The 57,388-nt window shown below is 65.6% G+C and carries 47 protein-coding genes and 1 pseudogene (2 of these 48 cut by a window edge); 20 read left to right on the forward strand and 28 right to left on the reverse strand.

Annotated features, from left to right (window positions below; genetic code table 11):
- A protein-coding gene (locus ACIPK7_RS00765) for a helix-turn-helix transcriptional regulator (RefSeq protein WP_401084454.1) crosses the window boundary here: on the forward strand, positions 1–598 show its 3' portion. The gene continues 491 nt to the left of window position 1, outside the view; the window shows 598 of its 1,089 coding nt (coding positions 492–1,089); its start codon lies off the left edge, out of view; its stop codon occupies positions 596–598.
- Between the two features lie 123 nt (positions 599–721).
- Positions 722–1,609: a class I SAM-dependent methyltransferase gene (locus ACIPK7_RS00770; protein ID WP_401084457.1), complete on the forward strand. Its 888-nt coding sequence runs from the start codon at positions 722–724 to the stop codon at positions 1,607–1,609.
- Here ACIPK7_RS00770 and ACIPK7_RS00775 read toward each other — a convergent pair whose 3' ends face one another.
- The 5 genes and pseudogenes from ACIPK7_RS00775 to ACIPK7_RS00795 all read right to left on the reverse strand — a co-directional run bounded on the left by ACIPK7_RS00775 (position 1,610) and on the right by ACIPK7_RS00795 (position 6,093).
- Positions 1,610–3,403 carry an ABC transporter ATP-binding protein gene (locus ACIPK7_RS00775; protein ID WP_401084460.1) on the reverse strand — a complete coding sequence of 598 codons (1,794 nt, stop codon included), beginning with the start codon at positions 3,401–3,403 and terminating at the stop codon, positions 1,610–1,612.
- Positions 3,396–4,031, reverse strand: coding sequence for a DsbA family protein (locus ACIPK7_RS00780; protein WP_401084463.1), 636 nt, complete (start codon positions 4,029–4,031; stop codon positions 3,396–3,398). Before ACIPK7_RS00780 ends, ACIPK7_RS00775 begins: the two co-directional genes overlap by 8 nt.
- A gap of 3 nt (positions 4,032–4,034) precedes the next feature.
- A complete protein-coding gene (locus ACIPK7_RS00785; RefSeq protein WP_401084466.1) occupies positions 4,035–4,970 on the reverse strand; it encodes a rhodanese-related sulfurtransferase in 936 nt (311 codons plus the stop codon).
- A gap of 203 nt (positions 4,971–5,173) precedes the next feature.
- On the reverse strand, positions 5,174–5,482 hold the full coding sequence (locus tag ACIPK7_RS00790; RefSeq protein WP_192430324.1) for a BolA family transcriptional regulator: 309 nt from the start codon (positions 5,480–5,482) through the stop codon (positions 5,174–5,176).
- 52 nt (positions 5,483–5,534) lie between these two features.
- Positions 5,535–6,093: pseudogene (locus tag ACIPK7_RS00795) on the reverse strand (DUF2059 domain-containing protein).
- 121 nt (positions 6,094–6,214) lie between these two features.
- On the opposite strand from ACIPK7_RS00795, the gene ACIPK7_RS00800 reads away from it, so the two are divergent.
- From ACIPK7_RS00800 to aqpZ, 4 genes are all read left to right on the forward strand, one after another.
- On the forward strand, positions 6,215–7,228 hold the full coding sequence (locus ACIPK7_RS00800; protein ID WP_192430325.1) for a DUF2804 domain-containing protein: 1,014 nt from the start codon (positions 6,215–6,217) through the stop codon (positions 7,226–7,228).
- Positions 7,229–7,349: 121 nt separating this feature from the next.
- Entirely contained in the window at positions 7,350–8,744 is a 1,395-nt protein-coding gene (locus tag ACIPK7_RS00805) for a class II fumarate hydratase (protein ID WP_401084469.1), read from the forward strand.
- Complete coding sequence (locus tag ACIPK7_RS00810; protein WP_192430327.1) at positions 8,737–9,360, forward strand: NAD(P)H-dependent oxidoreductase; 624 nt, start codon at positions 8,737–8,739, stop codon at positions 9,358–9,360. The genes ACIPK7_RS00805 and ACIPK7_RS00810 overlap by 8 nt, the downstream gene beginning before the upstream one ends.
- Before the next feature lie 162 nt (positions 9,361–9,522).
- On the forward strand, positions 9,523–10,203 hold the full coding sequence (gene aqpZ / locus ACIPK7_RS00815; protein ID WP_401084471.1) for an aquaporin Z: 681 nt from the start codon (positions 9,523–9,525) through the stop codon (positions 10,201–10,203).
- Positions 10,204–10,317: 114 nt separating this feature from the next.
- On the opposite strand, the gene ACIPK7_RS00820 is transcribed toward aqpZ, so the two are convergent.
- From ACIPK7_RS00820 to ACIPK7_RS00875, 12 genes are all read right to left on the reverse strand, one after another.
- A complete protein-coding gene (locus ACIPK7_RS00820) occupies positions 10,318–11,277 on the reverse strand; it encodes a DMT family transporter (RefSeq protein ID WP_401084474.1) in 960 nt (319 codons plus the stop codon).
- A 93-nt stretch (positions 11,278–11,370) separates the two neighbouring features.
- Complete coding sequence (locus ACIPK7_RS00825; RefSeq protein WP_401084477.1) at positions 11,371–11,790, reverse strand: MAPEG family protein; 420 nt, start codon at positions 11,788–11,790, stop codon at positions 11,371–11,373.
- Positions 11,791–11,966: 176 nt separating this feature from the next.
- Positions 11,967–12,182 (reverse strand): molybdopterin-binding protein, encoded by a 216-nt coding sequence (locus ACIPK7_RS00830; protein WP_017517652.1) that lies wholly within the window; start codon positions 12,180–12,182, stop codon positions 11,967–11,969.
- Positions 12,183–12,221: 39 nt separating this feature from the next.
- On the reverse strand, positions 12,222–13,049 hold the full coding sequence (gene ssuB / locus ACIPK7_RS00835; protein ID WP_192430331.1) for an aliphatic sulfonates ABC transporter ATP-binding protein: 828 nt from the start codon (positions 13,047–13,049) through the stop codon (positions 12,222–12,224).
- Complete coding sequence (gene ssuC / locus ACIPK7_RS00840; RefSeq protein WP_192430332.1) at positions 13,046–13,834, reverse strand: aliphatic sulfonate ABC transporter permease SsuC; 789 nt, start codon at positions 13,832–13,834, stop codon at positions 13,046–13,048. Before ssuC ends, ssuB begins: the two co-directional genes overlap by 4 nt.
- 34 nt (positions 13,835–13,868) lie before the next feature.
- Positions 13,869–15,017, reverse strand: coding sequence for an FMNH2-dependent alkanesulfonate monooxygenase (ssuD, locus tag ACIPK7_RS00845; RefSeq protein WP_192430333.1), 1,149 nt, complete (start codon positions 15,015–15,017; stop codon positions 13,869–13,871).
- 161 nt (positions 15,018–15,178) lie between these two features.
- Positions 15,179–16,144, reverse strand: coding sequence for a sulfonate ABC transporter substrate-binding protein (locus ACIPK7_RS00850; protein ID WP_192430334.1), 966 nt, complete (start codon positions 16,142–16,144; stop codon positions 15,179–15,181).
- Positions 16,145–16,293: 149 nt separating this feature from the next.
- Positions 16,294–16,887 (reverse strand): NADPH-dependent FMN reductase, encoded by a 594-nt coding sequence (gene ssuE / locus ACIPK7_RS00855; RefSeq protein WP_401084482.1) that lies wholly within the window; start codon positions 16,885–16,887, stop codon positions 16,294–16,296.
- Positions 16,888–17,082: 195 nt separating this feature from the next.
- Complete coding sequence (locus ACIPK7_RS00860; protein WP_401084485.1) at positions 17,083–17,835, reverse strand: ABC transporter ATP-binding protein; 753 nt, start codon at positions 17,833–17,835, stop codon at positions 17,083–17,085.
- A complete protein-coding gene (locus tag ACIPK7_RS00865; protein ID WP_401084488.1) occupies positions 17,835–18,656 on the reverse strand; it encodes an ABC transporter permease in 822 nt (273 codons plus the stop codon). Before ACIPK7_RS00865 ends, ACIPK7_RS00860 begins: the two co-directional genes overlap by 1 nt.
- Before the next feature lie 3 nt (positions 18,657–18,659).
- On the reverse strand, positions 18,660–19,673 hold the full coding sequence (locus ACIPK7_RS00870; RefSeq protein WP_401084490.1) for an aliphatic sulfonate ABC transporter substrate-binding protein: 1,014 nt from the start codon (positions 19,671–19,673) through the stop codon (positions 18,660–18,662).
- A 200-nt stretch (positions 19,674–19,873) separates the two neighbouring features.
- On the reverse strand, positions 19,874–20,512 hold the full coding sequence (locus ACIPK7_RS00875) for a peroxiredoxin (RefSeq protein WP_401084493.1): 639 nt from the start codon (positions 20,510–20,512) through the stop codon (positions 19,874–19,876).
- A gap of 292 nt (positions 20,513–20,804) precedes the next feature.
- On the opposite strand from ACIPK7_RS00875, the gene ACIPK7_RS00880 reads away from it, so the two are divergent.
- The gene (locus ACIPK7_RS00880; RefSeq protein WP_081519197.1) at positions 20,805–21,014 is read left to right on the forward strand and encodes a DUF6316 family protein; all 210 of its coding nucleotides are present in this window, start codon (positions 20,805–20,807) and stop codon (positions 21,012–21,014) included.
- Between the two features lie 292 nt (positions 21,015–21,306).
- Here ACIPK7_RS00880 and ACIPK7_RS00885 read toward each other — a convergent pair whose 3' ends face one another.
- Positions 21,307–22,491, reverse strand: coding sequence for a thiolase family protein (locus tag ACIPK7_RS00885; protein ID WP_169940798.1), 1,185 nt, complete (start codon positions 22,489–22,491; stop codon positions 21,307–21,309).
- Positions 22,492–22,670: 179 nt separating this feature from the next.
- Positions 22,671–31,343 carry a retention module-containing protein gene (locus tag ACIPK7_RS00890; protein WP_401084496.1) on the reverse strand — a complete coding sequence of 2,891 codons (8,673 nt, stop codon included), beginning with the start codon at positions 31,341–31,343 and terminating at the stop codon, positions 22,671–22,673.
- Between the two features lie 548 nt (positions 31,344–31,891).
- Here ACIPK7_RS00890 and ACIPK7_RS00895 point away from each other — a divergent pair.
- The 4 genes from ACIPK7_RS00895 (at position 31,892) to ACIPK7_RS00910 (ending at position 37,461) form a co-directional block, all read left to right on the forward strand.
- Positions 31,892–33,181 (forward strand): TolC family outer membrane protein, encoded by a 1,290-nt coding sequence (locus tag ACIPK7_RS00895; RefSeq protein WP_401084498.1) that lies wholly within the window; start codon positions 31,892–31,894, stop codon positions 33,179–33,181.
- 178 nt (positions 33,182–33,359) lie between these two features.
- Positions 33,360–35,522, forward strand: a complete 2,163-nt coding sequence (locus ACIPK7_RS00900; protein ID WP_401085555.1) for a type I secretion system permease/ATPase — start codon at positions 33,360–33,362, stop codon at positions 35,520–35,522.
- A 5-nt stretch (positions 35,523–35,527) separates the two neighbouring features.
- Complete coding sequence (locus tag ACIPK7_RS00905; protein ID WP_401084501.1) at positions 35,528–36,880, forward strand: HlyD family type I secretion periplasmic adaptor subunit; 1,353 nt, start codon at positions 35,528–35,530, stop codon at positions 36,878–36,880.
- Between the two features lie 23 nt (positions 36,881–36,903).
- Entirely contained in the window at positions 36,904–37,461 is a 558-nt protein-coding gene (locus tag ACIPK7_RS00910; RefSeq protein ID WP_401084503.1) for a hypothetical protein, read from the forward strand.
- Positions 37,462–37,471: 10 nt separating this feature from the next.
- Here the strand turns inward: ACIPK7_RS00910 and soxR are convergent, their stop codons facing one another.
- Positions 37,472–37,933 carry a redox-sensitive transcriptional activator SoxR gene (gene soxR / locus ACIPK7_RS00915; protein ID WP_401084505.1) on the reverse strand — a complete coding sequence of 154 codons (462 nt, stop codon included), beginning with the start codon at positions 37,931–37,933 and terminating at the stop codon, positions 37,472–37,474.
- Positions 37,934–38,009: 76 nt separating this feature from the next.
- Here soxR and ACIPK7_RS00920 point away from each other — a divergent pair, with 76 nt between their 5' ends.
- Positions 38,010–38,366: an antibiotic biosynthesis monooxygenase gene (locus tag ACIPK7_RS00920; protein WP_401084508.1), complete on the forward strand. Its 357-nt coding sequence runs from the start codon at positions 38,010–38,012 to the stop codon at positions 38,364–38,366.
- A 107-nt stretch (positions 38,367–38,473) separates the two neighbouring features.
- Here the strand turns inward: ACIPK7_RS00920 and ACIPK7_RS00925 are convergent, their stop codons facing one another.
- From ACIPK7_RS00925 to ACIPK7_RS00940, 4 genes are all read right to left on the reverse strand, one after another.
- The gene (locus tag ACIPK7_RS00925) at positions 38,474–38,917 is read right to left on the reverse strand and encodes an acetyltransferase (protein ID WP_401085557.1); all 444 of its coding nucleotides are present in this window, start codon (positions 38,915–38,917) and stop codon (positions 38,474–38,476) included.
- Between the two features lie 434 nt (positions 38,918–39,351).
- Entirely contained in the window at positions 39,352–40,968 is a 1,617-nt protein-coding gene (locus ACIPK7_RS00930) for an ABC-F family ATP-binding cassette domain-containing protein (protein ID WP_401084511.1), read from the reverse strand.
- Between the two features lie 238 nt (positions 40,969–41,206).
- A complete protein-coding gene (locus ACIPK7_RS00935; protein WP_401084513.1) occupies positions 41,207–41,800 on the reverse strand; it encodes a tRNA-uridine aminocarboxypropyltransferase in 594 nt (197 codons plus the stop codon).
- Positions 41,797–42,693 carry a LysR family transcriptional regulator gene (locus ACIPK7_RS00940; RefSeq protein ID WP_192430348.1) on the reverse strand — a complete coding sequence of 299 codons (897 nt, stop codon included), beginning with the start codon at positions 42,691–42,693 and terminating at the stop codon, positions 41,797–41,799. Before ACIPK7_RS00940 ends, ACIPK7_RS00935 begins: the two co-directional genes overlap by 4 nt.
- A gap of 287 nt (positions 42,694–42,980) precedes the next feature.
- Between ACIPK7_RS00940 and speB the strand changes: the two genes are divergently transcribed.
- The 6 genes from speB (at position 42,981) to ACIPK7_RS00970 (ending at position 50,033) form a co-directional block, all read left to right on the forward strand.
- Complete coding sequence (gene speB, locus ACIPK7_RS00945) at positions 42,981–43,940, forward strand: agmatinase (protein ID WP_015476374.1); 960 nt, start codon at positions 42,981–42,983, stop codon at positions 43,938–43,940.
- Between the two features lie 16 nt (positions 43,941–43,956).
- The gene (locus ACIPK7_RS00950; protein WP_192430349.1) at positions 43,957–44,367 is read left to right on the forward strand and encodes a nuclear transport factor 2 family protein; all 411 of its coding nucleotides are present in this window, start codon (positions 43,957–43,959) and stop codon (positions 44,365–44,367) included.
- A gap of 25 nt (positions 44,368–44,392) precedes the next feature.
- The gene (locus ACIPK7_RS00955; RefSeq protein WP_192430350.1) at positions 44,393–45,907 is read left to right on the forward strand and encodes a cytosine permease; all 1,515 of its coding nucleotides are present in this window, start codon (positions 44,393–44,395) and stop codon (positions 45,905–45,907) included.
- 130 nt (positions 45,908–46,037) lie between these two features.
- Positions 46,038–47,417 (forward strand): sodium:solute symporter, encoded by a 1,380-nt coding sequence (locus ACIPK7_RS00960; protein WP_401084517.1) that lies wholly within the window; start codon positions 46,038–46,040, stop codon positions 47,415–47,417.
- A gap of 90 nt (positions 47,418–47,507) precedes the next feature.
- Positions 47,508–49,109 (forward strand): 5-guanidino-2-oxopentanoate decarboxylase, encoded by a 1,602-nt coding sequence (locus ACIPK7_RS00965; protein ID WP_401084520.1) that lies wholly within the window; start codon positions 47,508–47,510, stop codon positions 49,107–49,109.
- Between the two features lie 198 nt (positions 49,110–49,307).
- A complete protein-coding gene (locus ACIPK7_RS00970; RefSeq protein ID WP_401084523.1) occupies positions 49,308–50,033 on the forward strand; it encodes an MBL fold metallo-hydrolase in 726 nt (241 codons plus the stop codon).
- Between the two features lie 75 nt (positions 50,034–50,108).
- Here ACIPK7_RS00970 and ACIPK7_RS00975 read toward each other — a convergent pair whose 3' ends face one another.
- The 4 genes from ACIPK7_RS00975 to ACIPK7_RS00990 all read right to left on the reverse strand — a co-directional run bounded on the left by ACIPK7_RS00975 (position 50,109) and on the right by ACIPK7_RS00990 (position 53,785).
- Positions 50,109–50,243 carry a PA1414 family protein gene (locus ACIPK7_RS00975; RefSeq protein ID WP_263866324.1) on the reverse strand — a complete coding sequence of 45 codons (135 nt, stop codon included), beginning with the start codon at positions 50,241–50,243 and terminating at the stop codon, positions 50,109–50,111.
- 175 nt (positions 50,244–50,418) lie between these two features.
- On the reverse strand, positions 50,419–51,357 hold the full coding sequence (locus ACIPK7_RS00980; RefSeq protein WP_401084526.1) for a DMT family transporter: 939 nt from the start codon (positions 51,355–51,357) through the stop codon (positions 50,419–50,421).
- A gap of 202 nt (positions 51,358–51,559) precedes the next feature.
- Positions 51,560–52,657: an extracellular solute-binding protein gene (locus ACIPK7_RS00985; RefSeq protein WP_401084529.1), complete on the reverse strand. Its 1,098-nt coding sequence runs from the start codon at positions 52,655–52,657 to the stop codon at positions 51,560–51,562.
- A gap of 87 nt (positions 52,658–52,744) precedes the next feature.
- Entirely contained in the window at positions 52,745–53,785 is a 1,041-nt protein-coding gene (locus ACIPK7_RS00990; RefSeq protein ID WP_205336798.1) for a histone deacetylase family protein, read from the reverse strand.
- A gap of 252 nt (positions 53,786–54,037) precedes the next feature.
- On the opposite strand from ACIPK7_RS00990, the gene ACIPK7_RS00995 reads away from it, so the two are divergent.
- Both ACIPK7_RS00995 and ACIPK7_RS01000 read left to right on the forward strand, forming a co-directional pair.
- Positions 54,038–56,497, forward strand: a complete 2,460-nt coding sequence (locus tag ACIPK7_RS00995) for a DUF3772 domain-containing protein (RefSeq protein ID WP_401084532.1) — start codon at positions 54,038–54,040, stop codon at positions 56,495–56,497.
- 199 nt (positions 56,498–56,696) lie between these two features.
- Positions 56,697–57,388: the 5' portion of a class I SAM-dependent methyltransferase gene (locus tag ACIPK7_RS01000; protein ID WP_192430358.1), read on the forward strand. It continues 355 nt past the right edge of the window; only the first 692 of its 1,047 coding nucleotides appear in the window; its start codon is at positions 56,697–56,699; its stop codon lies beyond the right edge, outside the window.

Below are 57,388 nucleotides of genomic sequence, written 5' to 3' on the forward strand. Positions count from 1 at the left end.
CGGGCGCATCGACGAGATGCGCCAGCAGTTGGCCCACCGCGACCTGCTGCTGGACCAGCACCCCACCCCGCTGTGGCTGCTCGAAGGCAACGCCCGCGTGCTCTACGCCAACCAGGCCGCGCAACAGCGGCTCGGGCTGCGCGGCGGGCTGTTCCATGAGGTTTTCGGCCGCCTGCACTGCCGCCAGCACGACGCGAAACTCCAGGCCCTGGTACGCCACGCCGCGCCCAGCGCCGGCAAGGGCAAGGGCAAGGCCGGCTGGCTGCCGCTGAGCGATGGCAGCGGGCAGGAACTGCTGGTCACGCCAGTGCCCGCCGAAGCCAGTTTCAACCAACCTTTCCAGCGCCCGCTGGTGCTGCTGGCGCTGCTCGACGCGCACCGCCAGAGCCGCCTGCTGGGCGAACTGTTCGGCCTCACCCCGGCCGAACAGCGCCTGGGCGACCTGCTGGTCCGCGGGCTGACGCCCGAACAGTGTGCCGACCAGCTTGGCACTTCGATCAATACGGTGCGCAGCCAACTGCGTGCGTTGTTCCGCAAGACCCACACCAGCCGCCAGGCCGAACTGGTCAGCCTGCTGGTGCGGCTCGGGCAGCGCTGAATTTTCGCGTCGTCATTCATTCAGATGATGGCCCGGGGCCAACCGGCTCCTAAGGTGTTGGACGGATCACCGGCAAGGCCGGTGGCGCTTTCTCATCACTGAGCGGTATCCCAGGTGGACGGCATGGACAACGGCACCCAGCAGAATCCGAACTCGCTAACCGAAGCCATCGAGCAACTCGAACAGCAGCTGCGTCACCTCCGGGACGACGAGACCGACCTGCTGGCGCTCGCCACCGGCAGCGCGCCGCCGGCCGAAGCCCCGCGCGTGGTGCCCTTCCCCCGGCGCCGCGAACGGCCGATGGGGGAAGGTGCCGGCAACGCCGTGCTGATGGACTACCTCTACGGCATCGACAGCACCCTGCGCTCGCTGCTGCCCGACGGGCCTACCGAGGAGTTGTTCCGCTACGCCAGCTCGGCGCCGGCATCCCGCGCGCTGCGCTCACGCCGCCAGCTGCTGGCGCGGGAGATCGACCGCTGCTGCCAACAGCTCAGCGGCCAGGCGCGCATTCTTTGTGTAGGCTGCGGACACCTGCGCGAGGCCGAGTTGGCGCGCTCGCTGCGCCATGGCCAGTTCCGCCAGTTCACCGCGCTGGATGCGCAGGCGCTGTCCCTGCAGACGGTGGAGGCCAGCTATGCCGCGCTCGGCGTCCAGACGCAGCAATGCAACCTGGACGACCTGTTCTACGGACGGCAGGACCTCTGCCATTTCGACCTGATCTACTCGCCGGGCCTCTACGAGGTGCTGGACGACCACGACGCCCGCGACCTGACCCGCAACCTGTTCGCCCGCCTGCTGCCCGGCGGGCGCCTGCTGATGGGCAACTTCCTCCCCGGCGTGCCGGACATCGCCTACCTCGAAGGCCTGCTGGACTGGCGCCCGCACTACCGCAACGATGCTGCCCTGCTCGACCTCCTGCTGGGCATTCCCTACAACGACATAGGCAGCGCGCGGGTCTTCCACGACCTGGGCAATTGCGTGGCCTTCCTCGAAGTCACCCGCTACGGCTGATCAGCCCTGCTGCAGGTGGCCGTAAAGGCGCGCATAGAGCCCGCCTTCGGCGATCAGTTGCTGGTGGTCGCCGTCCTCGGCGATACGCCCGCCGTCGAACACCAGCACGCGGTCGGCCTGTTTCACCGCGGACAGGCGGTGGGCGATGATCAGCGTGGTACGGCCTTCGAGAAAGCGCTCCAGCGCCTGGTGCAGGGCGTACTCGGTGGCGGCATCGAGGGCGGACGTGGCCTCGTCAAGGATCACCACCTTGGGTTCGGCGAGCACCATGCGGGCAATCGCCAGGCGCTGCCGCTGGCCGCCGGAGAGACGTACACCGGAACGCCCGACCACGCTGTCCAGTCCCTGCGGCAAGGCGCGGATGGTGTCCGCCAGCTGCGCTACTTCCAGCGCGCGCCAGCAGGCTTCGTCGCCGCGCTCGCGCCCCATGGTCAGGTTGGCGCGCACCGTGTCGTTGAACAGCGCCGGGTGCTGCAGTACCACGGCCACATGCTCGCGCACGCAATCCAGACCGATCTCCTCCAGCGCCGCGCCGCCGTAGCGGATGCTGCCGGACTGCGGCTGGTAGAGGCCCAGCAGCAGTTGCACCAGGGTGCTCTTGCCGCCGCCGCTGGCGCCGACGACGGCGACTTTCTCGCCGGGAGCGATGTCCAGGTCCAGGCCATCGAGCACAAGTTCGTCGCGGTAGGCGAAGCTCAGGTCGCGCACCTGGATGCCGACACTGGTTTGCCCGGCGAACGGATCGCGGCGGTGCTGGTAATGCGGCTCGTCGGCGCGCGCCAGCAGCTCGTTGATGCGGGTCAGCGCGCCGCCGGCGGCGTAGAAGGCGTACTGCAGGCTGAGCAGTTGCTCCACCGGGCCGATCATGAACCACAGGTAGCTGAACACCGCGAGCATCTGGCCGATGGACAGGTCGGAGAACAGCACCGTGAGCATCGCGGCGGCGCGGAACAGGTCGATGCCGAACTGGAACAGCAGCCCGCTGGCGCGCCCGGCGGCATCGCTCTTCCACTGCGAGGCGACGGCGTAGTCGCGCACTTCGCGGGCGCGCACGCCGAGGCGGCCGAGGAAGAAGCCCTGGCGGTTGCCGGCGCGCACTTCCTGGATGGCTTCGAGGGTTTCGGTCAGCGCCTGGGTGAAGCGCGAGGTGCTGTCGTTCTCCAGCTTCTTCAGGTGCTTCACGCGCTTGCCCAGCTGCACCGTGGCGAAGATCACCAGCGGGTTGAACAGCAGGATCAGCAGCGCCAGTTTCCAGTGCATCCAGATCAGGATGCCGGCGGTGCCACAGAGGGTCAGCAGCGCCACCAGGAAGCGGCTCAGGGTATCGCCGACGAACTTGTCGAGGGTGTCGAGATCGGTCACCAGGTGCGCGCTGACCGAGCCGCCGCCGAGGGTTTCGTACTCGCCCAGAGCGATGCGTTTAAGGCGCTCGATCAGGCGCAGGCGGATGCGGTACACCACATCCTTGGACAACCGCGCGAACAGCTTGGCCTGCAGCACGTTGAACACCAGCGCGCAGCTGCGCAGCACCAGGGTTACCAGCAGCATCAGGCCGATGTAGCCGACCGGTTTGTGCCAGCCTTCGGGCAGCCAGTGGTTCATCACCTGCAGGGCCGCGTCGCCCTTGCCCAGCAGCACCTCATCGACCAGCAGTGGCAGCAGCAGCGGGATCGGTACGCTGCAGGCAGTCGCCAGCACGGCGACCAGGTTGGCCAGCAGCAGGGCCTTGCGATGACGGAAAGCAAGCCGGCGAATTTCCGCCCAGCTCAGGCGGTCAGCGACCAGCTCAGGCATGCCGCGCGCGCTCCAGCCAGCGCTCCAGCAACGGGGCGAGTTCGCCCAGCGGCTGGTAGCCGTTGGTCAGCAGGGCCAGTTGGCCGTCGCGCTCGGCCAACAGCGTGGGGAAGCCGGCGATGCCCAGGTCGCGGGCCCAGGAAAAATCGGCCAGGGTCGCCAAGTGGTTGTCCTGGCTGTCGAAGGCTTCGGCGAATTCGATGCGCGGCAGGCCGACCTGCTCGGCCAGTTCGGTGAGCACGCTGGCCTGGGTGACGTCGCGGCCTTCGGCGTAGAACGCCCGCTGGATTTCACCGACCAGCGCCCAAGCGCAGTCCTCGTCCAGGCGGCGCGCGGTGACCACCGCACGGCAGGCCGGCTCGGTGTCGTAGACGAAGCCGTCGGGCAAGGCGTTTTCGAAGCGGAACGGCTGGCCGGTGGCTTCATGCACCGCCTGCCAGTGTTCGAGGATGTAGCGCTTGGTGGTCGGTTCCAGTGCGGCGCCCTGCCCCGTGCGCAGCCCGCCCATTACCAGCGCCAGCGGCACGCCCGCGGCGCGCGCCTGCTCCACCAACTGCCCGGCCACCGGGGCGAACCCCCAGCACCAGGAGCACATCGGGTCCATCACGTAGAGCAGGCGGCTGGTCATGGATCAGTTCTCCGCGCGGGGATCACGGCCAATGGGATGTGGCTGGTTGCGCTGGCGCGCCAGTTCGATCTGCTTCTGCCGCTCGCGGGCGCTGGCGCGGGTCTTCTCCGACAGCGAGTTCCAGCAGTGCGGGCAGCTGATACCGGGGGCGTAGTGCTCGGAAGCGCGGTCCTCGACAGAGATCGGGTTGCGGCAGGCATGGCACTGATCGTAGTCGCCTTCGGTCAGGTCATGGCGCACGGTCACGCGGTTGTCGAACACGAAACAATCGCCGCGCCAGAGGGTCTGCGCCTCGGGCACTTCCTCCAGGTACTTGAGGATGCCGCCCTTGAGGTGGAAGACCTCTTCGAAGCCTTCGTTGAGCATGAAGCTCGAGGCCTTCTCGCAGCGGATGCCGCCGGTGCAGAACATCGCGACCTTCTTGTGTTTCACCGGGTCGTAGTGCTCGCGGATGTAATCGGGAAACTCGCGGAACGACTTGGTCTTCGGGTCGATGGCGCCCTCGAAGGTGCCGATGGCCACTTCGTAGTCGTTGCGGGTGTCGATCAGCAGGACTTCCGGGTCCGAGATCAGCGCGTTCCAGTCCTGAGGCTCGACGTAGGTACCGACCTTGGCGTTCGGGTCCACGCCCGGCACGCCGAGGGTGACGATTTCCTTCTTCAGCTTCACCTTGGTGCGGTAGAACGGCTGCTCGTCGCAGTACGACTCCTTGTGGTCGACATCGGCCAGGCGCGGGTCGGCGCGCAGCCAGGCGAGCAGGCCGTCGATGCCAGCGCGGGTGCCGGAGACGGTGCCATTGATGCCTTCCTTGGCGAGCAGCAAGGTGCCCTTCACGCCGTTGTCCAGCAGGGTCTGCAGCAGCGGTTCGCGCAGGGCGACGTAGTCGGGCAGGGAGACGAACTTGTACAACGCCGCGACGACGATTCTTTCGGTGGTCATGCATCACTCCAGTGGTCGCCCGCGTAAAGGGCGGACCGGGCTTCTTTGGGAACGAACGTTTGGAAACGAGCGTTTGGAAACGAAAGCTGATCGACAGCTGAAAATGACAGCGCCGGCAGAAGCCGGCGCTGGGAGTCGCATTCTACCGGAGCGGGGCGAACCCCGCACGCGGTTGGTCGGCCACCGATCAGTGCATCAGACTCTCAATGCAGATCATGCTTGCTGCCGCCACGGCAGGTTGGCGAATCCGGTGCCGCGCCCTGCTGCGCCCACTCCTCGGGGGTGTAGGTGTGCATGGCGAGGGCGTGGATCTGGCCCATCAGCTCGCCGAGCGTGGCGTAGACCTTCTGATGCCGCTTCACCGCGTTCAGCCCGGCGAACGCCGGGCTGACGATCACGGCCTTGTAGTGCGTTTCCTGTCCGCGGCTGTGCATGTGGCTCTCGTCGAGCACCTCGAGGTGCTGGGGTTCGAGGGTGCCCAGGGCGGATTGGAGTCGGTCACGCATGCTCATGTCGGGTCTCGCTGGCAGTCAGTACGGTTCAGGCAGGTGGAAATCAGGACGATCAGGGCTTCTTGGCCGGAGCCGCCGGGGCCTTCACGCCCAGTTCCTTGTCCATGTCGGCCATCAGCTTGTTCACCGGCTCCACCGCGGTCTGCAGTTTGGCCTGGGTCAGCTGGGCGGATTCGGCGGTCAGGCGCGGCATCTTCTCCAGCACCTTGCGGCCCAGGGGCGATGCGTAGAAGTCGTTCAGCTGCTTGAGCTCGGATTCGCTGAAGTTGCTGGTGTAGAGCTTGACCAGTTCAGGCTTGAGCTTGTCCCAACCCACCGCGCGGTCCAGTTCGGCGTTGGCCTTGGCCTGGTAGCGGTCGAGCACGGCCTTCTTGCTGTCCGGCGCCTTGGCCTGGGCGAAGCGCTGGGCGAGCATCTGCTGGACTTGCGCGTAGACCGGCACGGTCAGCTTGTCGGCATGGACCTGCTTGAGGAATTTCTCCGCCTCGGCGTTGGCGTCAGCCAGTGCCACGGAACTGAAGCCAACCAGAAGTGCTGCGGTGCAGAGGGAACGAAGAACGGTCATGGGGCAGTCCTGTGAGTCTGAAGGGTGTCCGGGTGGGACCCGCCATTCTGCGCCTAAGTTCGGAATGTGCTCAAGAGAGTGCCAAATGACATGGAAGTGACCGGCTTCTCTTGTAGGACAGTTCATGAAACGTCATGCTGCGGCGCGTTGCCACATGGATGTGACCGATGAACACCCTCACCCACCCGCCGACGCTCGCCGCCGCGCCGCCCCTGTGCGATGCACGCGGCCGCCTGAACAGTTCGGCCGTGGGCTGGTCGTCGCGGCCGCAGACGCTCTGCCAGCTTTCCGGCAACGCCGGCCGGCGCAAGCGCTGGAACCACTGGTGCATCAACGCGCCGGGCTGGATGCTCTCGATCACCATTGCCGACCTCGACTACCTGGGCTACGGCGCCGTGTACTTCCTCGATCTGGAAACCGGACGGTCAGTGCACCGCACCCAGTTCAGCCCCTTCGGCCTGGGCTGCCACCTGCCGGACACGCCGAACCAGACCCATGGCTTCGAACACGGCCAACTGCGCCTGGGCTTCGACGAGCAGCCCGGCCAGCTGCGCATCACCGCCTGCGCGCCGAACCTGGGCGGCCAGCCGCTGAACCTCTCCCTGGAAGTGCAGCGTCCGGCGCACCTGGAGTCGGTCAACCTGGTGGTGCCCATGGGTGGCAAGTGCTTCCACGCCTGCAGTCGGCAGATGGGCCTGCCGATCAGTGGAAGTCTCACCCTCGGCAACAAGACCTATCGCTGCACCGAGGGCCAGAGCTTCGCCGCGTTGGATTTCGGCCGCGGCGTCTGGCCGTTCAATACCCAATGGACCCGCGCCGCCTTTGCCGCACCCGGTGGCATCGCCGGCAACTTCGGCGCCGGCTGGACGGAAAACAGCCACCTGAGCGAGAACGCCCTGTGGTTCGGCGGCGAGCTGCAGGCCCTGGACGGCCCTGTGGATATCCGTCAGTCCCCGCACGACCCGCTGTCACCCTGGCAGTTGAACAGCAGCGATGAGCGCGTCGACCTCATCTTCACCCCCCGCAAGCTGCACCGCGCCTGCCCGCGCCTGGGCCCGCTGTTCGCCGAGACCTGCCAGTGGTTCGGCCGCTTCGACGGCTCGCTGCGCAGCGCCGAGGGCGACCTGGTACCGGTCAATGGCGCACTGGGCTGGGTCGGCTCCACGCACGCTCGTTGGTAACTGCCTGTCCGTGAGCCTCGCACGCCATCCAAACCGCTCTATCACGGCCATTGAGCCAGAGTGGAACCCGGAAGCCTCGTAGCGGCCTAAACTGGCCGAGACCCTTTTCCGGAGAAGCACCATGAGCCGCACCGAAACCGACAGCCTCGGCCCCATCGAAGTCCCCGACGACGCCTACTGGGGCGCGCAGACCCAGCGCTCGCTGCAAAACTTCGCCATCGGCGGGCAGCGCATGCCGCTGGCCGTGGTGCACGCCCTGGCGCTGATCAAGAAGGCCGCCGCGCGGGTCAACGCGCAACTGGGCGAACTGCCGGAGAACATCACCAGCCTGATCGAGGAAGCCGCCGACGAAGTGCTGGCGGGCGAGCACGACGACCAGTTCCCCCTCGTCGTTTGGCAGACCGGCAGCGGCACCCAGAGCAACATGAACGTCAACGAGGTCATCGCCGGGCGCGCCAACGAGATCGCCGGCAACGGCCGCGGCGGCAAGAAGCCGGTGCACCCCAACGACCACGTGAACCGCGCACAGAGTTCCAACGACAGCTTCCCCACCGCCATGCACATCGCCGCCGCACAAGCGGTACAGCACGACCTGCTGCCGGCCATCGCCGAACTCAGCGGCGGCCTCGCCCAGCAGGCCGCGCGCCACGCCAATCTGGTGAAGACCGGGCGCACGCACCTGATGGACGCCACTCCGGTCACCTTCGGCCAGGAGCTTTCCGCGTTCGTCGCCCAGCTGGACTACGCCGAGCGCGCCCTGCGCGCGGCGCTACCGGCGGTCTACGAGTTGGCCCAGGGCGGCACTGCCGTCGGTACCGGGCTGAACGCGCCGAAGGAATTCGCCGACGCCATCGCCGCCGAACTGGCCGACCTCTCCGGCCTGCCCTTCGTCTCCGCGCCGAACAAGTTCGCCGCCCTCGCAGGCCATGAGCCTCTGGTGACCCTGGCCGGCGCCATGAAGACCCTCGCGGTGGCGCTGATGAAGATCGCCAACGACCTGCGCCTGCTCGGTTCAGGCCCCCGCGCGGGGTTTGCCGAGGTGAAGCTGCCGGCCAACGAGCCGGGCTCCTCGATCATGCCTGGCAAGGTCAACCCGACCCAGTGCGAGGCGCTGTCGATGCTCGCCTGCCAGGTCTTCGGCAACGACGCGGCAATCACCTTCGCCGCCAGCCAGGGCCACCTGCAGCTCAACGTCTACAAGCCGGTCATCATCCACAACCTGCTGGAATCCGCGCGCCTGCTGGCCGACGGCTGCCGCAACTTCAATACCCACTGCGTCGTCGGCATGGAGCCGGACGCGGCGAAGATGCGCGAGCACCTCGATCGCGGCCTGATGCTGGTGACCGCGCTGAACCCGCACATCGGCTACGACAAGGCCGCCGAGATCGCCAAGAAGGCCTACGCAGAGGGCAAGACCCTGCGCGAAGCCGCGCTGGAGCTGGGCTACCTGACCGACGCCGAATTCGACCAGTGGGTGCGCCCGGAGACGATGCTGGAGGCCGGGCAGAATGGTTGAGCCGACCCGCTCCGGCGCCACACCGATCGAGGGCGACGGCAAGCGCGTGCTGCTGGTGCTGGGTTCGCCCAAGCCCGGCGGCTTCTGCCATGCAGTGGCCGAGGCCTACGCCCACGGCGCCCGCGCAAAGGGCCATGTGGTGCACACGCTCAAGCTCGGCGAGATGAACTTCGACCCGGTGCTGCGCGGCGGCTACGAACAGAGCCAGAACCTGGAGCCGGACGTGCTCGAAGCCCAGCGGCAGATCCACTGGGCGCAGCACCTCGTGTTCGTCTACCCGATCTGGTGGGGCGGCCTGCCGGCGCTGCTGCAGGGCTTCTTCGACCGCGTACTGCAGCCGGGTTTCGCCTTCCGCTATCGCTCGCTGGAGTCCCGCGAGTTCGAGCCACTGCTGGGCGGCCGCAGCGCCGACCTGCTGGTCAGCCATGACCAGACCCACTGGCACTACCGCCTGCGCCAGGGCGCCCCAGCCCACCGGCAGATGACCCGCTGCATCCTCGCGCCCTGCGGCATCGCCCTGCACCAACTGGAGGAATTCAGCCCGGTGCGCGGCTCCGGCGAGGAGCAGCGGCAGGGCTGGCTGCGCCGGGCGGAGCAGTTGGGCACACAGGTGTGAAGGGACGGCGGGTTGCGCTTGATGCGTAATCCGCCCTGCCGTCGACACTCCATTCAGAAGGCATTCCCCACGCCTTGGGAAACGCCCTACATCGCACCCAACCACCACTTCCCTAGCATGCCCACGCCCCAATCCGGGGTTCCTCTTGCCTCTGGAGGCAGCATGCTTCGCAAACTCTCCGCCGAAATGATCGGCACTTTCTGGCTGGTGTTCGGTGGTTGCGGCAGCGCCATCTTCGCGGCCCACGCCATCGGCGTGCTGGGTGTCGCCCTGGCCTTTGGTCTGACGGTCGTAACCATGGCCTATGCCATCGGCCCGATCTCCGGGTGCCACCTGAACCCCGCTGTCAGCCTCGGCCTGTGGGCCGGCGGCCGCTTCCGCACCGCTGAGCTGGTGCCGTACATCATCGCCCAGTGCATCGGCGGCGTTCTCGCCGGCGGCGCCCTGTACCTGATCGCCACCGGCAAGGCCGGCTTCGACCCGCTGGCCGGCTTCGCCGCCAACGGTTACGCCGAAGGCTCGCCGAGCGGCTACAGCCTGCAGTCCGCGCTGATGATCGAAGTGCTGATGACCGCGTTCTTCCTCTTCGTGATCATGGGCGCCACCGACAAGATGGCGCCGGCAGGCTTCGCCCCGCTGGCCATCGGCCTGACCCTGGCGCTGATCCACCTGATCAGCATCCCGCTGACCAACACTTCGGTTAACCCGGCGCGCAGCCTGGGCGTGGCGATCTTCGCCGACCCGCTGTTCATGAAGCAGCTGTGGCTGTTCTGGGTTGCCCCGCTGGCTGGCGGCGTGATCGGTGCACTGGCCTACCGTCTGGTTCGTCCGTCCAACGACTGAACCTTGCTGTGACAAGAAAACGGGCGCCTTCGGGCGCCCGTTTTCGTTGGTGTTCAGCCTTGCCGGAGCTGTAGGGCGCATAACGCCACCGGCGTTATCCGCCATCGAGCAGGTTCAGAGGTCGGCGACGCGAGCCCTGCGCGCCCGATAGCTGCGCAGCAACGAAGGCGCCAGCGCGGTGAGCGCCGAGCCGCTGACCACCAGCAGCGCGCCCAGATACGCCAGGCCATTGAGCTCTTCGGCCGGCACGAACTCCGGCCACAGCGAAGCGGCCAGCGCCACCGAGGCAAAGGTCACCAGCGGCGTGATCGCCAGGGTCGCGCTGACCCGCGAGGCTTCCCAGTGCGCCAGCGCCTCGGCGAAGGCGCCGTAGGCGACCAGGGTGTTCAGGCAGCAGGCCAGCAGCAGCCAGCCCTGCAGCGGCGACAGGTCCAGCGCCTCCAGCGGATGCGCCCAGGGCGTGAGCAGCGCGCCGCAGCCCAGGTAGATCACCATCATCACCTGCACCGAGGTCCACTGGGTCAGCAGCTGTTTCTGCGCCAGGCCATAGAAGGTCCAGATGAAGGCGGCGAAGACCACGATGAGCACACCGGTGGTGTACTCGCCGAGGGACCCGAACAACTCGGCCAGGCGCTGGTTGAAGAACAGCCCGAAACCAAAGACCAGCACCGCAAGGCCGAGCGCCTGGCCGATGCTGAAGCTTTCCTTGAAGACGAACAGGCTGCCCAGCAGCAGGAGGATCGGCGCGATCTGGATCACCAGTTGCGTGGTCCCCGGCGTTAGCAGGCGCAGGCCGATCAGGTAGCAGACGTAGTTGCCGGTCAGGCCGAGGATGGCGACCAGCACCAATCCCTTGCCGCGCTTGCCCAGCGGCGAGAAGCGCGGCAACTGGCGGGTGAGGCCCAGGTAGATGAACAGCAGGCCACCGGACACCACCAGGCGAAACCAGGTGACGGTGATCGGGTCCATGATCTTCAGGACTTCCTTGAGCTTGATCGGCAGAATGCCCCAGAGAACGGCGGTGACCAGGGCCAGGAACAGGCCGAATTGCCAGCGGCCGGATGAAACGTGCATGGGAGCCTCGACGCGTGTGCGGTCCGCCATGCTAAGTCATGGCGGTATCGCCCCATAGGAACAGTTGGCCTGCGCAACTGTTCCGGTCGCCGCTCAGATCAGGGTCGAGAGGCGCAACAGCCACCAGATCAGGATGATCAGCTGGACGAAGAAAGCGGCGAAGCGCATCCACACCGCCAGCGCCGAGGTGCTGAGCAGGTGCACTACCGACTGGACGATGCGTGCCACGAGCAGGGTCGGCGCCAGCGGGTCGGTGATCACCGTCTGCTGAGTGACCATGGCGTACAGCAGCACGGCGCAGAACAACGGCACGTTCTCCACGCAGTTGGCGTGGGCGCGCACCAGGCGCTGGCCGAAGGTGCCAGGGGTGTTGCTGCCGTCAGCGGCGAAGACGTTGACCTTCATGCGGCCGGACATCACCAGGAGGCCGCGCTGATTAACCACCAGCAGGACCAGCAGCACGGTCCAGGCGACCAGGCCGAGCAACGCGAAGGCAGAGGGACTCAGGGACATGCGGGACTCCTTTCTCTTGTTGGTTTGAGCGGAGTCTAGAGAAAGTAGAGCAATTGCTCTAGCCATGAATCGCCGGCGCAAAGGTGGGCAGAGCCTGTCGTCCAGCCCGACGCCATACTCGCAAAAGAAAACGGGCAGCCCGTCGCCAGACTGCCCGTTCTTTTCCAGCGCAGCATTTACAGCTTGGCGATGGAAACCTCGGTGGATTTCACGAAGGCGATCACTTCGCTGCCGATGGCCAGCTCCAGCTCCTTCACGGAACGGGTGGTGATCACCGAGGTCACGATGCCGGCGGCGGTCTGCACGTCGATTTCCGACAGCACATCGCCTTCGACGATCTCCTTGATGGTGCCTTTGAACTGGTTGCGGACGTTGATGGCTTTGATGGTCATGGCGTAGCTCCTTGGGAGAATCGGGTATTCACTGTGGGTTCAAAGCGCCCAGCGCAATTGCGTGGGCAGTGGGGAAACAGGTTCCGGCTCGGGCGGCTGTGCCGGCAGCGACAGCACGCGTTCGAGCACTTCGGCTTCCAGCGCGGCGAGCCTCGCCGAACCACGGGCGCGCGGTCGGTGCAGTTCGACATTGAGGTCCAGGCCGATCTCGCCGTCCTCGATGAGGATCACCCGGTCGGCGATGGCGACCGCCTCGGCGACGTCGTGGGTGACCAGCAGCACGGTGAAGCCATGCTGCTGCCAGAGGTTCTCGATCAGCTGCTGCATCTCGATGCGGGTCAGGGCATCCAGCGCGCCCAGCGGCTCGTCGAGCAGCAGCAGGCGCGGCTGGTGGATCAGCGCACGAGCCAGGGCCACGCGCTGCTTCTGGCCGCCGGACAAAGCCGCCGGCCACTCGTTGGCGCGGTCGGACAATCCCACCGCTGCCAGCGCTTCCAGCGCTTTCGGACGCCAGTCGCCCTTGAGGCCCAGGCCGACGTTGTCGATCACCCGCTTCCAAGGCAGCAGGCGCGAATCCTGGAACATCAGGCGGGTTTCCTCGCGGGCGCTTTCCAGCGGCGCGGAGCCAGCCAGCAAATGACCGTCGCTGGCTTCATCGAGCCCGGCCAGCAGACGCAGCAGGGTGCTCTTGCCGCAGCCGCTGCGACCGACAATGGCGACGAACTGGCCAGCGGGAATCCGCAGGTCGATGCCCTTGAGCACTTCGCGGTCGCCGAAGCGCTTGCGCACGTTTTCCAGTGCCAGCGGAATGCCTTTCTTGAGCTGCTGGGGAAGCTGCTTTTGAGACAGAGGATTTACTGCGTTCATGCCGCACCTCCCTTGACCTGATAAGCCGGGTGCCAGCGCAGCCAGACGCGTTCCAGGCCGCGGGCGGCGAGGTCGGCGAGCTTGCCGAGCACGGCGTAGAGGAGGATCGCCAGCACCACCACGTCGGTCTGCAGGAACTCCCGGGCATTCATCGCCAGATAACCGATGCCAGAGTTGGCGGAGATGGTTTCGGCGACGATCAGGGTCAGCCACATGAAGCCCAGGGCGAAGCGCACGCCGACGAGGATCGAGGGCAGCGCGCCGGGCAGGATCACCTGGCGGAACAGCGCAAAGCCGGATAGCCCGTAGCTGCGCGACATTTCCAGCAGGCCCGGATCGATGTTGCGAATGCCGTGGTAGGTGTTGAGGTAGATCGGGAACAGCGTGCCGAGGGCGACCAGGAATATCTTCGCCGACTCGTCGATGCCGAACCACAGGATCACCAACGGGATCAGCGCCAGGTGCGGCACGTTGCGGATCATCTGCACAGAACTGTCGAGGAAGCGCTCGCCCCATTTCGACAGGCCGGTAATCAGGCCCAGCACGAGGCCGATACTGCCGCCGATGACGAAGCCGACAGCGGCGCGCCAGGTGCTGATCGCCAAGTGCTGCCAAAGCTCGCCGCTGACCACCAGGTGATAGCCAGCTTCGGCCACGGCGCTGGGCGCTGGGAGGATGCGGCTGGACAGCCAGCCGAATTCCACCGCCAGCTGCCAGATGACCACCAGGCCTACCGGCAAGGCCCAGGGCGCGAGGCGCTGGGCAAGGTTGTTGGTAACGCTCATCTCATCTCTCCGGATTCTTCGGTCGCTACGGGAGTCAGCTGGCAGACGCCTGTTTCGGCAGGATGTCGTTGGCGACCATCTCGCCGAACGGGCTGACGTAGCCACGCGCCTGCGGTGCCTGCGCCTGAGCGAGGTCCAGATGCGGGAAGAGCAGTTCGGCGACCCGGTAGGACTCTTCCAGGTGCGGATAGCCGGAGAAGATGAAGGTATCGATGCCGAGGTCCGCGTACTCCTTCACGCGCGCCGCCACGGTCGGACCGTCGCCCACCAGCGCGGTGCCTGCGCCGCCACGCACCAGGCCGACGCCGGCCCAGAGGTTGGGGCTGACTTCCAGGTTGTCCTTGTTGCCGCCATGCAGGGCGGCCATGCGTTGCTGGCCGACGGAATCGAAGCGCGCCAGCGAAGCCTGGGCGCGGGCGATGGTCTCATCGTCCAGGTGGGAAATCAGTCGGTCGGCGGCCTGCCAGGCTTCCTCGTTGGTCTCGCGGACGATCACATGCAGGCGGATGCCGAAGCGCACGCTGCGGCCCTGCTTGGCAGCCTTCTCGCGCACCTGGGCGATCTTCTCGGCGACAGCGGCCGGCGGCTCGCCCCAGGTCAGGTACAGCTCGACCTGCTCAGCGGCGAGGTCCTGGGCCGCATCGGAAGAGCCACCGAAATACAGCGGCGGACGCGGCTGCTGGATCGGCGGATAGAGCAGCTTGGCGCCCTTCACCTGAAGGTGCTTGCCGTCGTAGTCGACAGTCTCGCCTTCCAGCACGCGGCGCCAGATGCGGGTGAACTCGACCGAGGCTTCGTAGCGCTCGGCGTGGCTCAGGTGCAGACCGTCACCGGCCAGTTCGTCTGGATCGCCACCAGTCACCAGGTTGAACAGCGCGCGCCCGCCGGAGAGCCGGTCAAGGGTTGCGGCCTGGCGAGCGGCCACGGTCGGGGAAATGATGCCCGGGCGCAGGGCGACCAGGAATTTCAGGCGCTGGGTTACTGGGATCAAGGAGGCGGCTACCAGCCAGGAGTCCTCGCAGGAGCGGCCGGTGGGGATCAGCACGCCGCCAAAACCGAGGCGGTCGGCGGCCTGGGCGACCTGTTGCAGATAACCGTGGTCCACGGCGCGGGCGCCTTCGGCGGTGCCCAGGTAATGGCCGTCGCCGTGGGTCGGCAGGAACCAGAAGATGTTGAGACTCATCGCAGTAACTCCAGATAAGCGCGCCGGCGTGGCGTAGCCGCGCGATGATGGGATTCGTGTACGGGGCGTTTTTTTCGTAGGAGCGAGCTTGCTCGCGAACGGACTACCCGGCAGCCCTGGAGCTGGGCGGGTTCGCGAGCAAGCTCGCTCCTACAGGTATGTCACTGGGCAGTGGCGACCTTGGCCGGAGCCGTCCAGACCACGTCCTTGATGCTCAGCTTCTTGGGAATCAGCTTCAGGTCGGTGAAGGTGTCGGCAATTTTCTGTTGCGCAGCGGTGACGTCCGGGGTGATCGGCTGGGCGCCGTAGCCCTGGCGTTTCACGGCGGTGAAGGTGATGTCTGCCGGCAGGCCGAGCAGCGGCGCGACCTGGTCGGTGACCTGCTGCGGATTCTGCTGCGACCACTCGCCGACCGAGCGCACTTCGTCGATCAGGGTGGTGATCACCTGCGGGTGGTTGTTCGCGTAGGGGCGGGTCGCGAGGTAGAACTGGTGGTTATCCACAAGGCCGGTGCCGTCCACCAGGGTGCGGGCGGAAAGTTGCTTCTCGGCGGCGGCCTGGTACGGGTCCCAGATCACCCAGGCATCCACGCTACCGCGTTCGAAGGCGGCGCGGGCGTCGGCCGGCGGCAGGTACACGGGCTGGATGTCGGTGTATTTCAGGCCAGCCTTCTCCAGGGCGCGCACCAGCAGGTAGTGCACGTTGGACCCCTTGTTCAGGGCGACCTTCTTGCCTTTGAGCTCGGCCACGGATTTGATCGGCGAATCCTTGGGCAGCAGGATCGCTTCGCTGGTCGGCGCCGGCGGTTCGTGAGCGACATAGACCAGATCGGCTCCAGCGGCCTGGGCGAACACCGGCGGAGTTTCGCCGGTGACGCCGAAGTCGATGCTGCCGACATTCAGGCCTTCGAGCAGCTGCGGGCCGCCGGGGAATTCGGTCCATTGCACCTTGACGCCCTGCTCGGCCAGGCGTTTCTCCAGCGTGCCACGGGCCTTGAGCAGCACCAGGGTGCCGTACTTCTGGTAGCCGATACGCACGGTACCGGGTTGTTCGTCTGCCTGGGCGTTGTAGGACAGGGCCGCGATCAGCAGGGCCGCCAGTCCACTACGCAAAGTGAGTGTCCGCATGGGAGTGCTCCTTTATCGAGTGTGCTTGCCGGACCTGCGGTCCCGTTGTCGGGACGGTGAGGGCCATCTATTGGTTTAAACGCAGTGGTAATCCGCGGGGGACGCTTGCCGGGTTGGGGCTGGGCGTTCGCCTGCGTTGAATGTGTCGGTCAGATGCTCCAGCGGGCGTTGATCAGCCGTTCGTTGAGCAGGTTCGGGTCAATGGGTTTCGGGCGGCGCGCGAGGGCACCGTGGAACTGTTCCAGGGATTCCAGCAGTCGGTGTTCGAGAGTCGGCTCCAGGCGCGCCGGGGTATTGCCCACGGGGTATTGCACCTGGCTCTCCTCGGCGAACACGCCGTGCAGGGTTTCCTGGGCCTTCAACGCAGCGAGGACTGGCTTGAGTGCGTAGTCCACCGCCAGCATGTGCGCATTGCTACCGCCAGTAGCCAGGGGCAGCACCACCTTGTGCGCCAGCGCCCGCTCCGGCAGCAGGTCGAGAATCACCTTCAGCGCACCGGCGATGGACGCCTTGTACACAGGGGTGGAAATCACCAGGCCGTCGGCGCGCAGCACCTGCTCGATCAGTTCGACTACCCGCGGGCTGTCGAAGCGCGCGTACAGCAGGTCTTCGGCCGGGAAATCGTGCACGCTGTAGGAGCGCACCTCTGCGCCGTGGGCATGCAGCCAGTTCCGCGCGACGTCCAGGAGGACACCGGAACGAGAACGCTGGCTCGGGCTGCCGGCAAGGGTGACTACATACATCTGCACGCTTCCTTATAACGATCAGGCCGGTACAAATGCCGGCCTGCTAACCAATATGCATAGACCTTAACAGCCCTTCTCATATTCCAATAAATGGTATTTATTCATTTAGTTATACGTTTTAGTTAGATCAAACGACATGCACCCCGCACGCGGATCGCGGGCAGGGTATGCAGATCGGGGGATTGGCAGGCGTCAGATGACGTGGGACTGGTGCAGCTCGGTCAGCGCTTCGCCGCGCAGGAAGGCCAGTTCCACCGCTCGACGGTCACGCGGGCGCGGCAGCGGAACGGGGAATTCGCGACGCAGGCGGCTGGGTGTGCCGCCCAGCAACAGAACGCGGTCGCTGAGGTAGAAGGCTTCGTCGAGGTCGTGGGTGACCAGCAGGATGCTGATGTCGTACTCCAGCGCCAGTTGCTGGATCAGGTCCTGCAGACGGATGCGGGTGAAAGCGTCCACCGCGCTGAAAGGTTCGTCCAGCAACAACACCTGCGGCCGGCCATAGAGACCACGAGCGATGGCCGCGCGTTGGGCCATACCCCCAGAGAGTTGCTTGGGCAGCAGGTCACCCTTGCCCTCCAGCCCCACGTCGCGCAGCAGGTGCTCGATGCGGTGATCGTCGGCCAGCCAGCCGTCGGCGAAGCCGATGTTCTGCGCCACCGTGAGCCAGGGCAGCAGGCGCGGCTCCTGGAATACCACGCCGACGCCACCGCCGCCGCGACCGGTGTCGCCGTCCGGGCCGAACCCCAACAGCGGGTTGCGCTCCAGCGAGCCGGTGAACTCGTCGTCCAGCCCGGCTGCGATGCGCAGCAGCGTACTTTTTCCACAACCGCTGGGGCCGAGCAGGCTGACCACCTCGCCCGGCGCCAGGCTCAGACTCACGTCGTCGAGCACTCGCACGCCGGAAAAGCTCTTGCGGATATCACGCAGTTCCAGCAAGGCGCTCATCAGTTGTCTCCATTGCCCAGGAAGGTATCGCGCCAGGCCAGCGCACGTTGTTCCAGCGCCCTGAGAAGGCTGTCGCTGAGCTTACCGAGCACCGCCAGCACCAGGATGGCGGCAATGACGATGTCCGGCCGCGAGGTTTCCCGACCGTCGCTGAGCAGGTAGCCCAGGCCGCGGGTGGCGGCGATCAGTTCGGCGGCGACGAGGAACATCCAGCTCAGGCTCAGCGCGCCGCGCAGGCCGGTGAACAAGCTCGGCAGCGCCGCCGGCAGGAGGATGCGCCGCACCAGGGCGAAGGACGAGAGGTGATAAAGCCGGCCCAGCTCCACCCACTTGCGGTCGACGTTGCGCACGCCGGCCACCAGTGAGAGGTACACGGGGAAGAAGGCGCCGAGGGCGATCAGCACGATCTTCGGGGTTTCGTCGATGCCCAGCCAGAGCAGCAGCAAGGGCACCCAGGCCAGGCTGGGAATGGCCCGCAGCGCCTGGAAGGTGGGTTCCAGATAGGCCTCGGCGCGCTGACTCAGGCCCACCCAAGTGCCGATCAGCACGGCCGCCGCGGCACCGATAAGGAAGCCGGCGGCGACTCGCGCCAGGCTGGCGGCGACATGTTTCCAGAGCTCGCCCTGGGCCAGTTGCCAGAGGGTCAGCGCAACGCTGCTGGGCGCCGGCATCTGGTGCTCGGCCAGCCAGCCGACGCGCACCGACAGCTCCAGCGTCGCGCACAGCAGCAGCGGCACCAGCCAGGCGCGCCAGCTCAGCCGCGGCCAGTGCAATTTCAGTGCGCGGCGCTGGCGGGCCAGGGGCAGGCTCTGGGTTGGCATGGATTATTGCCCTGCCTTGGCGACGGCCGGTTTGCCGATCACTTCACCGGCCAGTTGCGGTGCGATCAGTTGATCGACCACGGCAGTGACGTCGGTTCCCGGACGCACCAGTTGCTCGTCCAGCAGGATCGGTGCGGCAGCCTTCAGCGCGGCCACCTGCTCGGCGCCCGGCAGCGGCTTGCTGAAGTCAGTGCGCGAGAGTTGCAGCTTCGCCACTTCCAGCGGCAGCTTGGCTTCCTCGGCGAGCAGCTTCGCGGTTTCCTCCGGGTGCGCCACGGCCCACTGACGCGCCTCTTCATAGGCGGCGATGACCTGCTTGATCAGCGCCGGCTGCTCCTTCTCGAATTTCTCGGTGACGCTGAGCACGCCGTAGCTGTTGAAGTCGACATTGCGGTACAGCAGCCGCGAACCGGCCTGCAGCTCGCTGGCGGCCATATGCGGATCGAGGCCGGCCCAGGCGTCCACCCTGCCCTGCTCCAGCGCGGCGCGGCCGTCCGGGTGCTGCAGGTGGACAATCTCCACGTCATTCTTGTCCAGACCCGCCTGCTGCAGGCTGCGCAGCAGGAACAGATAGGGGTCGGTGCCCTTGGTGGCGGCGATTTTCTTGCCCTTGAGGTCGGCCACCGACTTGAGGGGCGAGTCCTTGGGCACCACCAGCGCGGTCCACTCCGGGCGGCTGGCGATGTACACGGTCTTCAGCGGGCTGCCATTGGCGCGGCTGAGCACGGCGGCAAGGCCGGCGGTGGAGGCGAAATCCGTACTGCCCGCGTTGAGGTATTCCAGCGAGCGGTTGCTGCCCTGGCTGAACACCCAGCGCACTTCGGTGCCTTGCGGCTTGAGGGCTTTTTCCAGATAGCCAAAGTGCTTGAGCACCAGGCTGGTGGGTGCGTAGTAGGCGTAGTCCAGCCGCACTTCCTTGGGCGCTTCGGCGGCGTTGGCGGGGCTGTTGTAGGCGCCGATCGGCAGGCTCGCGAGAAGAGCGACGGCCAGGCTGCGGCGCCAGTTGGAATGACCCATGGTCGTTCTCCTTGGCGTGGGCTGACGTCTTCTTCCCGTTTGGCGGGCAAGTCAGATCGAATGGATCGAACAGACAGCGGAGCTGAATAAAAAAGCGCGGCGTGGTCCGCGCATGAAGGATAAAAAATGGGCCGGCGAACCGGCCCGATTTCCGCTCGAGGTTTGCTCGTACAGTGACTCCCCGGATGGGGAGCGGAGAGTCACTTGTTCGGTTGCGGCGTCAGGCGCAGGTACGGCTTGATCGCACGATAGCCTTTGGGGAAGCGCTGCTTGATCTCTTCCTCGTCCTTGAGCGAGGGCACGATCACCACGTCGTCGCCGTCCTGCCAGTTGCCGGGCGTTGCGACCTTGTGGTTGTCGGTGAGCTGCAGCGAGTCGATGACGCGCAGGATCTCGTTGAAGTTGCGCCCGGTGCTCGCCGGGTAGGTGATGGTCAGGCGCACCTTCTTGTTCGGGTCGATGACGAACAGCGAACGCACGGTGAGGGTGTCGTTGGCGTTGGGGTGGATCAGGTCATAAAGCTCGGACACCTTGCGGTCGGCGTCGGCGATGATCGGGAAGTTGACCACGGTGTTCTGGGTCTCGTTGATGTCTTCGATCCACTTCATGTGGGAGTCCACCGGGTCGACGGACAGGGCGATCACCTTCACGCCCTTGGCGGCGAACTGGTCCTTGAGCTTGGCGGTCAGGCCCAGCTCGGTGGTGCATACCGGGGTGAAGTCGGCCGGGTGGGAAAACAGAACACCCCAGCTGTTGCCGAGCCATTCATGGAAACGGATGCGTCCTTCGCTGGATTCCTGTTCGAAGTCGGGGGCGATGTCGCCGAGTCGCAAGCTCATGGGTCTCTCCTTCTTCGTGTTGGTGACCACTATGCACAAGGTCTTTACGCATTAAAAAGAATATATTTTGATTTTCTTATAACCGAAAAAATCATCTTTTCTCGACCCTGCGCGGCGGCGACCGCCGCCGGACACTGAGCATAGTCAAGGGAACGTGAAGCCCACCCAGTCGAGTGTTTCATCGTTGAAACGATTGGCTGCCGTTCGTCGCCATTCCTCCGTGGCCCAGGCACGGCGGGCCTTTGCGACATACACTCGATTCAATTAATCCTTTCGTTCGGGAGGTCAGCTCATGTTGGGACAACGCGTCGGCGACGGCCAGGCGGCCACCCATTACCGCAGTGATCGCATCAGCGCGGTCAATGGTCAGTACTTCTTCTCCACCCGCGAGGGAACGCTTGAAGGCCCTTACTTCACGCGCTTCGATGCCGAGCGTGAGGTGATGCTGTACATCACCCGCATGCAGCAGGCCTCCGACCTGTTCGCCCGCGTCGGACGCTGATCTCCTCCAGGTCCTGGACACACGAACCCCGGCCTGCCAGCCGGGGTTTTGCTTTTCTGCTTCCGAAGCGAAAGCCCATCGCACCTTTGCAGGAGCGGGCCATGCCCACGATCGCGCCCATGGGGCGCTTCTACAGGTTGGCGCCGACATTCCGGGTTATGCCCGCACCTGAAGAGAAGCACAAATGAAAAACCCCCGGCGTCACCGCCGGGGGCTTCTCAGCGGCACCGAGCCGCTTGCGTGGAGCGGTCGGTGCCATCCAGGCAAGGGCGTGCGCCCTCACCCGTCGTGCTCAGCGAACGGCCTCAAACAGGCCGGTGGCGCCCATACCGCCGCCCACGCACATGGTGACGATGCCGTAGCGCAGGTTGCGGCGCTGCAGTTCGCGCACCAGGTGGCCGACCTGGCGCGAGCCAGTCATGCCGAAGGGGTGGCCGATGGAGATGGAGCCGCCGTTGACGTTGTACTTCTCGTTGTCGATGCCCAGGTGATCGCGGGCGTACAGGCACTGCGAGGCGAAAGCTTCGTTGAGTTCCCAGAGGTCGATGTCGGCAATCTGCAGGCCCTTGGCCTTGAGCAGCTTGGGCACCGAGAACACCGGGCCGATGCCCATTTCATCCGGCTCGCAACCGGCAACGGTGAAGCCGCGGAAGAAGGCCTTGGGCTTGAGGCCCAGTTCCAGGGCCTTGTCCAGACTCATGATCAGGGTCATCGACGCGCCATCGGAGAGCTGCGAAGCGTTGCCGGCGGTGACCGAGCCGTCTTCTGCGAAAACCGGCTTGAGGGAGTTCAGGCCTTCAAGGGTGGTTTCCGGGCGGTTGCAGTCGTCGCGGTCGACCACGCCGTCGAGCACTTTCTTCTCGCCGGTGGCCTTGTCTTCCACCAGGTACTTCACGCTCATCGGCACGATTTCATCGTCGAACAGGCCTTCGGCCTGGGCGCGGGCGGTGCGCTGCTGGCTCTGCAGGGAGTACAGGTCCTGCTGCTCGCGGGTGACGTTGTAGCGGCGGGCGACGATCTCGGCGGTTTGCCCCATGGGGTAGTAGATGCCGGGGAACTCGTCCTTCAGGCGCGGGTTCACGAAGTTGTCGAGATTCTGCTTGCCCATGGTCAGGGTGATGGACTCGACGCCGCCGGCCACCAGGATGTCGCTGCAGCCCGAAGCTACCTGGTTGGCAGCAATGGCGATGGCCTGCAGACCCGAGGAGCAGTAGCGGTTCAGGGTCATGCCGGCGACATGGGTGCCCAGGCGCGACAGTACGGCGGCGTTGCGGCCGATGTTGTGGCCCTGGGCGCCTTCGTTGGAGCCCGCGCCGACCACGCAGTCGTCCACCAGCAGCGGGTCGAGGTTGTTGCGCGCCAGCAGCGCGTCGATGCAATGGGCGACCATGTCGTCCGGACGGGTCATGTTGAATTTGCCACGGAAGGACTTGGCCAGGCCGGTACGGACGCTGTCGACGATCACCACTTCGCGCATGGGAAACCTCGTTGCTTGTTGTTCGTTGGGGAGGATGGTGTAGCCCCGAGCATAGGCGCCAGTGAGGACGCAGGGCGACGATCATTCACCAGGCGTATAGCTGTGCCACCACCCTCGTTGGGCGGGCAGGAACGAAACCGCCGCCCGAAGGCGGCGGTTTCGACTGGCTTCACACGGCGTCAGACGGTGTCGGTCTTGATCGCGTGATCCCCCAGCAGGCCGTTGAGCACGGTCTGGGTATCCCCCGCCGAGAGCACACCATTGCCGGCATGGCCCGCGTACTTGGCGGCGAGATCGACGTTGGCCAGGTCGACGGTCTGGGTGACGGCGCCACCGCTGGTGGGGCTGACGCCGATGGTGGTGGTGCCGGCGGCGACCGAGAAGGTCAGGTAATGCGCCAGCGACGAGGCCGTGGCGGTTTCCCCCTGCAGCAGGTCGGCGAAGTTCAGCACGTCGTGCTCGGCGATGTTGAAGTCCTTGATCACGTCGTGGCCGGTATCGCCCGACTTCCAGATGAACTCGTCCGCGCCGGTGCCGCCGTACATGATGTCGTCGCCGGGCCCGCCGATCAGCTTGTCGTTGCCGCCCTGGCCGAACATCAGGTCATTGCCGGCGCCGCCTTCGAGGATGTCGTCGCCACCGCGCATGTCACCGGCGACGTTGAGCTGATCCGCGTGCTGGATGATGTAGTTGCTGATCGTCGCCGCCGTCGGCGCGGTGCCGTTGGTGGCGGTCAGGTAGTCCACCAGTCCCTGGAAGCCCTGGCCGTTGTGCGTGCCGGCAGCGTGCCCGGCCCAGGCCAGCTGGTCGGTGTTGATGACATCGCCGAACAGGATGTCGTTGCCCGAGCCGCCGACCAGGTGGTCGTTGCCCACGGTCACCGGTGTGCTGGTGCTGAAGCCTTCCTGCAGCGCCGCCTGCAACTGCTCGGCGGTGTTGATGATCTGCGGCTGGCCGACCGTGTTGGACAGGTTCGTGCCATCGACATTGGTCACCACGGTGCCAGTGGTGTTGGTGTTGTCGAAGTAGCGCAGGTAGTCGCTGTTGATGCCGTTGCCGATACCGATGGCATTGACCGCCACCGAGTTGTCGCCGACCAGGGTGCCAGCATGGTGCAGCATGTCGTTGCCCGAGGTGATAGCGACGTTCATGTCGTTATAGCTGGTGCTGTTGCCGCTGCTGGAGTTGCCGTTGTAGACGGTCGGGTTGCCGTCGGTGAGGAAGAAAGCCAGGTTGACGTAACCGTGGGCCGCGTCCGCATGGTTGGTGCTGACCTGGGTGTTGAACCATGCCGAAGCCTTCTGCATGGCATCGTCATAGTTGGTCGCACCGTTGGCGCTGAGCGCGTTGATCGCGGAGATCAGCAAGGCCACGTTGGCTGTCGTCAGGCCGTTGTAGCTGACGCGGGTGGCGTTGTCGCCGAACGACACCAGGCTGACGTTGATGACCCCGTCGTGACCCTTGATGGCGTTGACCAGGTTCACCAGCGCGTTCTTCGCCAGGTCCATGCGCGACAGGCTGCCGGTACCGGAGGGGTCCTTCATGCTGCCGGAGGTATCGACGATCAGCGAGATGTTGTAGTTCTTGCCCGGCTGGGTATAGACCGACACGCCACCCGGATCGCCCACCAGCACGTCGTTGCCGCCACCGCCACTGATGGTCCCGGACTTGTCCACATCCTGCGGGTTGGGCAGGGTGTGCTGAGTATTGGACCCGTCGATGTCGCTGCTGTTGCTGCCCACTACCAGTACAGACTGCGGGCTGCTCAGGTCCAGGCACAGGTTCAGCCCGGCGCTGTCGCCGTCGCCGTCGGTAAGGCCGACGTGGAAGTTGAGGTCCAGGTTCTCCGGCAGGACCGACTGCCCGGCGGAGACGGTGACCAGACGGTAGTCGCCGCTGTTGCTGCTCAGCACCACGGAGTTGAAGCCGCCTTCGGACAGCTGGAAGGCCGAGCCGCTGGTGAAGTGGCCGTCGGTCAGCAGGTTGAACGAGATCGAGCTGCTCTCCCCATAGCCGGCCGGCGGCGAGAAGGTCCCGGTCGCCAGCACCACCCCGCCGTCACCGAGCACCTTCCAGGTGAGCACATCGCTGGTGGAGAGTTTCTGCACGTCGAAGCTGACGTCGTAGATCTTCTCGCTGAAGGCGATGTTGAGGTTCTCGCCGGGGGTGATGAGGTTGTTGCCGCCCACACCCATGCCGTTGTCGGAGGGATTCACGTTGCCGTTGGGGCTGCTGAAGACCACCGAAAGGCCATCGGCGGACAGAGTGACGGAAGGCCGCGGGCCACCGGCGGAGACCTGTGTCAGGTCGTATTCCACCGTCGAGATCGGCCGCGAGTTGAGCACCTCGAAGCTGTAGGTGCCGTCGGCATTGACCTTGAGGACGAAGAACGCCTCGTTGGAACCGTCGTAGGCGGTCAGCTGCGAGCCGCCACCGGCCAGTTGGGTAACCACGTAGGTCAGGCCATCCGGCGCGGTGTTGCCGCTGAGGTCGAAGGCACCGCGGCCGTCGCCGCCGAAGCTCACGTCGAGCGTGCCGTTGAGCACGAAGCCGGGGACCTCGGAGACATCCTGGCACGGCGGTTCGCTGTGCACCACCGGCAGGTCGTCCTGCACGTTGATCACCAGCGAGCCACTGCCAAGGCTGACCGGATCGCCGTCGCCGTCGGTGGCCTTGATCACGCCACCAAGGTTGAGCGCCAATTGCTCCGCATCACTGCCATTGTGCAGCGGATGATCGAGCGGGCCGACGAGCTTGAATTCGTAGTTGCCCGCCGCATCCAGCGACAGGGTGAAGATGGTCTTGGCGCCGGCAGTGGCGGTCAGCAGGTTGCCGACCACGCTGTAGGCCAGCGCCACGCCGCCGGAGGTCAAGTGCTGCGAGGTCAGCGAGGAATAATCGCCAGTCAGGGAGAAGGCCCCAGGGCCGTCCGCACCGAAGTTCACCAGGCTGGTGAGCGAGCCCGTGGCGGTCGTGGTATCGCTGGCCCCGTCGGGGTTGCCGCCGGGCAGCGCATCCTCCATGACCTGGCCCGTCAGGCTGCCACCTGCGATGAGCGCGGGGCCGTCGTCCTTGAACACCAGCTTGTCGCCCAGGTCGAGGCTGGCGGACTTGTGATCGCCATCGCCGTCGGTGATGGTCGCCACCAGGGATATCTTGTTGCCCAGCAGGCCGACCGAGTCGTCGGGGTTGCCGCTATCGGCGTGCTTGAGTGCCAGTTGCTGGTCGAGCTTGAGCTCGCCGGTAGCGCTGTTGAGGGACAGGCTGAAGGCGACCGCGCCGCTACTGTTGCCCACGCGGCCCTCGACCAGGGTATCGCTGACCTTGACGAGCACGATGTTCTGCCCGCTGGTGGTCTGCAGCCCGCTCGGCGTGTCAGTGGTAGCGGCCAGCTTGTAGCTGACGCTGCCGCCATCGGCGCCGCCATTGGAGGTAAAGACGCCGCTGAAGTTGGCGGTGGCATCGGTGCTCAGCACTGTCTCGTCCACGGTCAGGGTCGGCGCTTTGCTGGCATCTGCGCTGATGCTCGGGGCATCGTCGTGGAATACCAGCTTGCTGCCCAGGTCGATGGAGGCGCTCTGGCTGTCGCCGTCCTTGTCGGTGATGGTCCCGGTCAGGCTGATCTTGCCGCTGGCGATGCTCAGCGTTTCATCGTCGTTGCTGCTGTCGGGATGGATGAACGCCACGCGCTGATCAAGGGTCAGCGCCCCACCATCAGGACGAACCACGAAGGCGATGGCGCCGCTGCCTTCGACCTTGCCGACCACTCCATTGCCGTCGTTGAACAGCAGAATGCGTGCGCCGCTGGCGGTTTCGCGCAGGCCGCTGTCGGTACCGTCGACGGTGGTGACCTTGTAGCTGATCGAGCCGGCCCCGTCGGCGCCGAAATCGGCGGTGAACAGGTTGGCCACCAGGGGCGCTTCGACGCGCGCGTCGCTGGCGAGGTTGGACTCGTCCACTTCCAGGCGGATATCGGCGTCGGTGCACGGCTCGATGTGCGGGCCGTCATCGAGGAAGGTCAACTTGCTGCCCAGATCCACGCTGGCCGACTCATGGTCGCCGTCACCGTCGGTAATGGTGGCGGTGAGAGCGATCTTGTCGATGCCGATGCTCAGCGGATCATTGGCATCGGTGGTCACCGGGTGCACCAGCGCACGCTGCTGATCCAGGGTGATCGCGCCGTTGTGCTGAGTCACGGTGAAGGCCACCAGGTTGGTGCCCTCCACTTTACCCACCACACCTTCGGCGGTGTTGTACAGGAAGATCCTGCCACCGGTCGCGGTGTCCTTCAGGCCGCTGTCGGTGCCATCGGTTGTGGTGATCTTGTAGGTGATGCCGCCGGCGCCGTCAGCACCGAAGTGACTGGTGAACAGCGCCGCCACGTCGCCCGCCGATGCCTGGGCATCAGTCCCCAGGTTGGTTTCATCCACCGTCAGGCGGATGTCGGCGGTGGTGCATGGTTCGATTTGCGGGCCGTCGTCGTAGAACACCATCTTGCTGCCCAGGTCGACATGGGCCGAAGCCTTGTCACCGTCGCCATCGGTGATGGTGGCGGTCAGGGTGATCTTGCCGCTGTCCAGGCGCAGCGGATCATCGGGGTTGCTGGTGTCCGGATGCTTGAGCGCCAGGCGCTGGTCGAGCATCAGCGCGCCGTTGTCCTCGCTGACCACGAAGGCGACTGCTCCACTGCCCGCCACGCGGCCTTCCACCGTGCCATTTATGTTGTACAGCAGGATGGCGTCACCCTGGGTGGTCTTCAAACCACTGTCAGTGCCATCCACAGTGCTGACCTTGTAGGTGATGCCGCCCGCGCCATCGGCGCCGAAGTGCGATTCGAACAGCAGCGAAACCAGGCTGGATTCGACACGGGCGTCGTTGGCGAGGTTGGACTCGTCTACTTCCAGGCTGATGTCGTAGATGCTCGACGGGGCGATGCTCGGGCCGTCGTCAAGGAAGGTCAGGCTGCTGCCCAGGTCGATATGGGCGCTGGCGCTGTCGCCGTCCTTGTCGGTGATGGTGGCGGTCAGAGTGACCTGGCCACTCAGGCTCAGGGCATCGTCAGGATTACTGGTATCCGGATGCGCCAAGGCGCGCAACTGCTCCAGCGTGACCTTGCCGTCGCCGTCCACATAAACGCGGAAGGCCACAGTATCGGTGCCCTGCAGGCGGCCTTCGATACCATTGGCGGTGTTGTAGAGATAGACCTTCTGCCCCGTCTCGGTATCTTTCAGCCCCGAATCGGAGTTATCGGCCCCAGCCAGTTTGTAGGTGATGGTTCCGGCGCCGTCCGCGCCGAAGTGAGCGGTGAACAGGTCGGCCACCGACGCACTGCTGGTGTCCGGCACGCCGAGGTGGGTTTCGTCCACGGTCAACTTGATGTCGGCGTCCTGGCACGGCGTGATGCTCGGGCCGTCGTCGAGGAAGTTCAGCTTGCCGCTCAGGTCGATGTGGGCCTGGGCGCTGTCGCCGTCCTTGTCGGTGATGGTGGCGGTCAGGGTGACACTGTTCGGGTCCAGGCTGACGCCGTCATTGGCATCGCCGGGGTTCGGGTGAACCACCGCCCGCACCTGGTCAAGGGTGATCGTGCCGTCCTGGCCCAAAGTGACGCGGAAGGCAACGTCGCCGTTCACGCCGCCTACCCGGCCTTCTACGCCACTGGCGGTGTTGAACAGGAATATCTGGCTACCGGTGGCGGTGTCCTTCAGGCCGCTGTCGGTATTGTCCTGGGTCTCAACCTTGTAGGTGATGCCGCCGGCGCCATCAGCCCCGAAGTGCCCGGTGAACAGGTCAGAGACGCTGACCGAGCTGGTGGCATCCACATTCAGGTGGGTTTCGTCCACCGTCAGCTTGATATCCAGATCCTTGCACGGCTCGATGCTGGGGCCATCGTCGAGGAAGGTCAGTTTGCTGCCCAGGTCGATCTGCGCGGTGGTGGAGTCTCCGTCCTTGTCGGTGATGATGGCACTGAGGGTGATCTTGCCGGCCAGGTTCAGCGCGTCGTTGGGGTCGCTGGTATCGGAGTGCACCAGCGCGCGCAGCTGCTCCAGGGTGACCTTGCCGTCCTGCCCGATGGTCACGCGGAAGGCGGTTTCGCCACTGGTTTCCAGGCGCCCTTCCACCCCGTTGGCGGTATTGAAGAGGAACACGCGCTGCCCGCTGGCGGTATCGGTCAGGCCGCTGTCGGTGTTGTTGGCGGCTTCGAGCTTATAGCTGATGGAGCCAGCGCCGTCGGCGCCAAACTGGCCGTTGAACAGTTCGGCCACCGAGCCGGTGCTGGTCGCCGGTTGGCCGAGCGTGGTTTCGTCCACGCTCAGGTGCAGGTCACTGCCTTCGATGGGCGCGATGCGCGGGCCGTCGTCGAGGAAGGTGAGTTTGCTGCCCAGGTCAAGGCTGGCGCTCTGATGGTCGCCATCGGCGTCGGTCACCGTGGCAGTCAGGCTGATCTTGCCTTCGCCCAGGCTCAGCGGGTCGTTGGCATCGGTGGCGTCCGGGTGCACGAGTGCACGCACCTGATCGAGGGTGATCTTGCCGTCCTCGCCCAGGGTCACGCGAAACGCGACCGCGCCATCGGCGCCGCCAACGCGACCCTCGACACCATTGGCGGTGTTGAACAGGAAGATCTTGTCGCCGGTGGCGGTGTCCTTCACACCGCTATCGGTGTTGTCGGTGGTGGACACCTTGTAGGTGATCGAACCGGCGCCGTCTGCGCCGAACTGTGCGTTGAACAGGTCAGCAACCGAACCGCTGCTGGTGGCGTCCTGGCTCAGGTCGGACTCATCCACCGTCAGGTGCAGCCCCTCGGTGCTGCCCACGGAAATGCTCGGGCCGTCGTCGAGGAAGGTGAGTTTGCTGCCCAGGTCAAGGCTGGCGCTCTGATGGTCGCCATCGGCGTCGGTCACCGTGGCAGTCAGGCTGATCTTGCCTTCGCCCAGGCTCAGCGGGTCGTTGGCATCGGTGGCGTCCGGGTGCACGAGTGCACGCACCTGATCGAGGGTGATCTTGCCGTCCTCGCCCAGGGTCACGCGAAACGCGACCGCGCCATCGGCGCCACCAACGCGACCCTCGACACCATTGGCGGTGTTGAACAGGAAGATCTTGTCGCCGGTGGCGGTGTCCTTCACACCGCTATCGGTGTTGTCGGTGGTGGACACCTTGTAGGTGATCGAACCGGCGCCGTCTGCGCCGAACTGCGCGTTGAAGAGGCTGCTCACCGCTACGCTGCTGGTGGCGTCAGTGCCCAGGGCGGTCTCGTCCACCGTCAGGTGCAGGCCTTCGGTGTTGCCCACGGCAATGCTCGGACCGTCATCGGTGAAACTCACGCGGCCGCCCAGATCCAGTGAGCTGCTGGAGGTCACGCTATCGCCGTCCCGGTCGGTGACTGTCAGGTTGCCCTGCAGCTGCACCAGGCCGGAATCGAGTGCGATGGTCTGGCTGGCGAAACCGCTCTCGCTGCCCGGTAGCGGATGATCGATGGCGCTGTATTGAGTCAGGGTGACGACCCCGGTGTTGCCGTTCACCGACAGCGAGAACACGGTGTTCTCGCCAGTGACGCCGGCAGCGCTTGCGGAGGTGGAAGCGACGATGGCGCCGCCCACGCTGTACAGGTAGATAACCGCGCCGCCGCTGGTCAGGCCCGAGTTGGCGCCGTTGCCGGCCACCAGACTCAGGTTGTAGCTCAGCTGCGTGGTGCCGGCGCCATCGCCGCCGTAGTTGGCAGTCACCTGGAAGGCCGAGCTGTAGTCGGCGGTGGAGGTGTCGAAGGCGGCGCCAGCGGTGTTGGCGTCATGGGTCTGCAGCAGCACGTCCACGCCATTATCGGCGGACAGGCTGGCCTGTGGCGCATCGTCGACGATGCCAACGGTCAGCGTGCCATTGGCGGACGTGCCGTTGCCGTCGGTGATGACGTAGGGAATGTCGAAGTTCAGGGTGTCTTCGGAACCCTTGACCGGGTGGTCCACCGGCTGCAGCAGGTTGACCTCGAAAGCACCGGTGTTGATATCGGTGAGGGTCACGGTGAAGACCGGCGTGCCATTGGCGCTGCCGGTAAGTACATGGCCATCGGGGCTGACGCTATAGGTGATGGCAACTCCACCGGAGGTCAGGCTGGGTAGCCCAGCGGTGCCCCAGGAGAAGCTGCCAACGCCGTCGGGACCGAAGCTGTAGCCCAGGGTGCCGGAGTGGATCGCACCCTCGCCTGCACCATCGGGAAGACCGCCGGGCAGGCCGGCCTCGAACACATTGGAACCACCGGGGCCGTTGGGGCCGACGCTCGGCACGCCATCCGGCGGGACCACGGGCGGTTCGGCCTCGGGACGTACATCCGGGGTGCCATCGAATTCACGCAGGGGCAACGGACCGGAGCCTATGGGGCCGGTCGGGAAGCCGATAGTCGGGTCGACGTGCCCGCCGACTTCAGTCAGCAGCACGAAGGAGTGCCCGCCACCGGGCTTGCCGTTGGCGGCGGCACCTGCGGCACTCGGGCCGGCGGCGGTGGCTTCGGCAGCCTGGGTCGGGTCCATGCCCGCGGCGATGGCGGCCTGCAGCGCCTTGACGTCGGTGACGTCCTGCTTGGTCGGCGTCGCCGGCTGTTGCTGGGCAACCGACTGGTCACCCTGCTCCGCCTGGTGCGCGGCCGCAAGCATCTGTGAGGTCATCGGCAAGGAGCTGTCACGCCCCAGCGTAATCTCGCCGCCCCCCGCAATCTTCAGCGCGACTGCGCCATTGGCGCCGGTGACGAGCTGCTCACCGACAAAAACCTTGTCTCCCTGTTCCAAAGGACGACGCGATCCATCGGCGGCTACCGCAAACACTTCGCCGATTACCTTGCTGACGACACCCATCAAAGTAGCCATGAGTCCTTCCTCCGCTGCACATCCCGCGGCCGGCTCCACCGACGCGCGATTGACCGAAACAGGCCATGGCACGCTTGTATCGGGATGCTGCGAAGAAAGTTGCGAAGGGGGCAAAAAGGACTGCTAGCGTTTTTGCATCAAAAAGCCAGCGACAATTTTTTGTCATGCTGGCCACGCGATTCTTGTCCTTCTGCGGTGGTCCCCGCCCTAACTGCTACAAACCGTACCTGGCTTCTTCTGCAAGCGCCTGCTCCGGCCCATACCCAGGAAACACGAGGGCTTGCACGCAGAAACAATGTGCTGCTTTTCACAGGGCTCATAAGATTTTTTCCGAATAACCCTTGTGAAAAATTCTTCTGAGGTTTTCGAAAAGTTGTTCTTAGCTCTGATGTTACAGGCGTGAAACGCTTGATAAGAGAAAAAAGCCAATAAATTGGCGATCAAAGAGCATCGAAGTACAGAACACCAGGAGCAAAGCCATGCGCAGTCGTAACGCGGCACTATGGAGCGGTGTATTTTTGGCGGTGTCGGGGACTCATGGGCAAGCCATGACGCTGACCGAAGCTATACAAAGCACGCTGCAATACCACCCGGAAATCAGCCAGAGCGTAAACAGCCGCCTCACCGCGGATGAAGAGCTCAAATTCGCCAGGGGCGGATACCTGCCAACAGTCGATCTTGTCGCGGGCTATGGCCGCGAGAACACCGACAGCCCCAGCACCCGCGCAGCGGGTAACCACAACGACGAGACCCTGACCCGCGGCGATGCGGAAATCCGTCTGCGGCAGATGCTGTTCGACGGCTTCGGCACCCCCAATGAGGTCAAGCGCAACGAGTCCAATGTCAACGCCAAGGCCTTCCGTATCCTCGGCACCTCGGAAACTGCCGCCCTGCGCACTGTCGAGGTCTACCTCGATGTGCTAAAGCGCCGCGAGATGGTGGCGCTGGCCAAGAACAACCTGCAGGCCCACGAACGCATCGGCGACCAGATCCGCCTGCGCAGCGAGCGTGGCGTCGGCAGTACCGCCGACAACGACCAGGCCATCGCCCGTCTGGCCCTGGCGCAGAACAACCTCTACACCGAGGAAGTGAACCTGGCCGATGCCGAGGCCAGCTTCTATAGCGCCACCGGCCGTATGCCGGACCAGCTCGAAGCCCCCTCCACCGTAAAGGCGGAAGTGCCGGCGGACCTGCTCGCCGCGCGCCAGGGCATGCTCAATGAAAACCCGCTGCTCAAATCAGCCCAGGCCGACGTCAACGCCGCCGAAGCACAGTACGAAGCCGCCAAGGCGCCCTTCTACCCGCGCTTCGACGCCGAGCTGGCCAAGGCGGCCAACAATAACGTCGACGGCGACGAAGGCCACTACAACAGTTGGGAAGCCCAGGTGGTGATGCGCTACAACCTGTTCAACGGGATGCGCGACAAAGCCCACCTGAACGCCACCTCGCACCAGATCAACGAGGCCCAGGACATCCGCAACAACGCGCTGCGGCTGCTCAACGAAAACCTCTCGCTGGCCTGGGACGCGATGGAGAACTCCAAGAAGCAGACCCAACCCGCCCGCGAATACGCCGACTACACCCGCAAAGTGCGCGAGGCGTACCAGCAACAGTTCACCCTCGGCCAGCGCACCCTGCTCGACCTGCTGGACAGCGAGAACGAACTGTTCACCGCCAACCGCCGCTACGTCGACGTGCGCTACACCGAGGAATACTCGATGTACCGCGTGCTCGGCAGCATGGGCGCCCTGCTGCGCTCGCAGCATGTCGTCGCGCCGCATGAGGCCGTGGCCCTGTCGGATGTGAAGAACGAGGCACGCCTGCCTGACCTGAAATAAGAAAATCGCACGCGTTCGTCACTCTGCCCCGCGCCGCCCGGTGTCGGGGCGACGGCCGTGAAGCGATACGAAGGGGCACGGAAAACCCGACGACCGGCCACAGCCGGCGAACACCTGCAAGTGTTCGCCGAGTGCCGCTGGCGCGAGTCGTCCCGGCCCGGGAGGAAGTAGCGTGACCATGATCATCCAGGAGCGCGGTACACCGGCGCCGGGCGATCCGCGCCTGAGCCATGACGATCCCCTGCTCGACGGACTGCTGATCCTCTGCCGCCTGCATGGCTGCGCAGTGAGCCGCAACAGCCTGTCCGCCGGCCTGCCGCTGCGCGACCAGCGGCTCTCCGCCGCGCTGCTGCCGCGCGCCGCCGCCCGTGCCGGCCTGCAGGGCCGCTTGCTGCGCCGCGAACTGCGCAGCATCTCCAACCTGAACTTGCCGGTCCTGCTGCTGCTCAATGACGGCCGCAGCGCCGTACTGCGCCAGTGGCGCGAAGACGGCCAGGCACTGATCCTGCCCTGCGAGACCGAAGGCGGCGAACAGGCCGTCGGCGCCGACGAGCTGGCCTCCCAGTACAGCGGCCAGGCCCTCTTCGCCCGCCCGCGTCACGAACTGGAAGCGGCGCGCAAACCGCTGGTGCCACGCGTCGAAGCCTGGTTCCGCGACACCCTGCGGCTGTCGCGCTGGCTCTATACGGACGCGCTGGTCGCCAGCCTGCTGATCAACCTGCTCGGCATGCTCGTGCCGTTGTTCGTCATGCAGACCTACGACCGCGTGGTGCCCAACCAGGCGCTGTCGACCCTCTGGGTGCTCGCCGCCGGCCTGCTGATCGGCACACTGTTCGAGCTGCTGCTGAGGGTGCTGCGTTCCAACCTGCTGGACATGGCCGGCAAGAAGACCGACGTGGTCCTCTCCGCCACCCTGTTCGAACGCATCACCGGCATGTCGCTCAAGGCCAAGCCCGAGACCGTCGGCGGCTTCGCGCAGAGCATCCATGACTTCCAGGGCCTGCGCGAATTCCTCACCGCGCTGACCCTGACCAGCCTGATCGACCTGCCCTTCTCGCTGCTGATGATCCTGGTCATCGGCCTGCTCGGCGGCTGGCTGGTGGCCGTGCCGCTGCTGGCCTTCCCCATCACCATCGTGTTCGCCCTGATCATCCAGAGCCGCTTGCGCGATACCGTGCAGAAGAGCCTGACCCTGGGCGCCGAACGCCAGGCCCTGCTGATCGAGACCCTCGGCGGCCTGGAAACCCTCAAGGCCTGCGGCGCCGAAAGCGAGCGCCAGTACCGCTGGGAGTCCACCCACGGCGCCCTGGCGCGGCTGGACAACCACGCGCGCTTCCTCAGCGCACTGGCCACCAACGGCACCCTGTTCCTCCAGCAGTTCGCCGGCCTGGCGATGATCTGCGCCGGCGTCTACAGCATCCTCGACGGCAACCTCAGCGTCGGCGCACTGGTCGCCAGCTACATGCTCAACAGCCGCGTACTCGCCCCGCTGGGGCAGATCGCCGGGCTGATCACCCGCTACCAGCAGGCGCGCCTGACCATGAAGAGCACCGACGCGCTGATGGAGCTGCCGCAAGAGCGCCTGGCCCGCCAACGGCCGCTGGAGCGCACCCAGTTGCACGGCGCGCTGGAAGTCCGCCAGCTGAGCTTCAGCTACCCGGACCAGACCACCCCGGCGCTGAACCACGTCAGCCTGCGCATGGCCCCCGGCGAGAAGATCGGCATCATCGGCAAGAGCGGCTCGGGCAAGAGCACCTTCGGCCGCCTGTTGATGGGCTTCTACCACCCGGACGAAGGGCAGATCCTGCTCGACGGTCTGGACCTGCGGCAGCTCGACGTCTCCGACCTGCGCCAGCAGATCGGCTACGTCGCCCATGACCTGCCGCTACTGGCCGGCAGCCTGCGCGACAACCTGACGCTCGGCGCGCGCTACGTCAGCGATGCACGAATGCTCGAAGTGGCCGAGCTGACCGGCGTCAGCGAACTGGCCCGGCAACACCCGGCCGGCTTCGACCGCCCGGTGGGCGAGCGCGGCCAGCTGCTCTCCGGCGGCCAGCGCCAGGCCGTGCTGATGGCCCGTGCGATGCTGCTCGATCCGCCGATCCTGCTGCTGGACGAACCTACCAGCGCCATGGACAACAGCAGCGAGGAAATCCTGCGCAAGCGCCTGCACGAGGCCTGCCGCGACAAGACCCTGCTGCTGGTCACCCACCGCACCTCGATGCTCAGCCTGGTCGACCGCCTGCTGGTGCTGGACAGCGGGCGCATCGTCGCCGACGGCCCGAAAGACGCGGTCATCGAAGCATTGCGCAAGGGCCACGTCGGCCCGGCAGCGGGGTAATGGCCATGCACTTTTCGCAATCGATCCGCGGCTACCTGGGCGGCAATGGCGCCCGCGACACCGAATTCATGCCCGAGGTCCAGGGCACCCTGCTGGAGGATTCGCCCAATGCCACCCGCATCACCCTCTGGGCGGCGCTCGGGCTACTGGTGGCAGCCATCACCTGGGCTTACTTCGCCGATATAGAAGAAGTGACCAAGGGCGAAGGCAAGGCCATCCCCTCCTCCAAAGTGCAGACCATCCAGAACCTGGAGGGTGGCATCGTCTCGGAAATCTTCGTCCGCGAGGGCCAGGTGGTAAACAAGGGCCAGCCGCTGCTGCGCCTGGACGACACCCGCTTCTCCTCCAACAAGGGTGAGACCGAGGCCGACCGCAACTCCCTCGAAGCCCGTGTCGAACGCCTGAGAGCGGAAGCCGAAGGGCGCGAACCGACGTTCACCGACGACCTGAAAAAAGCCGCACCGCAGGTGGTGGAAGACCAGATGGCGCTCTACCAGACCCGCATGCAGCGGCAGAACAGCGAGCTGAACATCCTCCAGGAACAGCTGCGGCAGAAAGGCCAGGAACTCCAGGAGTTCCGCGCCAAGACTCAGCAGTACCGCTCCAGCCTCGGGCTAGTGCAGCAGGAGATCAACATGTCCGAGCCGCTGGTGAAAGCCGGCGCGGTATCTCCGGTGGAGCTGCTGCGCCTGCGCCGCAGCGCGGTGGAAATCAGCGGCGACCTCAACGCCACCAACCTCGCCATTCCGCGAGCCGAGGCGGCGGTGAACGAGATCCAGCGCAAGGTGGAAGAATCGAAACTGGGCTTTCGCAGCGACGCGCTGAAGGAGCTCAACGACGTTCGCACCGACCTCAACAAGCTTACCGCCACCAGCCGCGCCATCGACGACAAGGTCAACCGCACCCTGGTGGTCGCGCCCCTGCGCGGCATCGTCAAGCAGCTCAAGGTCAACACCATCGGCGGGGTCGTACAGCCGGGCAATGACATGGTGGAAATCGTCCCGCTGGAGGATAACCTGCTCGTAGAAGCGCGGGTGCGCCCGCAGGACATCGCCTTCCTCCACCCCGGCCAGCCGGCCACGGTGAAGTTCACCGCCTACGACTACACCATCTACGGCGGGCTCAAGGCCAAGCTGGAAGTGATCAGCGCCGACACCATCACCGACGACAAGGGCAACAGCTTCTACATGATCCAGGTGCGCACCGACAAGAACCACCTGGGCACCGACGCCAAGCCCCTGCTGATCATCCCCGGCATGGTGGCGACGGTAGACATCATCACTGGCGAGAAGAGCGTGCTGGACTACATCTTGAAGCCAGTGCTCAAGGCGCGGTGGGAAGCTCTGCGCGAACGATAAGAAACACTGAGGGAGCGACTGCCATGCAACGGAAGCTTTGGGCGGTATGGGTGCTGAGCGCATTGACGGGCTGCGGCTCATCCGGCGGCGGAGTGTATCCCGACACGCCGGTCTGGCCCTGGAAAGACAAAGCATCGTGCAGCACCCCCTGCACCAACGAGTCAGCACTTGCGGCCTATACCGATGCCACGGCGTTCTGCCGCGGCGTCCACAATTTCTACGAGTCGATGGGTAATCGGGCAGGCACCACCAACGTCCTGCTGGCCTGGCTGGGTGCGCTCTCCGCAGGGGTCATCTCCCCCGTCGCCAATGGCTCGGCAAAAACCGCCTGGTCGGGCCTTGGTGCTGCCACCAACACGGCTCAGTCCAGCATGGAGCAGAACTTTTCCGCCGCGCTGACTGCCAACCGCCTGGGAAAAATCGCAGCTGCGATGGACACTGGCTCCCAGGCCTACAACTCGGCCACAACACCAGCCAGCCGAGCGGCGGCGGCAGTCACCATGGCTGGCAGTTGCTCCAAATCTGCGTCACAGGCGGACCAGAAGGTGCTGCAGGCACTGTCGGCCAATGCAGGATCATGACCACCCGACCTCAGTCGTTCGCCGTCCAATGCGCCCCCGGCCCCTCTTCCGCCAACCGGTCTCCCGGATTGCGCAGCGGGCAGGCTTCCATCGACAGGCAGCCACAGCCGATGCAGCCATCGAGCTGATCGCGCAGCAGCAGCAACTTCTCGATCCGTTCGTTCAGGTCCTCCCGCCAGCGCGCCGACAATCGCGCCCAGTCCGCTGCCGTCGGGTTGTGCCCGCTCGGCAGCGAGCCCAGCGCCTCGGCGATCTCGCCCAGGGGAATACCCACCCGTTGCGCGACCTTTATCACCGCCACCCGGCGCAACGTGTCCCGGGAATAGCGCCGCTGGTTGCCGGCATTGCGCGAACTGCTGATCAGGCCCTTGGCCTCATAGAAGTGCAGAGCGGAAACGGCCACGCCAGCGCGCTTGGCCAGCTCACCAACGCTCAGATCACGATGCATGGAGCAGGAGGAAGATTTCTTCATGACGGCTATTGACCTCAACTTAAGTTGAGGTTTTACCCTCGCCAGGCATTCGGTTCAAGCCAGGGAGCCCAGGAACATGACGCAACCCGACCCGATCACCGCCCATGCCTGTGTGGACAATCCGCACTTCGTCCTGCAGATCGAGATCGACGTAACGCCCCAGCAACGCCCGCACATCGCCGCGCGGCTGTGCGATTACCTGTCGCAATTGCAGGAGCTGTTCTACCTGCGCCCCGGCTACCTCGCCAGCGAGCTGCATGCCGAAGGCGAACCACAGCGCCTGGTGGGCCGCCTGCATTGGCGCCGCCAGGAAGATTGGGAAGCCGCCTGGGATTGCCGCCAGACCGCCAGCGACCTGTTCGCCGACAGCCTGCTCAAACTCGGCGCACGGAGTATTCGCTTCGGCAGCGGCGAGACGGAACACAGCGCGTAGACCTGTTGTAGGAGCGAGCTTGCTCGCGAACCGCTTGACTCCGGGGCTACCGGACATTTGTTCGCGAGCAATGAACGAACGCGCACCTCGCTCCTACGAAGAGCCACCTACGCCCTGTCAGACAGGCTCATGTGCAGCAACGGGAATGGCCGGCCTTCGCCATCGAGAGGTGAGCGCCCCGTCTGGACGAAGCCATAGTGCAGATAGAACCCCACCGCCTGAGGATTCTGTTCATTGACGTCGACACTCAGCGTCCCGCGCAATTCGCGGGTGAAATCCAGCAGTGCGCGGCCAAGGCCGCGCCCCCGGCAGTCCGGATCAATGAAGAGCATTTCCACATGGCTCTCGTTGAGCCCGATGAAACCCAGAGGCCGGTCCTCATCGTCCACCGCCACCCATACTTCGACGGCGGGCAGATAGAGGTCGCGGACCTGGGGCAGCAGCGCGTCGATGTCCGACGCCTGAAGGAAGTGGTGGGTCGCGCGCACGGCGCCCAGCCAGATATCGAGCAGCCGCGGATTGTCCGCAGCGATGCGTTGGCGAATGAGCATGAATGCATCCTGATTCAGCAGATCACAAAGGGATAGCGCGCCACGCGGGGTGACGGCCGTTGGAGCGTCGGCAGCATGAATGCCCGCTTCGCGAATCAACGCCTGGGCGGAGCACGGCAGAGGCAGCCGGTAAGAGAGGGAGATCGATCCTAACCAGACCTTCCCGAGCGGTAAAGCCTTGCGGACGGCAGCGGTGCCAGCCATCGCCGATTCGCCGCATCTAACCAACTGGCGGATAGCTTGAGTTTCGGCTGTCGGCGTGCAGCGGCCGTCTCCAGCACAGCAAGTTTCAGGGCCTGCTGCATGCGCGATGCATCACCGAACCGCGGAAGTCCTTGGCAGGACGCCGATTCGCTATTTCTTTCGTCGAGGGGGCCGCTGCTGCCAGGCATAGAAACCGCCACGTAATCCCCGCAGCAGCCGGCGCTTCGGTGCTACGAGATAGCGACCGACCAGCGCCAGCCGTCCTCCGTGCATTCCAACCGCGACTCTAGCTCCAGCCGGTCCAGGAACGCTTTGTCATGGGATACCACCAGCAGCGCCCCCCGATATTGCCGCAGCAGGTTTTCCAGCGCCTCGCGGGACGGAAGGTCGAGGTGGTTGTCTGGCTCATCCAGGAGCAGCAGCTGCGCCGGATGCTCGGCGTAGAGCTCGCAGGCCAGCGCCGCCTTCAGCCGCTCGCCGCCACTGAGCAGACCGCTGGGCAGCCCGACCCGGGCCGCCGGCAAACCCAGTTGTGCGAGCCGGGTGCGCAGCACCGAAGGGTCCGCCAGGCGATTGCGCTCCTGCAGCAGGTCCAGCACCGAGCGCTCGGGCGACAGCGCGACAAGATGCTGATCGAGATAGGCGCTGCGCACCCTCACTTCGCAGGAACCCGCAGCGGGACCGAGCACGCCCGCGATCACCTTGAGCAGGGTCGACTTGCCGCTGCCGTTGCGTCCGGTGACTGCCACGCGGCGCGGGCCGTTCAACTGCAGATCGAGTGGCGCGGCATTGCCGAACGGCAGACGCACTGCCTCCAGCAGCAACACACCACGAGATTCTGGCAACTCGCAGTCCGGCGCGTTCAGCGCCACCGGGGCGTCTTCGGATAACTGTCCGCCAGCCTCGCGCACCTCGCGTGCCAGCCGTTCCCGCCGCTCATCATGCTGCGTGACCAGGCGCGCGATGCTGGTCTGGCTACGTTCCTTCTGTCGGTCGACGAGGATCTTCGCCTGGTTGGCTTGTTTCGCCTCCTTGCGCCCCTTCGCCTGGCGGTGCTCCTGTCGCTCGCGCTGCTCCCGCATGGCTTGCTGCTGGCGATCACGCTCCAGCTTGCGCCGCTGCAACTCCCGCTCGGCATTGTCCTGCTCCTGCTGGCGTACCTCGCGATAGAAGGCGTAGCCGCCGGAGTAACTGCGGAGGCCGGCCGACGACAGTTCGACGATGCGCTGCATATCGTCCAGCAGCAGACGATCATGGCTGATCAGGATCAGGCCGCCGCGCCAGCGCCGTAGCTGATCGCGCAGGGCCTCGCGGCCGGCGCTGTCGAGGTGGTTGCTCGGTTCGTCGAGGATCAGCCAGTCTGCGTCGCTGAGCCAGGCGCCGAGCAGCGCCACTCGTGTGCATTCGCCGCCGCTGAGGCGTGACGCAGGTGTGTCCGGCTGCAGATGGGCGAGCCCGGCCTCGGCCAGTTCGGCCTCGAGGCGGGCGCGGATATCCCAATGTCCGTCGAGGCATTCGAAGTCAACGGGATCGACACCACCGGCCTCGACACGCGTCAGCGCGTCCAGCAGCGGCTGCACGCCCGCCAGCTCCGCGACGCAGCGGAACGCCCGCGGCTCGATGCGCTGCGGCAAGTAATGCACCGGCCCGGACGCCAGACAGCGGCCGGCGCTGGCGACCAACTCGCCGGCCATGATCCGCGCCAGCACGGACTTGCCCGCGCCATTTCGCCCAACCAGCGCGGTGCGGCGGTCGTCGAAGTTTTCGTTAAGGTCGCTCAGCAACGGCTCGCCGCTGGGCAATTGGAAGGAGACGCCTTGCAGCGCCAGGGTGAACAGGCTCGTCATGCGCAATACCAGAGTGATGCCGGAAGTCCCCCGGGAACGGGCCAGGGAAAGAAACGGGCCGTGAAACCACGGCGGCATCAATTGCGCATCGGACGAACACCTCGCGAAGGGGGGATGAGGGGCGCAGTATAGCGCGCACGCAGTGATCTTTTAGGAACGAGCTTGCTCGCGAACCCGCCCCACCACGCCGTCGGAGGACAATCGGTTCGCGAGCAAGCTCGCTCCTACGAAAAGCGGGTCAGCTTCGCGGCCCATGATTGCGCTGGAAAGTCTCCTCCCCCATCGCCGCGATCTGCCCTTCGATCAGCGCATCGAACGGGCGCAGCAGGTCGGCATGGGACTGCGGCGCATCCAGCGCATCGAGTGCCTGCACCACCGCCTCGATGGTCGACAGCGCACCTTCGGCAGGCGCCTTGCGCAGGCGGTAGCGCGAGGTCAGCCCTTCCGGCAGCACGACTCTCGGCAGCGCTGCGAGGTTCCGGTTGAGGTGCAGCAACTTGCGCGCCTTGCGCCAGGTGCCGTCGGGCACCACCAGCAGGCGCGGCTTATCCACAGGCTGCGCAACCAGCTCGGCCAGCGCCACGGCGGATTCGCCGGGGAACAGCAGCCAGGCGTCCCAGGCGGATAGGTCGAGGCCGCTGAAATCCTCTCCCACTATCAGCTCCGCGTTGGCCAGTCCAAGCGCCGCCAAGCGCGCGGTGTTCAGCGCATGCCCGACTTCGTTCGGATGCTGCAGCAGGAGCACGCGGGTGCGGTTGTCCAGGCGCGGGATCAGCGCGCACAGGCAGTGGTCCAGCGGGCGCTCGCAGCGCGGACAGCGAGCGCGGCTCACGACTGGCTCGGCTGGGTGCGCAGCAGGTCGCGGAAGTTCTGGATCAGCGGCTCGCGGGATCGGCCGCGACGCAGGATCAGCGAAAACGGTGCCTGGTAACCGAAGGTCGCCGGCAGCAGCGCGCGCAGGCGGCCCTGTTCTACCCAGGGGTGCGCGTAGTGCTCGGGCAGGTAGCCGATGTAGCCGCCGGAGAGAATCAGGATCAGCTGCGCCTCCATACTCTCCACGGTGCCGGCGCTGTGCTTGAAGCCGTGCCGCGCCAGTTCCGCCTGGCTCCAGTAGCCACGGCCGACCATGCGCTGCTGGGTGATCAGTTCGGCAGGAATGCGCCGGCCGTCGAACAGCGGATGGCGGTCGCTGCAGTACAGCCAGTGCTGCTCTCTATAGAGAGGCTGGTAGACCAGGCCGTTCATCCGGCTGAAGAAGGAACCGATGGCCAGGTCCAGGCGATTATCCAGCACCGCCAGTTGCAGCTCGTAGGGGCTCTGCACCTGAAGATGCAGGTGCACCGCCGGGTGCAGGCCGCTGAAGGAGCCGATCACGTCGGCCAGCGGCAGCGCCGGGTCGCTCACGGTGGAGTCCAATACGCCCAGGTTCAAGGTGCCGCGCAGTTCGCCCTTCAAGGTCGCTGCGTAGCGCTCGAAGCCTTCCAGTTCGCCGAGGATGCGCAGGGTTTCCTGATGGAACAGCTCGCCCTTGCTGGTCAGCCCGAAGCCGCCCCGGCCGCGGTGGCAGAGTACGATGCCCAGCTGATTCTCCAACTGGCTCATGTAGGTACTGATCGCCGAGGTCGACAGATTCAACTCCTGCTGGGCGGCGGCGAAACCCTGGCTGCGCACCACGCAGGCAAAAATCCGCAGCAGTTTGACGTCGGGCAGTGCGCTCGCGCTCATGAAGTCTCCGCAAAACCGCGGCCGGGCCGCTCTAGTTCAGTAGTTTCTGCACCTGAAAACAGAGGATAGAAAGCCAGCTATCTATCCAGGAACCGCAGGCCACAAGCTCGGCGGGCCGTCCGCTGCGGCAAGGTGGCGCAGTCTAGCCGCCCCGATTAGTTTAGAAAACTCTGAAGTGATTATTTGTAGCCAGCGATTTTTTCTACTACCCCGGCTGATGAGAATCCGGTCTCAGTATTCAACAAGCCTGTTTCCACGAAGACAGCGATCAGCCTGAGGCCCTTCCCATGGACAAGAAACTTCACCAGCCCCTGGGCGGCAATGAAATGCCGCGTTTCGGCGGCATCGCCACCATGATGCGCCTGCCGCATATCCAGTCCCCCGAAGAGCTCAACGAGCTGGACGCCGCCTTCGTCGGCGTGCCCCTGGACATCGGCACCTCCCTGCGCTCGGGCACCCGTTTCGGGCCGCGCGAAATCCGCGCCGAGTCGGTGATGATCCGTCCGTACAACATGGCCACCGGCGCTGCGCCGTTCGATTCGCTGAACATCGCCGACATCGGTGACGTGGCGATCAACACCTTCAACCTGATGGAAGCGGTGCGCATCATCGAGGAGGCTTACGACAAGATCCTCGACCACGGCATCCTCCCGCTGACCCTGGGCGGCGACCACACCATCACCCTGCCGATCCTGCGTGCCATCCACAAGAAGCACGGCAAGGTCGGCCTGGTGCACATCGACGCCCACGCCGATGTGAACGACCACATGTTCGGCGAGAAGATCGCCCACGGCACCACCTTCCGCCGCGCGGTGGAAGAAGGCCTGCTGGACTGCGACCGCGTGGTGCAGATCGGGCTGCGTGCGCAGGGCTACACCGCCGAAGACTTCAACTGGAGCCGCAAGCAGGGCTTCCGCGTGGTGCAGGCCGAAGAGTGCTGGCACAAGTCGCTGGAACCGCTGATGGCCGAAGTCCGCGAGAAAGTCGGCGGCGGCCCGGTGTACCTGTCCTTCGACATCGACGGCATCGACCCGGCCTGGGCGCCCGGTACCGGTACCCCGGAAATCGGCGGCCTGACCACCATCCAGGCGATCGAGATCGTCCGTGGCTGCCAAGGCCTGGACATCATTGGCTGCGACCTGGTCGAGGTCTCCCCGCCCTACGACACCACCGGCAACACCTCGTTGCTCGGCGCCAACCTGCTGTACGAAATGCTCTGCATCCTCCCGGGCGTAGAGCGCCGCTGAGCGCACGAGCACTTACATGAATAACGACGCCTGCGTAGCACAGGTGCTGGAGGCTGCCCGCGATCTCGTGGCAGCCTTCGCGCGCACCGACACCGAAGCCTACTTCGCCGCCTTCAGCGAAGACGCCAGCTTCATCTTCCACACCTGGCCGCAGCCGCTGCTGTCGCGCGCGGCTTACCGCGAGGTGTGGGAAGGCTGGTTGCGTGACGATGGCTTCGAGGTCCTTGACTGCCTTTCGAGCAACACCTTTGTGAGCCTGCAGGGCGAAGACGTGGCCGTGTTCTGCCACGACGTCGCCACGCGGCTGCGCATCCAGGGAGAGGAAAGCCTGAACCACGAACGGGAGACCATCGTCTTCCGCCGTGATCCGAAACTGGGCCGCTGGCTGGCCACACACGAGCACCTGTCACCGTCTCCGACGCCATAAAGACAGGGCTCCCCGGGAGGAAGTCATGGATAACAACAACAAAGCACACGCAATCACAACGATCGAGACATTCGGGGTCGAACAGATCCCGGACAACGAACGCAACGCCACGCCCACCGACCTGTTCCGCATGATCTTCGGTGGCGCCAACACCTTCGCCACCGCCGTGCTGGGCAGCTTCCCGGTGCTGTTCGGGCTGTCGTTCCAGGCTGGCGTCTGGGCCATCGTGCTCGGCGTGCTGGTCGGTTCGATCATCCTCGCGCCCATGGGCCTGTTCGGCCCGCTAAACGGCACCAACAACGCGGTCTCCTCGGGCGCCCACTTCGGCGTACACGGGCGGATCGTCGGCTCGTTCCTGTCGCTGCTCACCGCCGTCGCCTTCTTCTCCCTCTCCGTTTGGAGCTCGGGCGATGCGCTGATCGGTGGCGCCAAGCGCCTGTTCGATCTGCCGGAAACCGACCTGACCCTGGGTCTGGCCTATGGCCTGTTCGCCGTGCTGGTGCTGATCGTCTGCATCTACGGCTTCCGCTTCATGCTGATGGTCAACAAGATCGCCGTGTGGGCCGCCAGCCTGCTGTTCCTGCTCGGCCTGTTCGCCTTCGCCGGTCCCTTCGACGCTGGCTACGCCGGCACCGTGCAGATGGGCAGCGAAGGTTTCTGGGCCGCCTTCATCGGCGCCGCCCTGCTGGCCATGAGCAACCCGGTATCCTTCGGCGCCTTCCTCGGCGACTGGGCGCGCTACATCCCGCGCCAGACCTCGCAGAAGCGCATCATGCTGGCGGTGATCCTCGCCCAGCTGGCGACCCTGATCCCGTTCCTGTTCGGCCTGGCCACCGCCACCATCGTTGCGGTCAACGCCCCGGACTACATCGCGCAGAACAACTACGTCGGCGGCCTGCTGGCCGTGTCGCCGAGCTGGTTCTTCCTGCCCGTGTGCCTGATCGCGGTGATCGGCGGCATGTCTACCGGCACCACCTCGCTGTACGGCACCGGCCTGGACATGTCCAGCGTGTTCCCGCGCCTGCTCAACCGCGTGCAGGCCACCCTGCTGATCGGCCTGCTGTCCATCGCCTTCATCTTCATCGGTCGCTTCGCCGCGAACCTGGTGCAGAGCGTGTCCACCTTCGCCGTGCTGATCATCACCTGCACCAGTCCCTGGATGGTGATCATGATCCTCGGCCTGATCATCCGCCGCGGCTTCTACCACGCCGATGACCTGCAGGTGTTCACCCGTGGCCAGGAAGGCGGCGCCTACTGGTTCCACAACGGCTGGAACTGGCGTGGCATGGGTGCGTGGATTCCGAGTGCGGCCATGGGCCTGTGCTTCGTCAACCTGCCGGGCCAGTTCGTCGGCCCGCTGGGCAACCTGGCCGGCGGTATCGACATCAGCCTGCCGGTGACCCTCGGCATGGCCGCCCTGCTCTACATCGCCCTGCTGCGCAGCTTCCCCGAACCCGCTGGCGTCTACGGCCCCAAGGGCCCGCGCTGGGTTGCCAGCCATGACCGTCCGGTACGCAGCATCAGCGAGCCGACGGCCTGATCCAGGCTTCGCTGCCTGGCGAAGCGTTTGACCCCAAAGCCCCCATCGGACCGGTTGCCACCGGTCCGATGGCCTACCGCACGCCACGAGCGCGCGGCAACAATGACAATGCAAGTGTGAGGAACCAACCATGGCGTTAGATCTGATCGTCGTACTGATATATGCCGCCGGCATGTTATGGCTGGGCTGGTACGGCATGCGCCGCGCCAAGACCCACGAGGACTACCTCGTCGCCGGCCGCAATCTCGGCCCGTCGTTCTACATGGGCACCATGGCGGCTACCGTCCTGGGCGGCGCCTCCACCGTGGGTACCGTGCGCCTGGGCTACGTCCATGGCATCTCTGGTTTCTGGCTGTGCGCGGCACTGGGCGCCGGCATCATCGCGCTGAACCTGTTCCTCGCCAAACCGCTGCTCAAGCTGCGCATCTTCACCGTCACCCAGGTCCTGGAGCGCCGCTACAACCCAATGGCCCGCCAGGCTTCGGCGGTGATCATGTTCGCCTACGCCCTGATGATCGGCGTGGTCTCCACCCTGGCCATCGGCACCGTGATGCAGGTCCTGTTCGGCCTGCCGTTCTGGGTATCCGTGCTGCTGGGCGGCGGTGTCGTGGTGATCTACTCCACCATTGGCGGTATGTGGTCCCTGACCCTGACTGACATCGTGCAGTTCATCATCAAGACCGTCGGCCTGATGTTCATCCTGCTGCCGATCTGCCTGTACCGCGTGGGCGGCTGGGACGAACTGGTAGCGAAGCTGCCGGCGACCGCCTTCAGCTTCCACACCATCGGCTACGACACCATCATCACCTACTTCCTGATCTACTTCTTCGGCATCCTGATCGGCCAGGACATCTGGCAGCGTGTGTTTACCGCCCGCGACGAGAAGGTCACCAAGTACGCCGGCACCGCCGCGGGCGTGTACTGCGTGATCTACGGCCTGGTCGGCGCGCTGATCGGCATGTGCGCCAAGGTCCTGCTGCCTGACCTGGACAACGTCAACAACGCCTTCGCCGCCATCGTCAGCGCCGCCCTGCCGGACGGTATCCGTGGCCTGGTGATCGCTGCGGCCTTGGCCGCGATGATGTCCACCGCCAGCGCCGGCCTGCTCGCCGCCTCCACCACCATCACCGAAGACCTGCTGCCGATCTTCACCGGCCAGCGCTCCACCCGCCTGAGCCTGAACCGCCTCTGCACCCTGATCACCGGTGTCGTGGTCCTGGCCATCGCCCTGCTGGTGAACGACGTGCTCAGCGCCCTGACCCTGGCGTACAACCTGCTGGTGGGCGGCATGCTGATCCCGCTGATCGGCGCCATCTACTGGAAGCGCGCCACCACCGCCGGCGCCATCACCAGCATGGCTCTGGGCTTCATCACCGCACTGGTATTCATGCTCAAGGATGGTTTCGACGCGAACACCCCGATCTACTACAGCCTGGCCATCGGCCTGGTCAGCTTCATCGTCGTCAGCCTGCTGTCGCCGCGCCCGGCGCCGGTAGCCAACGCGGCCTGATAAGAACGTGCGCTAGGCAAGAGGGCGCGGCGAGATGATCTCCGCGCCCTTTTGCATCATGACCTCACCCACGAATAGTAAGGAACTGCCATGACCACCTGCGGCGAATTCCTCGTCAAGCAACTCGAAGCCTGGGGCGTCGATACCGTCTTCGGCATCCCCGGCGTACACACCGTCGAGCTGTACCGCGGCCTGCCCCACAGCGGCATCCGCCACATCACCCCGCGCCACGAACAGGGCGCCGGCTTCATGGCCGACGGCTACGCGCGCGTCACCGGCAAGCCGGGCACCTGCTTCATCATCACCGGCCCGGGCATGACCAACATCCTCACCGCCATGGGCCAGGCCTACGCCGACTCCATTCCCATGCTGGTGATCTCGAGCGTCAACGAGCGCTCGCGCCTCGCCCACGGCAACGGCTACCTGCACGAGCTGCCGAACCAGCGCGCCATGGTTGCCGGCGTCAGCGCCTTCAGTCATACCCTGATGAGCGTCGACGAACTGCCGGCCGTGCTGGCCCGCGCCTTCGCCGTGTTCGACAGCGAGCGCCCGCGCCCGGTGCACATCGAGCTGCCGCTGGACATCATCACCGCCCCGGCCGACCACATGCAGGTGCTGCCGCGCGTCCAACTGGCCCGCCCGGCCCCGGCCCGCTCGCCGCTGCATGAAGCCGCCGCCAAGCTGGCCAAGGCGCAGAAACCGCTGCTGCTGCTCGGTGGCGGCTGCGTCGCCGCCCAGGCAGAAGCCCGCGCCCTGGCCATCGCGCTGGACGCACCGACCGCACAGACCATCAACGCCAAGGGCCTGCTGCAGCCGGACCACCCGCTGCTGATCGGCAGCAACCAGTCGCTGATCCCGGTCCGTGAACTCGCGCTGGAAGCCGACGTGGTGCTGGCCATCGGCACCGAGCTGGGTGAGACCGACTATGACGTGGTGTTCGACGGCAACTTCAAGATCGGCGGCGAGCTGATCCGCATCGATATCGATCCGCAGCAGCTGATGCGCAACTTCGCGCCGACCATCGCCATCCAGGCCGACGCCCGCACCGCCATGCGCGCCCTGCTGGAACTGCTGCCGGCCCGCGAGGCCGACGCTACCAGCCCCGGCGCCCAGCGCGCGGCCAAGGTGCGTGCGCAACTGGCCGAGGACTTCAGCGGCTGGGCACACTACCGCACCCTGTTCGACAAGATCCTCGAAGTGCTGCCCGACGCCCGCTTCGTCGGCGACTCGACCCAGACCGTCTACAGCGGCAACCACCTGGTGGAGCTGGACGGCGGTCGTCGCTGGTTCAACGCCTCCACTGGCTACGGCACCCTGGGCTACGGCCTGCCGGCCGCCATTGGCGCCAAGCTCGGTGAGCCGGGCCGCCCGGTGATCAGCCTGATGGGCGACGGTGGCCTGCAGTTCACCATGACCGAACTGGCCAGCGCCGTGGAAGCCAAGGTGGGCATCGTCGTGCTGCTGTGGAACAACCACGGCTACGGCGAGATCAAGCGCTACATGGAACGCCGCGACATCACCCCGCTGGGCGTGGACATCTACACCCCGGACTTCCTCGCCATCGCCAGGGGCTTCGGCTGTGCCGCCGAGCGCGCCCGCGACCACGACCACCTGCAGGAGCTGCTGCGCACCGCGCCGAGCGATCGCCCGCTGATCGTGGAAGTGATGGAAGCGGCGCCGTTCGCGCCGTAATCAGCGCACCGGGAAGTCCTGCAGGAGCGAGCTTGCTCGCGAACCGCCCAACCCGGGAAGTGTTCGCGAGCAAGCTCGCTCCTACGAAGAGCTCCAGCACGCCGGGCTTGGCCCTGGCGCCAACGAATGGCACGGTGTACCGGCGTACAACTGCAAACGGTTTTACGCCCTACGCTCAGCACGACAAGGCGCGAATCCATGAAGATTGTCACCCGTGACCGCTGGTTCGAGGTCCGCCACTGCTACGACGGCGTCAGCCTGATCCACGAGCCCTACGTCCGCCCCTTCTACCGCTGCAACATGTGGCACATCCAGGGCCGCGAGCGCGACGTGCTGGTGGACAGCGGCTCCGGCCTGGTCAGCCTGCGCGAGCAACTGCCCTGGCTCACCGACCGTCCGCTGCTGGCGGTGGCCAGCCACACGCACTTCGACCACATCGCCGGCCACCACGAGTTCGACGAGCGCCTGGTGCACCCGGCCGAAGCCGACATCCTCGCCAGCCCTGACGGCGAGCGCACCCTGGCCACCGCCTTCGTCGGCGACGAGATGTTCGACGCGCACCCGGACTGCCCGCTGTGCTACGCCGAATATCGCGTCAAGGCCGCGCCGGCGACCCGCACCATCGAGGAAGGCGACGTGCTCGACCTCGGCGACCGCACCCTGCAGGTACTGCACACTCCCGGTCACTCGCCGGGCGGCATCAGCCTGTGGGAAGAGAAGACGCAGACGCTGTTCTCCGGCGACATCATCTACGACGGCCCGCTGATCGAGGATGCCTACCACTCCAACCTCGACGACTACGCCGCGAGCCTGGCGCGCCTGCGCGAGCTGCCGGTGCGTACCGTGCATGGCGGGCACTTCGACAGCTTCTCCGGGGAACGGCTGAAGGTGATGATCGACGACTGGTTCAAGGCCCACGAATAACGGGCAATCCGTGAAGAACCAAAACAAAAAACCCGCCAGCTGGCGGGTTTTCCTTTTGCGATGGGCGGGGCGCGATCAGTAGCGCCGGCGCAGCTCCATCAGGCGACGTTGCTCGTCGCTGCGGATGGGGATGGGTTGCAGACGTGGAGGCTCGATCAGGCCGAGCGTGACACCGAGTTTCCACGCAATGCTTTGCAGCCAGACTTTCATGGAATGCCTCCTTGTACGAATTCAGGTCGGGCGGCCCGTTACCACCATGGGCCGCCCTAGGAAGAATAGCCCGGCGTCCCACTCTCCGCCCGTGCCACTCACTCCTTGATACAAAGCCTATCGTCTTCCCTCGGCGCAGCGCCTGACCTGAATCAAGAGCGCGACATTTCCCCCATCAGCGGCGAAGCATCCGCCGGATCCACTGCTCGCTGCTTACCAGCGTGATGCCCGCCAGCACCAGCACGGCGCCCGCGACGAAATTCAGGGTCAGCGGCTCGCCGAGAATCAGCACGCCGAAAGCGATGCCGAACATCGGCGTCATGAAGGAAAACACCGCCAGGTTCGACGCCAGGTAGCGGCGCAGCAGCCAGAACCAGGTGAAGTAGCTGAAGAACGACACCACCAGCCCCTGGAACAGCACGCTGCCCACGCCGATGGCGGTGAAGCTGACGTCATGGGTCTTGCCCAGCGCCAGCGCGGCGAAGGGCAGCAGCAGTGCGGCGATCAGCAGCTGGTAGAACAGCGTGAGGATCGGCTTGGCCTCGGACAGCCGCGTAGTGCGAACCGCTACCGTGGTCATGCCCCAGGCGAAGCCGGCGAGCACGCCGAAGGCATCGCCCAGCAGCATGCGGCTGTCCATGCTGGCGAAGTCGAAGCCACCGCCGAAACACATCGCGATGCCACCAAAGCACACGCCGATCCCCAGCCACTGCAGCGGACGCAGGCGTTCGCTGGGCAGCAGGAAATGCAGCGCCAGCGCCGAGAAGATCGGCGCCGTGTAGATGAACACCGCCATATGCGAGGCCGACGTATAGACCAACCCCTGGGCGATGAAGAAGAACTCGGCGGCGAACAGCACGCCGGCCAGCAGCCCGCCCTTGAGCGTGCCCTGGCGCAGGAAGCCTTCCCAGCCGCCGCGCCAGCACATGATCAGGCCCACCGCCACCGCGGCCACCAGGTTGCGCCCGAAGGCCTGCATGATCGGCGCGATATCCGGCGCGGCCAGTTTCACCATCACCGCCTGGATGCCCCAGATCACGCAGAGGCCGGTCATGACCTGGATGGCGAAAGCGTCGGCGCCCTTGCGCTCGACGATATTGGTGGGCGTGTTCATGAACGCCTCCTTGCGAAGGCGTGTGCAACGTTCGGGCAGGTCATGGCAAGGCTCGGCAGTTCAACAAAAGCGGGAAGCCCAAATAGGAATCGGCGGACTTCCTCGAAGAAAGTCCGCCGATCATGCCAGCTAGCGTCCATTGGCTGCCAATGGAAAACCGCCGCTCGTACAGCTAAGCCAGCTCAGAGCGCCGCGAGCGACATTATTTCCCGGATTTCACCTGGGTCCAGGTGCGGGTACGGATGCGCTCCAGTTTCGGCGGCAGCATTTCCACCGAGAACAGCTTGGCCTGCACGTCCGCCGGCGGGTAGACGTTGGGGTTGTCGTGCAGCTCCTTGGAGATCAGCCCGTCCGCCGCCTGGTTGGGGTTGGCGTAGGCGACGTAGTCGGAGATCGGCGCGACCACTTCCGGGCGCAGCAGGTAATTGAGGAAGGCGTGGGCCTGCTCGACGTTCTTCGAGTCCTTCGGAATCGCCAGCACGTCGAACCAGGCAGCGGCGCCTTCCTTGGGAATGCGGTACTCGATGTGGATGCCGTTGCCCGCCTCCTTGGCCCGGTTGGCCGCCTGCATCGCGCCGCCGGACCACGCCAGGGCCACGCAGACGTCGCCGTTGGCGAGATCGGTGACGAACTTCGAGGAGCTGAAGTAGGTGATGTTCGGGCGCAGCTTCGCCAGCAGTTCCTCGGCCTTCTTATAGTCGTCCGGGTTGTGGCTGTTGGGCGAAAGGCCCAGGTAATGCAGGACCTGCGGGATCACCTCGGTGGGCGAGTCGAGGAAGGCCACGCCACAGGATTTCAGCTTGGCGAGGTTTTCCGGCTTGAACACCAGGTCCCAGGAGTCCACCGGCGCGTTGTCGCCGAGCACGGCCTTGACCTTGTCGACGTTGTAGGCGATGCCATTGGTGCCCCACATGTAGGGCATCACGTACTGGTTGCCCGGGTCCTTGCTCTCCAGCACCTTGAGCAGTGCGGGATTGAGATTCTTCCAGTTCGGCAACTTGCTCTTGTCCAGCGGCTGGAACACGCCTGCCTTGAGGTAGTTGGGGAGGAAGCTGTCGCTGGGCACGACCACGTCATAGCCCGAATGCCCGGAAAGCAGCTTGGCTTCCAGCACTTCGTTGCTGTCGTAGACGTCGTACTGCGGCTTGATGCCGGTCTCGCCCTGGAAGCCCTTGAGGGTGTCCGGGCCGATGTAGTCGAACCAGTTGTAGATGCGCACTTGCGGCTCAGCGATGGCAACGCTGGCCGTGACGAGGGTGGCGGCGGCGAGCAGGCCGCGCAGCGCGGTATTCTTGTTCATGTCCTTCCCCAGCTGGATGCGCTCGCGCAAAAGGTTGCGAGCAATGAAATGCAATCGGGCGGATTCTCATCCGCCCGATTCGTCTTATCAGCGCGCAGCGCCTTCGTAGCCCTGCAGCACGTTCACCGCGTTGACGCCGATGGCCTCCACCGCGTAACCGCCTTCCATGATGAACAGGGTCGGAATACCCAGTGCGGCGATGCGCTCGCCCATCTTCAGGTAGTCCGGGCTGTCCAGCTTGAACTCGGAAATCGGGTCGTCCTTATACGTATCCACGCCCAGCGATACAACCACCGCGTCCGGCGCGTAGTCGGCGATCTTCCGGCAAGCGTCGTCCAGTGCAGCGAACCAGCCATCCCAGCCGGTGCCATGGGGCAGCGGGTAGTTATGGTTGTAGCCCTCGCCGGCACCTTCGCCGTGCTCGTTGGCGTGACCGAGGAAGTACGGGTACTCCACCAGCGGGTCGCCATGGATCGAGGCAAACAGTACGTCGTTGCGGCGGTAGAAGATATCCTGGGTGCCGTTGCCGTGGTGGTAGTCCACGTCGAGGATGGCCACACGCTTGGCACCCTGGTCGAGGAAGGCCTGGCTGACGATGGCGGCGTTGTTCAGGAAGCAGTAACCGCCCATGAAGTCGCTGCCGGCGTGGTGGCCCGGCGGACGGCACAGGGCAAAGGCAGTGCTTGCGCCCTGGCGCATGTGGTCCTGGGCAGTCAGCGCGACCTGGGCCGAGCTGTACACGGCCTGCCAGGTGCCGGCGGTGATCGGCGCCTCGGTGTCGAAGCTGTAGTGTCCCACTTCGCCCATCAGCGCAGTCGGGATCGGACCGTCACGCAGCAGGCGGCGCCCCGGGAAGGTGGTGGAAACCAGGTCGCCGGTATGGCCTTCGGCCGCCCAGCGGGCCCAGGCGCCCTTGAGGAATTCGACGTAGCGGGTGTTGTGCGCGCGCAGGATCGGCTCCATGCCGAAGTCCTTGGGCTCGATGATTTCGCCCAGGTTCTGCGACTTCACGCGGGCCAGCACGGTGTCCGCGCGGCTGGGCATCTCGAAGCAGGGCTGGAGTTTGCCGTCGACCAGTTCGGACTGGCCGAAATGCAGTCGGTGATCATCGCTGTACACGGTAAGCATGGGAGTACCCTCTGAAGGATTCTTGTTGTCCGGTGACGGGAATTCTGCCCAGCGACCGCGCCGCACAGAACAGCGGAAGCGGCCAAAAGGGGATCGATGTGGCCAGAATTTCTGACCCTTAACCATCTGTATGCGTTGATTATCCACTTTCGCCCGACAAAGACCCACCGCAGCGGCGCTATGCTCAGGGAATTGTCCGGGCGCAAGGCCGGTCGAACATCATCAAGCGTTTTGACCACAGGATGGGGGAAGATGCGGGAGACCTTCGTACGCGCCTGCAGCCGTATGCTGCTGATGCTGACCTTGTCGCTGGCCGGCGTTGGCGCCGTGCTGGCGGACGAACCGACCGACGTCCAGGCCGGCGATTCCATCCAGCTGCCGGACCTGCCCGAGGATGCGGGCGTCGAGCAGCTCAGCGCCCGCCTCGAACTGATCCGCCAGCGCGTTTCGGCCGACAGCGACGATGGCCTGCTGTCGAACCTGCGGCAGTCCGCGCTGGCCGTTCAGGCCCGTGCTGAGCAGAACGCCACCGACATCGGCACGGCCCTGTCGCGCACCGAGGACCAGCTCAAGGTGCTCGGCCCGGTCACGCCCAACGAGGCCGAAAGCCTGACCCGGCAGCGCAATGACCTGACGAATGCCCAGAAGGACCTGCAGAAGCAGCTGGAACGCGCCAACCAGCTGGATCGCAACGCCCAGGATCTCGCCGCACAGATCGTCAACCTGCGCCGCAGCCAGTTCAATTCGCAGATCGCCACGCGCTACCCGCCGCCGCTGAGCCCCAGCTTCTGGTCGAACCTGATCCGCCCGACCGACGACGACCTGACACGCCTGCAATCCATGCGCGCGCAGATCGGCGACGCCTTCGCCACGGTCTGGCAGCCCGAGCACCGTCCCCCCTTCATCGCCAGCCTGCTCGTCGCCCTGCTGCTGTGGATTCCCGGCCGCCGCCTGCTGGAACAACTGCTGACCAAGGCGATGATCCGCTGGATTCCGGTCGGTCGCCTGCGCCGCAGCGCCCTGGCGGTGGCGGTCGGCCTGGCCACTATCCTCACCCTCGGTGGCGGCGCCACGGTGATCCACGAGGGCATGAACTGGCACGAGCAGCTCAGCGGCAACATGGAAAACCTGGGCGACCAGATGCTTTCGCTGGTGATCTTCTGCACCTTCACCGCCGGCCTCGGTCGTGCGCTGCTGGCCGTGCAGCGGCCATCCTGGCGACTGCCCGACCTGCCCGACCCGGTCGCCACCGCACTATCTCCGTTCCCCTGGCTGATGGCCTGGATGCTGCTGGTGCTCGGCACGCTGGACCGCATCAACAACTCCAGCGGCGCCAGCCTCGCCCTGACCGTGGCGGTCAACGGCCTCACCGCCCTGGCGACCGCCGTGCTGTACGGCATTGCGCTGTATCGCTATCGCGTCGCCCGCCGCGAGGCAGAAGGCCACGAGACCTCGCCGCTGGCCGGTATCCTGGTGTTCGCGATGCTGATCACGGTGCTGCTGATCGTGCTGGCACTGGCCACCGGCTATCTATCACTGGCGTACTTTTTTGCTGGCAAGCTGCTCTGGGCCAGCGTGGTGTGCGCCACCGGCTACCTGCTGACGAGCCTGTTCGTCGACCTCTGCGAGGTACTGCTGTCGCCCCGCCAGCCCATCGGCCAGCGGCTCGCGGAGAACCTGGGTGTCGATCCGCGCCACCAGGCACAGTTCGCCACCCTGCTGACCGGCGCCGGGCGCACCCTGCTGGTGCTGTCCACCTTGCTGATCGCCTTCTCCACCTCCGGCACCAGCCCCGGCGAACTGCTCCAGGGCCTGGTGCAGCTGGTGGAAAGCGGCCAGTCGCTGGGGCGTCTGAACATCGTTCCGCAGGACATCCTGCTGGCCCTGGGCACCCTGGCCGCCGGCCTGTTCGGCCTGCGCCTGCTCAAGCGCTGGCTGGCTGACGAGTTGCTGCCGGAAACCCGCATGGACGCCGGCATGCGCGCCTCGCTGGTGACCCTGGTGGGCTACATCGGCATGGTCATCCTGGTGCTGCTGGTGCTCTCGGCGCTGCGCATCAACCTCACCAGCCTGACCTGGGTGGTCAGCGCCCTGTCGGTGGGTATCGGTTTCGGCCTGCAGGCCATCGTGCAGAACTTCATCTCCGGCCTGATCCTGCTCACCGAGCGTCCGGTGAAGGTGGGCGACTGGGTCAGCCTGACCGGCGGCGTGGAGGGCGATATCCGGCGGATCAACGTGCGCGCCACGGAAATCCAGATGTCCGACCAGTCCACGGTGATCGTGCCGAACTCCCAGTTCATCTCGCAGAACGTGCGCAACGTGACCATGGGCAGCGCGCTGGGCGTGGTCGGAATCAACCTCACCCTGCCGCTGGACACCGACGTGCAGAAGGTCCGCGAACTGATGCTCAAGGCTTACAGCGAACACGAGAACATCGTCGAGACCCCGGCCCCTTCGGTGACCTTCAAGGACCTGAGCGCCACCGGCCTGACCCTGGCCGCCTCGGGCAACGTCAGCAGCCCGCGCGCGGTGTACTCGACCAAGAGCGACCTGCTGTTCACCCTCTTCAGCGACCTGCGCGAGGCCGGTATCAGCCTTAGCACTCCGCAGAACCTGATCCTGCAACGGCCGCAACTGGCTCGCAAGGAGCCAGCCGACGAGGCACTTGCACCGCAAGTCGGCGACGACACCGGGTCGAACCCACCGCCGTAGAATGTAGGGGTTACGCCGGCAGGGCAGCCGCCTCGCCGGCCTTCGCGCAACAGTCCCGCGCGGGAGTTTCCGTTGCGCCCGCAGCGTCCTGTGCCCGCCTTTGGCCGGCGCCCGTCGCGGCACCCGGCACTGCCGCCTGCCGCCTTCCTTCCTCGGTTGCCGCCGGGCCTCCCCGCGGCTGCGCACGGGAGATCGCGCGATGGACGAAGCCAGACTCAACGAATTCATGGGCAAGCTGGTCACCGACATGGGTGGCGCGGCGATGCTCGCCAACATCATCCTGGGCGAAGAACTGGGCCTCTACAAAGCCATGGCCGACGGCCAGTGGCTAAGCCCGGCGCAACTGGCCGAACGCAGCGGCTGCAATGCCCGCCTGCTGCGCGAATGGCTCAGCGCCCACGCAGCCTCCGGCTACATGGAGCACCAGGACGGCAACTTCCGCCTGCCCGAGGAACAGGCCATGGCGCTGGCCATCGAGGACTCGCCGGTGTACGTCGCCGGCGGCGCGTCGGTGGTCGCCGCGCTCTACCACGACAAAGACAAGCTGGTCGCCGCCATGCGAGGCGACGGCGCCCTGGCCTGGGGCGATCACCACCCGTGCATGTTCTCCGGCACCGAGAAGTTCTTCCGCCCCGGCTACCGCGCGCACCTGGTGGCCGAGTGGCTGCCGGCCCTGGACGAAGTGGTCGGCAAGCTCGAACGCGGCGCGCGGGTCGCCGATGTCGGTTGCGGCCACGGTGCCTCCACCATCGTCATGGCGCAGTCCTTCCCGGCCTCGAACTTCGTCGGCTTCGACTACCACCAGCCGTCCATCGAGGTGGCCAACCAGCGCGCCGACCAGGCCGACGTCGCCGCGCGCGCCAGCTTCCAGCGCGCCAGCGCCAAGGACTA

The organism is Pseudomonas sp. NPDC086581 (assembly GCF_044746165.1).
Classification (GTDB): Bacteria; Pseudomonadota; Gammaproteobacteria; order Pseudomonadales; family Pseudomonadaceae; genus Pseudomonas.

Coding starts and splice junctions, on each gene's coding strand:
- ACIPK7_RS00770 (WP_401084457.1), top strand. CDS start 722: ATGGACAACGGCACCCAGCAGAATCCGAACTCGCTAACCGAAGCCATC.
- ACIPK7_RS00775 (WP_401084460.1), bottom strand. CDS start 3,403: ATGCCTGAGCTGGTCGCTGACCGCCTGAGCTGGGCGGAAATTCGCCGG.
- ACIPK7_RS00780 (WP_401084463.1), bottom strand. CDS start 4,031: ATGACCAGCCGCCTGCTCTACGTGATGGACCCGATGTGCTCCTGGTGC.
- ACIPK7_RS00785 (WP_401084466.1), bottom strand. CDS start 4,970: ATGACCACCGAAAGAATCGTCGTCGCGGCGTTGTACAAGTTCGTCTCC.
- ACIPK7_RS00790 (WP_192430324.1), bottom strand. CDS start 5,482: ATGAGCATGCGTGACCGACTCCAATCCGCCCTGGGCACCCTCGAACCC.
- ACIPK7_RS00800 (WP_192430325.1), top strand. CDS start 6,215: ATGAACACCCTCACCCACCCGCCGACGCTCGCCGCCGCGCCGCCCCTG.
- ACIPK7_RS00805 (WP_401084469.1), top strand. CDS start 7,350: ATGAGCCGCACCGAAACCGACAGCCTCGGCCCCATCGAAGTCCCCGAC.
- ACIPK7_RS00810 (WP_192430327.1), top strand. CDS start 8,737: ATGGTTGAGCCGACCCGCTCCGGCGCCACACCGATCGAGGGCGACGGC.
- aqpZ (WP_401084471.1), top strand. CDS start 9,523: ATGCTTCGCAAACTCTCCGCCGAAATGATCGGCACTTTCTGGCTGGTG.
- ACIPK7_RS00820 (WP_401084474.1), bottom strand. CDS start 11,277: ATGCACGTTTCATCCGGCCGCTGGCAATTCGGCCTGTTCCTGGCCCTG.
- ACIPK7_RS00825 (WP_401084477.1), bottom strand. CDS start 11,790: ATGTCCCTGAGTCCCTCTGCCTTCGCGTTGCTCGGCCTGGTCGCCTGG.
- ACIPK7_RS00830 (WP_017517652.1), bottom strand. CDS start 12,182: ATGACCATCAAAGCCATCAACGTCCGCAACCAGTTCAAAGGCACCATC.
- ssuB (WP_192430331.1), bottom strand. CDS start 13,049: ATGAACGCAGTAAATCCTCTGTCTCAAAAGCAGCTTCCCCAGCAGCTC.
- ssuC (WP_192430332.1), bottom strand. CDS start 13,834: ATGAGCGTTACCAACAACCTTGCCCAGCGCCTCGCGCCCTGGGCCTTG.
- ssuD (WP_192430333.1), bottom strand. CDS start 15,017: ATGAGTCTCAACATCTTCTGGTTCCTGCCGACCCACGGCGACGGCCAT.
- ACIPK7_RS00850 (WP_192430334.1), bottom strand. CDS start 16,144: ATGCGGACACTCACTTTGCGTAGTGGACTGGCGGCCCTGCTGATCGCG.
- ssuE (WP_401084482.1), bottom strand. CDS start 16,887: ATGTATGTAGTCACCCTTGCCGGCAGCCCGAGCCAGCGTTCTCGTTCC.
- ACIPK7_RS00860 (WP_401084485.1), bottom strand. CDS start 17,835: ATGAGCGCCTTGCTGGAACTGCGTGATATCCGCAAGAGCTTTTCCGGC.
- ACIPK7_RS00865 (WP_401084488.1), bottom strand. CDS start 18,656: ATGCCAACCCAGAGCCTGCCCCTGGCCCGCCAGCGCCGCGCACTGAAA.
- ACIPK7_RS00870 (WP_401084490.1), bottom strand. CDS start 19,673: ATGGGTCATTCCAACTGGCGCCGCAGCCTGGCCGTCGCTCTTCTCGCG.
- ACIPK7_RS00875 (WP_401084493.1), bottom strand. CDS start 20,512: ATGAGCTTGCGACTCGGCGACATCGCCCCCGACTTCGAACAGGAATCC.
- ACIPK7_RS00880 (WP_081519197.1), top strand. CDS start 20,805: ATGTTGGGACAACGCGTCGGCGACGGCCAGGCGGCCACCCATTACCGC.
- ACIPK7_RS00885 (WP_169940798.1), bottom strand. CDS start 22,491: ATGCGCGAAGTGGTGATCGTCGACAGCGTCCGTACCGGCCTGGCCAAG.
- ACIPK7_RS00890 (WP_401084496.1), bottom strand. CDS start 31,343: ATGGCTACTTTGATGGGTGTCGTCAGCAAGGTAATCGGCGAAGTGTTT.
- ACIPK7_RS00895 (WP_401084498.1), top strand. CDS start 31,892: ATGACGCTGACCGAAGCTATACAAAGCACGCTGCAATACCACCCGGAA.
- ACIPK7_RS00900 (WP_401085555.1), top strand. CDS start 33,360: ATGATCATCCAGGAGCGCGGTACACCGGCGCCGGGCGATCCGCGCCTG.
- ACIPK7_RS00905 (WP_401084501.1), top strand. CDS start 35,528: ATGCACTTTTCGCAATCGATCCGCGGCTACCTGGGCGGCAATGGCGCC.
- ACIPK7_RS00910 (WP_401084503.1), top strand. CDS start 36,904: ATGCAACGGAAGCTTTGGGCGGTATGGGTGCTGAGCGCATTGACGGGC.
- soxR (WP_401084505.1), bottom strand. CDS start 37,933: ATGAAGAAATCTTCCTCCTGCTCCATGCATCGTGATCTGAGCGTTGGT.
- ACIPK7_RS00920 (WP_401084508.1), top strand. CDS start 38,010: ATGACGCAACCCGACCCGATCACCGCCCATGCCTGTGTGGACAATCCG.
- ACIPK7_RS00925 (WP_401085557.1), bottom strand. CDS start 38,917: ATGCTCATTCGCCAACGCATCGCTGCGGACAATCCGCGGCTGCTCGAT.
- ACIPK7_RS00930 (WP_401084511.1), bottom strand. CDS start 40,968: ATGACGAGCCTGTTCACCCTGGCGCTGCAAGGCGTCTCCTTCCAATTG.
- ACIPK7_RS00940 (WP_192430348.1), bottom strand. CDS start 42,693: ATGAGCGCGAGCGCACTGCCCGACGTCAAACTGCTGCGGATTTTTGCC.
- speB (WP_015476374.1), top strand. CDS start 42,981: ATGGACAAGAAACTTCACCAGCCCCTGGGCGGCAATGAAATGCCGCGT.
- ACIPK7_RS00950 (WP_192430349.1), top strand. CDS start 43,957: ATGAATAACGACGCCTGCGTAGCACAGGTGCTGGAGGCTGCCCGCGAT.
- ACIPK7_RS00955 (WP_192430350.1), top strand. CDS start 44,393: ATGGATAACAACAACAAAGCACACGCAATCACAACGATCGAGACATTC.
- ACIPK7_RS00960 (WP_401084517.1), top strand. CDS start 46,038: ATGGCGTTAGATCTGATCGTCGTACTGATATATGCCGCCGGCATGTTA.
- ACIPK7_RS00965 (WP_401084520.1), top strand. CDS start 47,508: ATGACCACCTGCGGCGAATTCCTCGTCAAGCAACTCGAAGCCTGGGGC.
- ACIPK7_RS00970 (WP_401084523.1), top strand. CDS start 49,308: ATGAAGATTGTCACCCGTGACCGCTGGTTCGAGGTCCGCCACTGCTAC.
- ACIPK7_RS00975 (WP_263866324.1), bottom strand. CDS start 50,243: ATGAAAGTCTGGCTGCAAAGCATTGCGTGGAAACTCGGTGTCACGCTC.
- ACIPK7_RS00980 (WP_401084526.1), bottom strand. CDS start 51,357: ATGAACACGCCCACCAATATCGTCGAGCGCAAGGGCGCCGACGCTTTC.
- ACIPK7_RS00985 (WP_401084529.1), bottom strand. CDS start 52,657: ATGAACAAGAATACCGCGCTGCGCGGCCTGCTCGCCGCCGCCACCCTC.
- ACIPK7_RS00990 (WP_205336798.1), bottom strand. CDS start 53,785: ATGCTTACCGTGTACAGCGATGATCACCGACTGCATTTCGGCCAGTCC.
- ACIPK7_RS00995 (WP_401084532.1), top strand. CDS start 54,038: ATGCGGGAGACCTTCGTACGCGCCTGCAGCCGTATGCTGCTGATGCTG.